The organism is Saccharopolyspora sp. NPDC000359 (assembly GCF_040300525.1).
Lineage (GTDB): Bacteria > Actinomycetota > Actinomycetes > Mycobacteriales > Pseudonocardiaceae > Saccharopolyspora.
In genome coordinates this window covers 1-47,033 of the sequence record NZ_JBEPDU010000055.1, presented here as the reverse complement: position 1 = coordinate 47,033, position 47,033 = coordinate 1, and the positions used below count along the sequence as shown (strand labels likewise).

Genomic DNA, 47,033 nt, shown 5'->3' with positions numbered 1-47,033 from the left:
CGGTGGTCGGCGCCGTCGTCCCGGTCGTGCACGAGGACGACTACTACCTGTGGGAACAGACTGGTCGGCCACCGGCGAACCTGCGTCCACCTGGTGTCATGCCACCGGGCACGCGGCGGCGGCCGCACCAGGTGGCAGGCAGCTGTCGAGCTCGGGGATCGCCAGCAGGACGGGCGTGTCGAACGGCTGGGGCGGGCGCAGCACCAGGTCCACTTCGTTGGTCGCCCCCGGTCGTACCGAGATCGGCGCGCTCGAACCGAAGAAGACCGGACTGCGGTCCTGCGGGTGGGTGGTGAAGTCGTCGGCCTCAACCGCGGCCGCGCACACGTACCACTCACCGGGCGGCACCGACTTCAGCAGGTAGTGGCTCGACTGGTCGACGACATCGTGGGACGCCGGGACGCCCTGGATGATCGGACTGCCGAAGACCCCGGTGTAGACCCGGATGTTCCGGCCACCCGTCGGCGGCATGTGCAGTTCACCCAGCACGGTGCCGCACTGCGCCGGGTCGTGCGGCGGGTACAGCGAGGGGAGCGTGCTGATCCCGGTCCGGGCGAGGTGCCGGTACCGGCCGGGTGCCATGCCGACGCACTTGGCGAACCTGGTGGCGAAGGTGCCTAGGCTGTTGTACCCCACGCGGTAGGAGATGTCGGTGATGCTCATCGACGTGCCCAGCAGCAGTTGCTTGGCGCGGTGGAACCGGACGGCGGCGAGGAACCGTCCAGGGGAGGTCCCGGTGGCGGTGCGGAACACCCGCGTGAAGTGGAACTTGCTGAGCAGGGCCGCACGGGCCAGGTCGTTCAACGTCAACGGTTCGTCGTAGCGCTGCCGCATCAGGTTGATCGCTTCTTCGACGTGTCTGTGCATGCAGGTTCCTCCCGTTGGTGACCGTGGGAAAGCAATTCGCCGTGGACTGGTCCCGCAGCGAAATCAGTGCTTGATGTGTCACGCGACGCCGAATTCGGAATCGCATCCAGGAGTTGGTTGACGGATTCTGCGATCGCAGGACCGGAAGGTTGCCCGTTGGGAACAACGTGGTTGCTCGGCCGGGAAACCTCTGCCCCGTTCCGGCCTGAACAAGACGGTAGTCGGCCGATCAGGACTGGGCATCGATCTGATTGCTCTCACCGGGCAACGCCGGAGAAGTGGTCTAGTCCCACTGTCGTGTAAATGGAGATTTCCATGCCGGCATGCGCGCGCCAACCACTTGCAATTGCGGTGTCCGGGCAATGCGGAACAGCGCAGTGGCACTTGCGGCGGAGTGGGACCGGAGCCGGGTGGCTAGGCGATGCGTCGGGCACGCCGTTCTTCGCGCACGACGTCGGAAGGCGTGGTCCGCTGAGCTGGGCGCGGGGGTGTTCACTGCCTGGCCGCGACATCAGCCGGGATGGCATTGGGGAACGGCTGCGGTGGTGATTCGGGCGGAGGGAGCGCAGGGCTGTCCTGCTCGGGCCGGGCCCGCGGGACTGCTGCGCCGGCTGAGCTGGCGGCAGCGGCCCTGCCAGCGACTCCGGGAACGCCAGCGGTGGTGAGGAATCCGACGTCAGCGGTAGGACGCCGTGATCGACGTGAGGCGACTCGTCGCGGCGGTGAGCGCGGCCCAGGCCGCGATCTCGACCAAACCCCGGTCACCGACGCCGGTGCTGGTCAGCGCGCTGATGTCGGACGGGCTGACCTGGTGGGACGCGAAGGCGGTGAGCAGCGCGAAGCGTCCGGCGGCGCGGTCGGCTGACGGGAGACCGGCGGTCGCCTCGTCGAGCCACTCGCGGCTGAGCCCTGGTGGCGTGCCGTCCCAGTCGGCCAACCTGGACGCCACCAGTCGCCGCACGGATCCGGGCACCGACCGCTCGCCGGCGAGGTCGACGACTGCGGTCGCCCGTGCGAACGCGTCGGCGATGTGCGGAGCGCTGTCGGCCCACGTGAGGTCCGGAGCCGGTTCTACCGCGGGCAGCAGCTCGAGTGACGCGCCTGGCTCGCGGTGGCGCCCAGCCGGGCGGCGCATGAGCGCGCTGAGCAGGCGCAGCATCGTGCCGCGCAGCCTGTCCGGCACGTGCGGCGGGAGCGGGGAGTCGTCCAGGAAGATGTTGACCACCCGGTTGAAGTACTCGAACGCGACCGCGACGCCGATGAGCTCAGGGGCCTGATCCGGCGGCAGCGGCCGCTCGCGTGGTGGGAGCCCAGTCCTGATCCATTCGGCGATCGCCCGCAGACCTGGGTCGGGGAGGTCCTCGAACCGGCGTTCCGAGATGGCCAGCGCGGTCGGGCCGCGGAGCAGGCCGTGCAGCGTCGCGCCGTGCACCGCGACGCAGTACGGACAGGCGTTGTTCACCGAAACGGTGCTGGCCACAACTTCTTTCGCCGAACGCGGGGACCGCCAGGACGCGATCATGGTCTCGCGGAGGACGACCCAGCTCGCGGCCATCACCGCGGGTGCGGGGGAGTGCAGCACGACGGGCGGGGCCAGCATCCCGAACTCGCGTTCCACCTGTCGGTAGACCGCCCTGGTGAGCCCTTGGGCCGCGCTGAACCGGACCGGTGCGACGTACCGGATCTGCTCGAGCGACCTGCGCAACGCCTTGCCGAGAACCACCGGACCCACCGTCGTACTCCTTCTGAGCTCGGCCGCGCTCGTCCTGGCGCGGGCGGTCGACCTGCGCGCCGACCAGGAGACCCACCGCCTGCGGTTGTCGCGTCACACCTGGTCCGCACGCGTGGACATGACTTCGGCGGCGATCCGCTGCCGCCACACCTCGAACGCGGGCACGTCACCGGAACCCGCCGACGAGGCCGGGCGGGAACGCTGGCAGATCTGGTTGGCCTGGCCCGGCGTGAGTCCGCAGATGATCCGGGTCGCCGTCACGGTGTGCTCGGTCTCCAGCCCCGCGGTCACGCGTGCTGCTGCTGCGAACGCGCTGCCCTGGGCGAGCTGAGGTTGGCAGTCGCCGGAACGCTCGACGAGGGAACGCAGTTCCGCCTCGTCGACGCCACCCGCATAGGTGGCGGCCAGGCCCACGCCGGCGAACAGGTAGGGGTGGCGATCGGCGTCGAAGCGACCGATCATGTTGGTGACGAGGGTGACGTCGGTCCCGCCGACGAACCACAGGGCCCGTCCGATGCCCAGGTCGATGGCTCGCGACGCGTACCGCTGCGGATCGCTGGCCGGCCAGCCGAAGTCGCGCTCCTGGCGCTGCCGGTGCACGTACTCGTCGGTGTGGAAGTAGGCTTGGTGGAAGCCGTAACCGTCGTGCACGAGCCACCGCAGCAGCGGGTCGGTCGTCCCGCTGGTCGCTGCTGACCAGCAGAACTTCGGCAGCCTGGCCAGCGCCCAGCCCACCCCGATGTAGGTCATGTAGGTGTGCTTGGCCGCCGGGCCGGCGAGGAAGTCGGCGACGTGGTGCCGGTGCCCGAAAGGCAGTCCGTCGCGGAGCGCGCAGGCCATGCCCGCACCCTCGTAGGCGAAGCCCCGGAACCGGCTTTCCACCGTCTCGAGGTTCTGCACCGCCTCGACCGAGGAGGCCGCTTCGGCGGCGAATGCGAACCCGGTGAGGAACGAGCCGCCCGCGGCCTCCAGTGATTCCTGGGACTGCCGGGACTTCACCGGGAAGCCCCGGACCGCGAGCTGCGTCTCGGACATGCTCGGCGTGAGGATCCGCCGCCGGACCTTGCCCAGGATGGTTGCCACTGATCCCTCCTCAGTGCGCGGGTGTCGGCGCCGCGATCGACCGGGCGCGTGCTGTCCAACGTGCCCTTGCCCTGGGGGCTGCGTCCACTCGGAGCGTGCGGCTTCGGTTGCCGCCGGCCCCGGACGTCGGGCCCGTCGCGGGTTGAGCAGCGCAAGTCCGAAGATGACTCCGCAACGCGGGAAGTGGAAGTGTTCGTCACCAGGGCACCGGTGGCGCTGCCTGTTCTCCGACGACGAGAGGAATCGGGAAAGTGGCCGTCGACGACGTGCATCACAAGACTGCCGGGGCCAAGGAGTGGGCTGGGTTGGGCGTGCTCACCCTGGCCGTGCTCATGATCACCTTCGACATGTTCGTGCTGCTGCTGGCGTTGCCCGGTCTTTCCGCCGACCTGCGGCCCAGCACGGTCGAGCAGCTGTGGATCCTCGACATCTACGGGTTCATGGTTGGCGGGTTCCTGGTCACGATGGGAATGCTGGGTGACCGGATCGGCAGGCGGAAGCTGCTGCTGACAGGCGCGGCGTGCTTCGGCGTTGCTTCGCTGGCGTCCGCGTTCGCCACCAGCCCGGAGATGCTCATCGCGCTACGCGCGCTACTGGGCGTCGCCGGTGCGACCCTGGCACCGTCCACGCTTTCGCTGATCACGGAGATGTTCCGTGATGCTCGGCAGCGCGGTGTCGCCGTCGGCATCTGGGCCGCCGGGTTCACGCTCGGCGCGATGCTCGGCCCGGTGGTGGGCGGTGTGATGCTCGCGCACTTCTGGTGGGGCTCGGTCTTCCTGCTCGGCGTGCCGGTGATGCTCCTGCTGCTCGTGCTCTGCCCGCTCCTGGTGCCCGAGGTCAAGAACGCCTCGGCTGGCCTGCCCGATCTGGGCAGCGTGGCGCTGTCGCTGGGGGCGATGCTGGCGGTCACCTATGCGCTCAAGCAGGTCGCCCGGCACGGTTGGGATCTGGTGCCCGTCGCTGTCGGCATCGCCGGGATCGTGCTCGGGGTGCTGTTCGTCCGCAGGCAGGGGCGGCTGTCAGCGCCGGTGCTGGATCCGACGCTGTTCCGCAGCCGTTCGTTCAGCGTCATGCTCACCGGGTTGCTGCTTTTCGGCATCGTCGGTGCGGCGAGCATGGTGTTCATCACCCAGTTCCTGCAGTCCGTGTCCGGCATGACGCCGTTGCAGGCGGCGTTCTGCATGGTGCCCGGCACGGTGGTAGCCGCGTTGAGCAGCACCGTTTCGCCACTGTTGGCACAGCGCTTCCGGCCTGCCTACCTGATCGGCTGGGGTGTGCTCGGAGTTGCCGTGGCTTACGCGATGTTCACGCAGCTGGACCCGCACTCCAGTCCCGTCGTGCTGATCGTCGGCTTCGGCCTCATCGGCCTGTTCGAGGGGCCGTTGCTGTCCCTGGGCATCAACCTGGTGGTCGGCGCGGTGCCCGTGGAGAAGGCGGGCTCGTCGTCCTCGCTGGCGCAGATCGCCAACGAGGCGGGGGCTTCGCTCGGCGTGGCGATCATGGGCAGCATCGGCGCCGCGGTCTACGTCGGCAACCTCTCCGCGGCGATGCCGCCGGGAGTGCCCGCCGCCAGCGCTGCCCTCGCCCAGGAAAGCTTGGCCAGCGCGGTGGACGTGGCTCCCGACCTGCCGGAACCGCAGGCCGGTGAGCTGCTGGCGGTGGCACGGGAGGCCTTCACCGACGGCATGAACGTCTTCGCGGCGATCAGCGTCGGGATTCTCGTTGTGGTCGCGGTCCTGGTGATGAGCCTCCTCCGGCACGTGCCGCCGACCGGCCAGGAAGAGGCGGCAGCGACCGCCTCGGACGAGGTATCGGCGGGCTGAGCGGCCCGGCACGTCGGAGAGCTTCCGCACCTGAGGGCCCGCACGCGGACGGGGCACGCCCGTCGGCGGGTCCCTCGCTCGGGTTCCCGCCACCACGACGACGGTGTCGGGTCCCGGCTCCATCAACCGCGCGAAGGCGCAGTTCCGGTCCGCGAACAGAAAAGGTGGGACAGGCCATGAAGGACAGCGGTGCGGCGGTGGCGCACATCTTCAACTCGGCCGTGGCGGCGGCGGCCATCGGCGCCGCCTGGGAGGCCGGCATCCTCGACGTCCTGAACCAGAACAGGGTGCTCAACCTGGCGGACTTCGCCGAGGAGCACGGGCTGCACCTGCGGTCCACGGCCGCGGTGGTCCGGGCGCTGGCGGCCGTGGGCGTCGTTGAGACCGACGGAGGCGGTGAGGTCGTGCCCGCCGAGCACTTCGCCGAGGTCTACCGGACGCGTTCGTTCTTCCACTGGATGACCCGGGGGAGCGGCGAGCTGTTCCGGCGGATGCCCGAACTGCTGCCGGAGCGCGCCCGGCACGGCGACTACTACCAACGCGACTCGGCGGCGATCGCCTTCGCGTGCCGGGAGATCAGCGCGTTCAGCTACGACCCGTGGTTCTGGAAGGCGATCGACCGGATCGAGCGGGAACCCGCGGTCGTGGCCGACCTGGGGTGCGGCAGCGGCGAGCGGCTCATCCAGCTGCTCACCCGACTGCCGCACGCCGAAGCCCTGGGCATCGACGTCGCCGAGCCGGCGCTGGCGGAGGCGGCTGTCGCGACCGCGGAGGCCGGGATGGCGGATCGGACCACCCTGGTGGTCGAGGACGTGCTGACGATGGCGCCGCGACCCGAGTTCGACAGGGTCGAGCTGCTCACCTGCTTCATGATGGGGCACGACTTCTGGCCGCGGACCCAGTGCGTGCGGACGTTGCGGCGGCTGCGTGAGCTCTTCCCCCGGGCAGAGCGGTTCCTGCTCGGTGACGCCACCAGGACGGTGGGGGTCGCCGACCGGGACCTGCCGACCTTCACCCTCGGTTTCGAGGTCGCGCACGAGCTGATGGGAATCCAGCTGCCCACGGTCGAGGAGTGGGAGTCGGTGTTCGAGGAGGGGGGCTGGGTGGTGGTGGGGAAGCACTGGATCGACGTGGCCGTCGGGGAAGTGATCTTCGAGCTCGAGCCGCGGTGATCCACCGAGCAAGTGCGGCCCGGCCCCAGCGGGGCCGGGCCGCACTTGCTCGGTGGATCAGCAGGAACCCTTGTCCCCGGTGAGGTTGCCGATCGCGCTGCCGGGCTCGGCGGCGGCGTTGGCCAGGACCTGTTCGGTCGTCATCGCCATGAAATGCACGATGGTCTCGTGGTTGGTGGAGGCGACCGCGCTCTCGCACCCGGGCTTGTAGTAGAGCTCCAGTTCGGTGGGGCGCGCCCGCACGTCCGGTCGCTCCTCGGCGCGCAGCTTGGACAGGATCTCCGGGATGTCGTAGTCGAGCTGGATGGTGCGCCGGTAGTACGGCTCGTCTCGGACGGTCACGAAGTCCAGCCCGGTGGTGTCCGGCTGGTCAGCACCTGGCGGCGCCGCTATCGGTTGCGTCAGCAGGTCGTACCGGAGCATCTCGTCCAGCACCGGCGCCACTTCCTCGGGGACGTCCGGGCGGATCTGCTCGTTCCACCACCGGGTCAGCATCCGCTTGGCGTCCGGTTCGCGGAACAGGTAGCTGATGGCGGCACCGACCTCCCCGGTGCCCACGACCACGCTCTCCAGCGTCGCGCGCAGCGGTTCGGCTGCCGGGTCGTCGGTGTGCCGGACCCAGTCGTCCAGGCTCCGCAGGACCGTGGTCTGGCGGAGACCGGCGAGCTCGCGCAGCCCGACCCACACCGACCGGAGCACCGCCATCTCGGCGATCACTCTGGCCCAGAACAGGAACCGTTGCATCTCCTGGTTCTGCTCGAACGAGACGTTCCGGTTCTTCAGCACGTACTCGAAGTCGTCGTGGTCGCCGCGCACCGAGATGATGCCGTGGACGTCGCGGCGGTCACCGTAGTCGGTGTTCGGCAGCAGCAGCATCGGGTAGCAGGCGATGCGGGACACCCGCCGGGCGAGCTTGTCGTAGCCGGCCATGAACGACTCGACGGTTTCCCCCGGCGCACCCCAGATCAACTCCGCGTAGCAGTCCAGTCCCTCGCGGTCCAACCACTCGGCGAGGTCTTCCCACTCGTTGACCTTCATGTTCTTGCGGTTCATCAGGTCGAGGGTGTTGCTGTCCAACGTCTGCAGGGCCAGGGTGAAGGAACTGCGCATCCCGGCTTCCTTCATGAGCTTGACGATGGCGTAGAACGTCTTGGACTTGTTCTTGGCCCAGGACGTTTCCAGCGCCCGCGGGAAGCCGTACTGGTCGCGCACCTCGATGAGGTCCTCGACGAACTTCAGGTCACCGGGCAACAACCCGAAGTTGGCGTCGCACACGACGATCGTGTGCACCCGGAGTTTGGCGAAGTACTCCAGTTCGGCCCGCAGGCGCTCCCTGGAGAAGGCCCGGACCTTCTGGCCGACGGCGCCGCCCCAGTAGCAGAACGCGCACTTGTACGGGCAACCGCGGTTGGTCTCCATCAGCGCCACGTCGTAGCGGAACTGGCCCTTGTCGTCGGTCATCTCGATGGCGTTGGTGAGGAACGGTGACGGGATCTCGTCCAGGTTGGCGATCCGCTCCCGGTCGTCGGTGGTGCGCAGGGCGCCACCCGCTTCCCGGTAGGAGATGCCGTTGATGGCCGCGAGGGCGTCGTCGTCGATCCCGTTGAGGTAGGCGTGCAGCAGGTCGCGGAAGATGAGCTCACCCTCCCCGTTCACCACCACGTCGACCTCGGGGAACATGGCGAAGGTGCGGTCGGCCTGGTTGGCGACGTGGGTGCCGCCGAAGATGACCCAGCCGTTCGGGTTGAGCTGCTTGAAGGTCGCGGCCAGCGCGCCGAAGGCGCGGTAACTCCAACCGAACACGGAGAAGGCCAGCACGTCCGGCACGCGCTCGCTGAAGAGCTGGTACGCCATGGACGACAGGGTGACCCCACCGCGGAAGTTGCGGATGTTGACGTCGAACCTCCTGGCGAGCTCCTCGTCTGCGAGGACTGTCGCCTTGAGATACCCCGACGCCAGCGGCATCGACTCGAGCGGCATGTCCCATATTCCTTGTTGGACGATATCGACCGTTAGCTTGCCGCTGGCGGCCATGGTCCCTCTTTTCATCGACATGGATGACGGGTGCTTCGGCGAGTGATCACGCCTGGGCAAGCATCACACCGCTGTTCCGGGGGAGTCATCTTTCTGGTTGCGTCTCGTACAGTTCTTGTACCGGCCGGTACGCCTCCTGTTGCGGGAGAGGCGTTCTCCGACCCGTCGACCACGCTTGACGGCGGTGGTCCCGGAAGCGGGGGCCGCGGTGAGGTCCGCACCGGAGGAGATGCCGGTCCTGGGCTCAGCTGTGAGGGTTGAGGGGCACGTCGCGGACGCCGCACGACTAAGGGGACGATGCCCGATGGGATCTCGGCCGTTCACCGGTGACGAGTACGTGGAAAGCCTTCGGGACGGTCGATCGGTCTACCTGTACGGCGATCGGGTCAAGGATGTGACTGCGCACCCGGCCTTCCACAACGCGGTCCGGATGACCGCGCGGTTGTACGACGCGCTGCACGACCCCGAGTTGAGCCCGGATCTCACCACGGCGACCGACTCCGGCGACGGGTACACCCACCGGTTCTTCACCACGCCCCACGACGCAGAGGACCTCGTCGCCGCCCAGCAGGCGATCACCGGCTGGGCCCGAATCTCCTATGGCTGGTTGGGGCGCAGCCCGGACTACAAGGCGTCGTTCCTGGGCACCCTGGGGGCCAACGCCGAGTTCTACGAGCCGTTCGCGGACAACGCCCGGCGGTGGTACCGGGAAGCGCAGGAGAAGGTGCTGTACTGGAACCACGCCATAGTGCACCCGCCGGTCGATCGCACGCTGCCCCCCGACCAGGCCGCCGACGTCTTCATCCACGTGGAGCAGGAGACCGATGCCGGCGTCGTGGTCAGCGGCGCGAAGGTCGTCGCCACCGGGTCGGCGCTGACCCACCACAACTTCATCGCGCACTACGGGTTGCCGGTCAACGATGCGAAGTTCGCGCTGGTGGCAACGGTGCCTATGGACGCACCGGGGATGAAGCTGATCTGCCGCACCTCCTACGCGGCCACCGCCGCGATGGCGGGCGGCCCGTTCGACTACCCGCTGTCCTCCAGGCTGGACGAGAACGACACCGTCCTGGTCCTGGACAAGGTGTTGATCCCGTGGGAGAACGTCTTCATCTACGGTGACGTCGGCAAGGTGCAGATGTTCAGCGGGCAGTCCGGGTTCGTCGAGCGGTTCACCTTCCACGGCTGCACGCGGCTCGTCGTGAAGTTGGAGTTCATCGCCGGATTGCTGGCAAGGGCGCTGGAACTGACCGGAGCGCAGGACTTCCGCGGCGTGCAGTCCCGGCTCGGCGAGGTCCTGGCCTGGCGGGACCTGTTCCAGGCGTTGTCGGATGCCGCCGCGCGCACCCCCGTGCCGTGGCGCGGCGGGGCGGTGCTGCCGAATCCGCAGTACGGCATGGCTTACCGGTGGTTCATGCAGATGGCGTACCCGCGGGTGCGCGAGATCGTGCTGCAGGACGTCGCCAGCGGGTTGATCGCGGTGAACTCCGGGGCTGCCGACTTCAAGAACCCGGAAGTGCGGGCCCACCTGGAGAAGTACCTGCGGGGGGCGGATGGCAGCGACGCCGTGGAGCGCGCGAAGGTGATGAAGCTGCTGTGGGACGCGGTGGGCACCGAGTTCGGCGGTCGGCACGAGTTGTACGAGCGGAACTACGCCGGGAACCACGAGAACACCAGGATCGAATTGCTGAAGACCCAGCAGGCCGGCGGGCGGGTGGACGACTACAAGGCGTTCGTCGAACGTTGTCTCGGTGAGTACGACCTGGACGGCTGGACCGTGCCCGACCTGTCGTCGTTCCGCAATGCGGGGGAACGCGGTTCGCAGTTCCTGGACGAATAGCACCACCGTTGTGCGGTGCCATCCGGGTGGTAGTGCGCCGGGTGCCCAACTTGACACACGCGGTAATCTGTCGCGGAAGTCGGTTCGCATCAAAACGGTTCCGGCGGTGCGAGCGCGCCACACGACGACAAGGACTGGCTGAATGCCGCAGTACGCGATTCTGATCTACGAGAAGGAAGTCCCGGTCGAGGAGATCCCCGCCGACGTCATGGAGGCCAACCTGGCCGCGCCGGCCAAGATCGAGGCGATGGGCGCCCGGGTGGTCGACGAGAAGGCGCTCCAGCCTGCCAGCACCGCCACCACGATCCACAAGGGCGGAGTGGTCACCGACGGACCCTTCCTGGAGACCAAGGAAGCGTTCGCCGGGATCTTCGTGGTCGAGTGCCGAGACCTCGACCAGGCGATCGACATCGCCAAGCTGCTCCCCATCATGGAGGGGGGCGTGGAGGTCCGGCCACTACTCGAGATGTGATCACCGTCCGCGCCGGGTCGTCCTCCATGCACAACGTCGATGTTCAGCAAGCCGTTGCGGACGCGCACCGGCGCGAGTGGGCCAAGGTGCTCGCCGTGACGGTGCGCGTCGCGCGTGACCTGGACCTGGCCGAGGAGTGCGTGCAGGACGCCTACGTGGCCGCCTTGCGGACATGGGCCGTCGACGGTGTCCCCGCGAACCCGGGCGCTTGGTTGGTCACCACGGCGCGCCGGAACGTGCTCGACGTCCGGCGCCGGGACCAGGTGTTCCGGTCGAAGATGCCGATGCTGGTAGTTGACGACGTGGCGGAGGTCGACCTCGCCTCGGCCAGCGCTGTCGGTGACGACTACCTGAGCCTGATCTTCCTCTGCTGCCACCCAGCGCTGCGCCCGGAGAGCCAGATCGCTCTCACGCTGCGCCTCGTCTGCGGCCTGGAGACACCGGACATCGCACAGGTGTTCCTGGTCTCCGAAACGACGATGCGCGCGCGCATCGGACGGGCGAAGAAGAAGATCGCGGCCGCCCACATCCCCTTCCGGGTCCCTGCTGGCAATGACCTGTCGGACCGCTTGGACGCGGTGCTGACGGTGATCCACCTGTTGTTCACCACGGGGCACCGGGCGCCTTCCGGGCACGAGTTGACGCGTGCTGATCTCGCCGAACGCGCCGTCGACCTCGCTCGTTCGCTGCACTCGTTGATGCCGGACGAGCGCGAGGTCTGCGGTTTGCTGGCGCTGCTGCTGGTCAACCACGCCCGCCGCGCCACCCGTACCGACGAAGCGGGTCGGTTGCTGCTGCTGGAGGACCAGGACCGGTCCCAGTGGGATCAGGAGGCGATCGACGAAGGCCACCACCTCGTGCTGCGCGCGCTGAGGGGCGGCCGTCCCGGCAGGTTCGCGGTGCAGGCCGCCATCGCCGCGTTGCACGCCACAGCGCCGTCGTACCACGACACCGACTGGAGCCAGGTACTGGTGCTCTACGACGAGTTGTTGAAGGTGTGGCCCTCACCGGTCGTCGCGCTCAACCGGACCGTCGCCGTGGCGATGGTCGACGGTCCGGCTGCGGCGCTGGGTGAGGTCGAGGAACTGGAGCGCAACAAGCAGTTGGCCGACTACCACTACTTGTCCGCTGTCAAGGCCGACCTGTTCCGCCGCCTCGGACGGAGCGCGGACGCCGCTGCGGCGTACCGGCGGGCCTTGGAACTGGCTGACAACGAGGCCGAGCGCATGTTCCTCGCCGATCGCCTGGCGGAATCCACGAGTCGGTAGCGCGGTTGCTCAGCAGCGTCCCGGTGCGGAGGCCCAGGGCCAGCCGAAGTCGAGCCGGTAGGCGACGATCTCAGCCCGCTCGTCCTCGTTCTGCGGCCAACCGCTGGCCGCGTACACGGTGTCCCCGTTGATGGCCACCGGCGAGTTGGTGGTCCCTGGCAGCTCCTGCTGCCACACAGGTTCACCTGTTCGAGTGTTGTGGGCGTGCACTGTGCCGTCGAACGTGGTGGTGAACACCAGGTCGTTGGTGACCGACGTCCCGCCGTACGGGGACGAGTCGAGCGGGTGGGACCACTTGATCCGCCCGCTGGCGAGGTCCAGCGCCACCAGCTCGCCGGTCCCCGAGGTCAGCGGCGGCATCGACGGCGTCTCCTGGTCCTCCCACGTCATGCCCATGTTGTTGACGGCGACGTAGACGGTGTTCCGGTCGACCGCGCCGGGCGTGGGAACCCCACCGAGCGCGCCGGGGTAGAGCTCGAGGGGAAAGCTGGGGAGCTTGTCGTACTGACCCGCCATGGCGAGCAGGTTGTCGTCGTCGTGGCCGTTGTGCTTGCCGACCGGCGTCTTCCACAGCTGTCGACCGGTCTCGCGGTCGAGCGAGTAGACGTAACCCGTCTTGCCGGAGGTGATCACCACCGGCCTGCCGCGGACGGTGGTCAGGATCGGCGAGTTCTGCAGGTCCCAGTCGTAGATGCCGTGTGGCGCGACCTGGTGGTACCAGACCACTCGCCCGGTCTCAGCGTCCAGCTTCACCACCGAGTTGGTGTAGAGGTTGGGGCCCGGGCGGCTCGAACCCCACGGGAACTCGTCGGTGCCGACGAACGGGTTGGGGTTGGCCACCGTGACGTAGAGGTCGCCGTGCTCGTCGAACGTGGGCGGGTACCACAGGCCGCCGCCGGAGTTGATGTCCGGTCGCCCCCACAGGTCGGTCGGCACCGTGTTCCACTTCCACTTGGTCGCGCCGGAACGCGCGTCGATCGCCCACAGGACGCCGACCGCGCCCTCGGCGTTGCCGCCGTTGAGGAAGCTGGGCACCGTGGAGATGTAGACGGTCCCGTCGTGCACGCCGGGCGCCATGTCGATGGCCTCGCTGGCGTTGCGCGTGAGCTTGTGCCGCCACAGCTCCCGACCGGTTCTGGCGTCGAGGCCGAACGCCTCGGTCAAGGTGGCGCCCATGACCAACCCGTCGGCGACCGCGACGCCGTTGGGGCCGTTGGTGTGCGAGTCGTACTCCTTCAGCCACAGCAGGCGGCCGGTGCGCTCCTCGATCGCGTAGACGTTGGAGTCGAGGTCCTGGGTGTAGACGACTCCGTCGACGACCACGGGTGTCGCGGCGTAGGCGCCTGGCCACTGGTCGGTCGGCGCCTGGATCGGGACCGACCAGGCGGGACGCAGGTGGGGCGCGGTCCACGAGCTGATCGGGCCCCGGACCGCGCGGGTCCCGGCCTGATCCGCGTTGGGCTGCTCCCACGAACCCCAGTGGCACCAGCTGGCCGCGGCGTTCCCGGGGACTTCGGCCGTGCCGGCCGCGGTGAGCGTGGCTGCGGTCAGCGCCGCCACGACGAGCGCGGTCACCCCGCGCGAACTGCGGTTAACGGTCCTCATCGTCGCCTTCCCAGTTGTCCCAGCGCCACAGGCACCCGGACCCGGGCTGGGCGCGGACGCCGTTGTCGGTCATCTCGAAATCTCCGAAGTCGAGCACGTACAGGGCGCCGTCGGCAGGACCGACGGCGACGTCGATCGGGCGGTGCGCCTTCGGACCGCCAGGCAGGGGCCGGGTCGACCAGTCCGCGGGGTCCACGAGCAGGAGGCTCCGGCCGACCTGCGGATGACCGGGCGGTGCGGTCATCGGTGTCTCGTCACCGAACAGCGCGACCACGAGCCGTCCGGTGGGCGTCACGGCGAACTTCGTCGCGGCGACGTGCGGGTCGAACTCGACCAGCGCGGCCTCCGGCTCGGGCAGGGTTTCGTGTTGTGCCAGCACGAACTCCGGTTGCGGGCCGCGCACCGGGCGGAACCGGGGGGCGGTCACCGGAACACCCGCGACGAAGTCCGGCCACCCGTACCAGCGGCCCTGGTGCACCTCGAACAGCAGGTCCGGTGCGTTGCCGATGGGCCGGCTGCCCCGGTCATCAGCTCCCTGGTCCAGGGCCAGGAGCCGGCCGTCTGGCAGGAAGCCGAGCCCGAAGGCGTTGCGCAGGCCCCAGGCGACCAGCTCCAGGTTCCCGCCGTCCAGGTCGCAGCGCAGGACCGCGGCCGTGCACGGCACCGCCGCGGGGACCCGCTGCCCTGCCTGGGTCCTGGTGCCGAAGGGGACGAACGCACCGGTGGTGGTCGTGGCCCCCGGGTCGTTGTCGAAGGGGTCTGCGGTGGTCATGTCCACGCCGGCCAGCGTGATGTCGAGACCGGGAGTGTCGTGGGCGTGCGGGAGGCGTTTCAGCCAGCCGATCTCGTAGGCGTCGAGCCCGATGACCCCGAGGTTGGACATGGCGCCCTGGCTGAAGTAGAGCTTGTCGTCGGCGCCGACGACAGCCATGTTCGTGTGGTAGTTGCCCGGACCGGGCATGCCCTCGACGACCGGCGTCCGTCCGCCGTCGGGGTCGATCCGCGTGATGCGTCCGGCGCCGCCTTCGGAGGCGTAGAGGCTGCCCTGGTGCAGGCACAGGCCGGTGACCGGTGCGGCCAACCCCTCTGCGACGATCGTCGAAGTCGTGCCGTCGCCGCTTTCGTCCAGTCGGCGGATGCGGCCGCCTGGCCGCGCACCGCCGAACGGCAGCCCGGATTCCGCGACGTACGCCGTGCCGTTTCCGTCGAATGCCAGGCTGGTGGGGAAGTCCAAGCCGTTCAACACGATGACTGGTTCTGTCACGCACACCTCCCAGAACTGTTCTGCGGCCAACCGTAGTCGTGCCGGAAGCGGGTGATCTTCTCGTTCCATGCGAACCTCACGGTCGTCGCTTCACGAATGTGGTCCGCACGGTGGGAGAAGTCGGCCAGCGCAGTGCCGAGTACGATCCAGCCGAGTTGGTGGGATTGTTCCGGGCGTTCAAGAACACCATTGGGTTCCGGCGCTTTTATCCGTTCCTGCCGTGTTGTCGCGGCGGTGATCAGCTGGGTGGCGTGGAAAACGCGACGCTGGATAGAGTTCGTCGAGGACGGCCCCGATTCCCGAAGAGCCCGGTTGTTTGGTGGCGAGGAGCATATTTCATGGTTGACAACGCGGTTGCGCCAGAAGAGCGGTTCGGACCGGAATTCCTGCAGGACCCGCACTCCGTGTACTCGCGGTTGCGGAAGGAGTGCCCCGTCCAGCGGGTGGTGCTGCCCGCCGGACTGCAGGCGTGGGTGGTGACCCGGTACGACGACGTCCGTTCGGCGCTGGCCAACCCCGGACTGCGCAAGGACTTTCGTCGTTACCCGGACCTGTTCGCCCGGAACACGATGCGCAACCGGCCGGGGTTCGTGCACCCCGCGCTCGTCGCGCACATGCTCAACACCGATCCGCCGGACCACGCCAGGCTGCGCAAGTTGGTGACCAAGGCGTTCACGCTGCGCCGGATCCAGGAGATGCGGCCGCGAATCGAGCAGATCGCCACCGAGCTGCTGGACGCGATGGACGGTCAGCGCGAGGTGGACCTGGTGGAGTCGTTCGCGTTCCCGCTCCCGATCACCGTGATCTGCGAAATGATCGGGATGCCCGCTCGCGACTTGGACGACTTCCGCGACTGGTGCGTCACGTTGATCTCCGGTGGGGAACCGGAGGAGGTGCAGCGTGCTGCCGACGACACCAAGGAGTACCTGCTCGATCTGATCGCGAAGAAGCGCGAGGAGCCGGTCGCCGACCTGTTCGGCGCGCTGGTGCACGCGCGCGACGACGGCGACCAGCTGACCGAGACCGAGCTGGTGTCCATGGTGTTCCTGCTGCTGGTCGCCGGCCACGAGACCACGGTCAGCCTGATCGCTTCCGGGGTGCTGGCGCTGCTCAAGGACCAGGAGCTGTTCGCGGCGCTGCGCGCAGACCGGTCGCTGATCCCCGGCGCGATCGAGGAGTTCCTCAGGTACGACGGTCCGCTGAACATGGCGACCTTCCGATACACCAACGAGCCCACCGAGATCGGGGGTGTGGTGATCCCGGCCGACGAGTTCGTCATGCTGGCGCTGACGTCGGCCAACAGGGACGAGGACCAGTTCCCCGACCCCGACCAGGTGGACATCACCCGGGACACCTCCGGTCACCTCGCGTTCGGGCACGGCATCCACTACTGCCTGGGCGCCCCGCTGGCCCGGTTGGAGGTCGAGATCGCGTTCAACCGGTTGTTCGACCGGTTCGACCACATCCAGCTGGCTGCCGCCGCGGCAGACCTGCGGTGGCGCGAGGGTGTGGTGATCCGCAGCCTGGACGCCCTGCCGGTCCAGCTCCGCTGACCTGGCACGCACCGACGACCCGGTCGACTCGTCGGCCGGGTCGCCTTCGCGTGCGGTCGTCGGGCAGGGTGGGGCGCCAACAGTTCGGCGCGGTGCGGGTTCGAGTCCGCACCGCGCCGGAGACCGCGGTTACCGTCGTGTGGTGGGGGCGAACTGCCCGGGTTCGCGGCCTGGCCCGGCGGGCCCGCGGTAGGCCTGGGCGAGCCGCAGCCACTGCTCGGCGTGCTCACCGGTGGCGACGAGTGAGAGGTCCGCGTGGTGCCGACGTCGGGCGGCCAGCAGGCACAGGTCCAGCGCAGGCCCTTCGATCCGCTGCGCGGCGTCCTCCGGGCCGAACGTCCACAGCGCACCTGACGGCCCGGTCACCTCGAACCGGAAGTCGTCGGCTGGCGGGGTCATACCGCGCGCCAGGTAGCCGAAGGGGCGCGTGTGCACGACGAACCCGACGAGGTGCGCGATCCGGTCGGTGCGCTTGATCGGCTTGCCGAGCGCGTCTGCGATGTCCTGGCCGTGCGCGAACAACTCCATCATCCCGCCGCTGGCCAGCACCGCCGGTGGCAGGGGGTTCACCAGCCACTGGACCACCTCCCCCGGCGGTACCGCGGCGAGCGCGTCGGAGGCCGTGGTCATCTCCTCGTGCCAGCGGTGGAGCAGCTCGCTCGGCGGCAGCTCGAGGTACGGGCGCATGACCGCTTCGACTTCCTTGTCGAATTCGGGGTGCGCGTGCTCCATGATCTCGGCGAAGGCCGCCGGATCGGACGCGGCCAGCCCGGCGCGCTGGAAGGTCGCGGCGAGGTGCGCGACCTGGTGGGCGATCGTCCAGCCAGGGGCGGGAGTCGGTGTCGCCCACTCGCTCGGATCGAGGTCCGAGAGCAGTTCCTGGACCTCCATCGCGTCGGCCTTCGTCGCCGAGATCACGGCCATTGGCTCGATCATCAGCCTGTCCTCTCGCTGAGGTCTGGGGTGGGATCGAATTCAGCTTGCGGTAGCAGGAGCGTGCCCCGCTTCTTCCGCGGTGCGCCGAAAGCGGTCGGCGCGGGGCACTGGTGGTGGGCGTGCGGCTGCGCTGCGGTCCTGCTGTGCGGGCCGTGTTCGAGCCGGTCGTGGTCTGCTCGGCGGAGACGGACCTTCGGGGCAGGCCGCCGCGAGGTGTGGTCGCGACGGCACCGCGCGTCTGTCCGGCCCACCGCGGTGGGACGTGTTCAGTCCTGAGTGGACAGCACGGCGAACACCACCGGGGTGCCGACCCCGTTGAGCGTCGTCACCCAGGTTGCGATCCGGAGGTTGCCTGCCGAGAGCACCACCCAGCCGTCGTCCTGAACTCGGTGCACGGCCAACGTCCGGTCGGTCACCCCGGCCTTGCGCAGGCATTCCAACGCGCACCACATCCGGGTGCTGGCCACGTCGACGTCCGCACCGGACTCGGTTACCACGAGGTCGCGTGCACGGCGGAGCCCCGCACCCAGAAGCCCGGCCCAGTCCTCCTCGGACCGGGGCACCACCGGTTCGACGTCGCAGCTGAGGCGCCCCGACCCGGTCACCACCAAGCTGATCCCCGCGCCGTGCGACGCCGAGAGCACCGCTCCGTCCACCTCAGGGCTGCCGTCCGGCCGGTACCGCACGGACACCGGGCTTCCGAGGCTCCGGGAGGCGGCCAGCGCGGTTTGCGCTCGCCGCTCCGCGGGAGCCGCGGGGTCGGGTTCCACGACCACCGCCCTGCTCCCGCCGAGCACCCGCTCCAACGCCCGCTCGAGGTGCCCGCTGAGCAACGCCGACACCCACGGTCCAGCACCGTCCTTCTTCCGCACCGCGCGCAGCGTCAGTCCTTCCCAGCGCTCGACCACCCGGCCGGCAGGGTCGAGCACGTCGATGTCGTAGACGTAGCTGTCGCCGTCCTGGGCCCGTTCCCTGGCATCCACGACCACGTGGTCGACGTGCTGGTCCGCGGGCTCGGACAGGTAGAGCCGCCGCACGCCCTGCGGGAGCAGGGTCGCGTCCGGCACGCAGCACTGAAGGGCGTGCATCACCGCGTCCCGCGTGCCCGGATCGGCCAGCAGCAGGTCCTGCGGCAGGTAGGCGGCGAACCACGGTGCCGACGAGGTGGTGGACAACTCGGCGATCGCGCACCGGGCCGTCGCCACCCGGTAGCCCCGCAGGCGCTGGAACCGGCTGCCCTGGAACATGACCGGGCCGTACAGCTCGGTGGCCGGGTCGACCGGTACCAGCGGGAGGTGGGTGGCCTCCCGCGGCGTGCGGGCGTCGGGCACCGGAGGGCGGGGCAGCCGCAGCGTGGCGCGGAAGTGGTCCGCGGTGAACCCGGTCTCCTCGGCCCGGATCGCCACCGAGACGGTGTCCGCGTCGCGGACCAGCGCCAGCACCCGCAGGACGGTCGTGCCACCGGGGCGGACCACCACCGGGCGCTCGAACTCGATGTCCTCGAGCAGCGGGGTCGCGGTCCGCCCCAGCGCCGCCGTCGCGACCTGCGTCATCGCCTCCATCCCCAGCACCGCGGGGAACAGCAGGTCGTCGTCGAGCGAGTGGTCGGCCAGGTACGGGTCGCTGCCGGCACCGATTTCCACCTCGGTGATCAGCTCGACCTGCGGGTAGTGCACCAGCACCCGGTCGACGAAGCGGGTCAGCGGGAGCTCCCGACCGGTGTCCAGGGGCAGGGTCGGCAAACCGCCCATCCGCCCGGTGACCGTCAGCACCGGCCCTGCTGTCGGGTCGGCCAGCACCTGGCGCAGCGCGCTCAGCCCGTCCTCCACGGAGATCGGTGTGATGCCATCGCGCACGAGGGCCTCGACCACACCCAACCGCTCGCCCATGCCGGCGCCGGACCACACCGACCACTCGAGGGCCAGCACCCGGGCCTGCGGGTGGTCCTGCTGGAACTCCTCGGCGAGCTCGGTCATCCAGTCGTTGGCGGTCGAGTAGTGCGCCTCCCCGCGCAACCCGGCGCGGCCGATGATGCTGCCGAACGTCACCAGCAGCTTGATCTTGTCCGGCCCCACCGCGTCGAGCACCGAGCGGAGACCGGTGACCTTGACGGCGACCGTCTGGCGGAACTGCTCCGCGGTCAGGTTGGTGAGCGCGGCCGGTTCGTTGCGACCTGCGCCGTGCATCACCGCGGTGACCGGGCCGACCTCGGACGTGAACCGGGCCACGGCCGTGGCGACCTGCCCGGGATCGGTCACGTCGGCTTGCTCGTACCGGCAGGTCACGCCTGCCGCGGCCATCCTGGCGAGGTTGGTCGAGATCTCCTCGTCGGACTCTGGCGAGTCCCGGCCGATCAAGGCGAGCTTGGCGCCGGAGTCCTTCGCGATCGCCAGCGCGCACTCGGCGGTGATGCCCTTGGCGCCACCGGTGACCAGCAGTACGTCGGAGTCGCTCAGCGGAGTGGCTGCGGACCGCTCCGCAGGGTGCCGGACTCGCAGCACCGGTACCGCCCGCGTGCCGTCGGCGTCGTAGCGGACTTCGCTGAACGACGTGGTGGCGGCGGCCTCGGTGACCACTCGCCGCACGGACTCCTCGATCTCGGCTTCGGTCGCCGGGGCGAGGTCGGGCATGGTGATGATCGTGGTCAGCACGTCGGTCGCCTCCAGGAACGCTGTCCTGGCGAGTCCGGAAGCGCCGAACCTGTGCTGCACCACGACGAACCGGGTGCCGGGCGGCGCGGTGGCAGCGGCCCGACCGGCCTGGAGGAACAGCTCGACGTGCTCCTCGCCGTTGTCCGGCAGGCACAGCAGCGTGCCGTCGCCGATGCCGGCCTTGGCGAGGGCTTCGAGCAGTCGCTCGCCAAGCACGTGGCCTGGCGGGCTGAAGCCGCGCCAGGTACCGACCGGACCGCCGCCGGTCTCGACCACTGGTGCCGGGGTGGGCACGTGGTCGACGGAGAACGGGCGCACCCACTGCCCGATGCCGGTCACCTCAGCGCTGCCGTTGCCGTCGTCCTGGACGGACTCGGCGAGGTCGTCGATCAGCCCGGCGATCTCGCCGAGCGAAGCGGTGGCGAAGTTGGTCGTCGCCTCCAGCACGGGCAGGTCGAGCTGCCGCGTGGCGTCGTTGACGAGCTGACCGACGGTGATCGAGCTCAAGTGCAAGTCGTCCAACGGGTGGGTGTCGGCGGTCACCGATGCGAGCGGCAACTCGACGCGCTCGGCCGCGAGGGCGCGCAGCAGGTCCAACGTGGACTGCTCGGGGCCGCCGGTGTCGTCGGCCGTGGTCCGCGCGGTGTCGGCCGGAGCGGGTCCGGTGCCGACCGCAGCGGGGGAGCCGAGCCCGACCGCGAGGTCGGGCGCTGTCTCGCAGGGGTTGGCGAGGAAGGAGATCTGGCCGTCCAGCGGGATTGGCCGCAGCACCCGGCCTGCGAACAACGCCTCGGTGTCCACCGCCGCGCCCAACGCGTGGGCGGCACCGAGCACGGCCAGCAGCGGGCCGAGGGATTGGCTGTCGGTGTCGACGGACAGCACCGGAACGCCGGGCGCGATGGTGTGCAGCAGCCCGGTGAGCACCCGCCCGGGGCCGACCTCGATGGCGAGGGCGGCCCCGTCGACGGCCTTGGCCGCCGCATCCTGGAAGCGGACCGGGAGCACGACCTGGTCGCGCAGCAGGTCGCGCAGGTCGGTGTGCGGGTCGAGCAGGTCACCGGTCACCGTCGACACGATCGCGCGGCTGGGCGCTTCGAAGGTGAACCCAGCGAGCTGCTCCGCCATCGCGTCGCGGGCGGGCCGCACGAAGGGCGAGTGGAAGGCGTGCGAGACGGTGATCCGGTTCGCAGTGGTTCCTGCGGCCCTGGCCCGCTCGCACACGCGGTCGACGGCATCCGCGTCACCGGAAACAACCGTCTGCTCTGGCCCGTTGTACCCGGCGATCACCACTGGTTCACCGGCGCACAACTGCTCGGCCTGCTCTGCGGGCGCCGCGAGGCTGGCCATCGTGCCGCCGCCCCGGCTGGCGTTGGCCATCACATTGCCGCGCAGCGCGGCCAAGCGCAGCACCTCTCCGGTGCTCATGGCTCCGGCCCAGGCCAGTGCGGTCAGCTCACCGAGGCTGTGGCCGACGGCTATGTCGGCGTCGACGCCCAACGAGTGCAGCACCCGCAGCGCGGCCACCGACCCCGCGACGATGCGCGGCTGCGCCACCTGAGTGGCCACCTGGTCCCCACCAACCGGCACCCCGGCCTCGTCGAACACGGCCTCGGCGAGGGGGAAGCGTCGGCGAATCGCACCGACGGCACCGTGCCCGGAGCCCTGACCGGGGAAGAGGAAAGCGATCCTCGGTGCGGTGGGCCGCCGGTCCAGGTACACCCCGTCCGAGGTGAACAGGCGTTGCTCGTCGGCATCCAGCGCGTCGCACAGCCGCTCCAGCTTGGCCGTGGCGTCCTCGGGGCCGGTGGCCACGACGGCGGCTCGCACCATGCCACCGGACAACTCACCGGCCAACCTCGCCGCGAGGTCGGCGACCTCCGCGTACGAGAGCTTGCGGGTGAGCTCGGCCAACGAGGCGACCTGCTCGCGCAGGGCGTTCGGGTCGGTGGCGTCCATGAGCAGCAGCTCGGCATCCTGCCTGCCGCTGACCAGTGTGGTGGCCATGCTGGGCAGTTCGGTCCGCCGGGTGCTGCCCGGCGCCTGTTCCAGTGCGATGTGCGTGTTGATGCCGCCGAACCCCATCGCTGACACGCCTGCTCGGATCGGCCGGTCCGCGGGCCACAGCTGCGGCTCGCGCGGCACGTACAGGGCAGGGGCGTCGCCGGTCAGTTTCGGGTGCGGCCGGTGGTGCGAGGTCGCGGGCGGGATGACCTGGTGGTGGACCGACAGCGCTGCCTTGATCAACCCACCGATGCCCGCGGCCGCTTTGGTGTGGCCGAAGTTCCCCTTCACGGAGCTGATCGCGGCTGGCCGAGCGGCTGGGTCCGCGTCGCGCAGCGCCGAGGAGATCGCTTCGAGCTCGGTCGCGTCACCCAGCGCTGTGCCGGTGCCGTGACCCTCGAAGTAGCCGACGGTGTTCACGCCGTACCCGGCCTTGCCGTAAGCGCGGCCGATGGCCAGTCGGTGCCCGCCCGCTTCCGGGCGGGTGATGCCGCCCTTGCCGTCGGAGGAGATGCCGAAGCCGGTGATCGACGCGTAGATCCGCAGGTTGCGCGCCACGGCGTCGGCCTCGCGCATCAGCACGACGAGACCGGCTCCCTCACCGGGCCAGAAGCCGTTGGAGTCCTCGTCGTACACCCGCATCTCGTCGGTGGCCAGCGCACCGGTCTTGGCGAAGCCGATCACCTCGAACGGGTCGATCGACAGGTCGACACCGCCGGCGAGGCAGACGTCGAGGTCGTGGTCCGTCAGCGCCTTGACCGCGGTGGCGACCGAGATCAGTGAGGACGAGCAAGCACCGTCCACTGTGTAACCGCCACCGCGGAGGTCGAAGTGGTTGCAGATGCGTCCCGCGATGGTGTTGGCGAGCCCACCGGCAAGGGTGTCCTCGTCGACCGGGGGGAACGGTGCCTTGTATACCGGTTCGAGATCCTGCAGGAAGGCACTGGTCTCGTCGTCGTCCCAACCCTTGGCGGCCAGCGCCGCGGCGAGGGTGCGCCGGACGTAGGGCCAGCGCAGCCGCATCAGGTTGGCGCGGGAGAACTCGCCGGTGAGGCTGTTGCCGAGGACGACGCCGGTGGCCTCGCGGGGCAGGCCTGCCGCGTCGGTGAAGCCGGCGTCGGCGAGGGCGCGCGCCGCGACGTCCAGCGCCAGCCAGTGCGTGAGATCGGTGGACCGGAAGGTGCTTCCAGCGATCTTGTACTTGAGCCGGTCGAATTCGTAGTCGCGCAGCACGGCCGCTTTCTCGGTGTAGAAGCGGTCTGGTTCGTCCGGGTCGGGCGAGTAGTAGTCCGCGTGGTTCATCCGTTCGTCGGGCAGCCTACGGAAGGCACGTCGCCCGGCCAGGATGTTCTCCCACAGGTCCTGGGTGCTGGCGGCGTCGGGGTAGCGAAGTCCGATGCCAACGATTGCAATCCGCTCGGTGCTCAAACTCTGTACCGCCTGTTCGACGCGCTTACTCCGGTATGGACAAGCGTGCCGCCGCGTCGCGTGCGGGCCTTCTCCCCAGGTGCCCTTCCTGATCCGCGAGGGGCTGACCGCACGGGTGGAGATGTGTGCCGGCGGCTGCGGTGCGAATGATTGTCGGCGAGTCGCGACGCCGTTCCAGCAACGGCGGTAAGGGGACGAAGTTGACCACCTCATGGCGAATTCCGAAACGGGACCGGATGGCGCCGGGTGTTCCCGGGAACGGTATGGACGGGCGCGGGTGCCGCTTGGGTTCGGCTCGGCGGGGTGCGGCATGAGCGCCGCGGGCGGCCTGGTGCCGCCTGGGCCGCCTCGTCGGGACGCGCCAACAATCCTGCGCCGGCTCCGCGCGGACCGCCTCGGCCTGATGCGCGACGCGGTCGATGAGTACGGCGATGCGGTGCGGGTGTCGATCGGTCCGAAGAAGCTCTACATCTTCAACCACCCAAACCACGCCAAGCACGTGCTCGCCGACAACGCGGCGAACTACCACAAGGGCATCGGGTACACCGAGGCCAAGCGCGCGCTCGGTGACGGGCTGCTGACAAGCGAGGGCTCGCTGTGGAAGGAGCAGCGGCGCACGATCCAGCCGGTGTTCCAGCACAAGCGGCTCGCGGCGCGGGCCGACCTGATCGTCGACGAAGCGCTCGGCCTCGTCGAGCGGTTGCGCGACCACCAAGGCACTGGGCGACCGGTGGACGTGCTGACCGAGGTCACCACCCTGACCTTGGGCGTGCTCGGGAGCACCTTGTTGGACGTCGACCTCGGCGCCTTCGAGTCGGTCGAGCACTCCTTCGAAGCTGTGCAGAACCAGGCCATGTTCGACATGGAGACGCTGGGCCTCGTCCCGCAGTGGTTGCCGTTGAAGGGGCAGCGCGCGTTCCGCGCAGCCCGCGCTGAGCTCGAACGCGTCGTGGCGGTCCTCGTGGCGCACCGGAAGGCCAACCCGGTCGCGTCCGGAGATGACCTGCTGACCCGGCTCATCGAGTCCACCGCAGCGGCTACCGACAGGCGGGTCGCGGGCCGCCGGATGCGGGACGAGCTCGTGACGTTGCTGTTGGCCGGGCACGAGACGACGGCGAGCACCATCGGCTGGACGCTGCACTTGGTGGGCAAGAACCCGGTCGTGCGCGACCGGCTGCACCAGGAGGCGTCGGCCGTCTACGGCGACCGGCGCCCGTCGTACGACGACCTGCCTCGGCTGCGCTACACGAACATGGTGCTGCAGGAAGCCATGCGGCTGTTCCCGCCGGTGTGGATACTGCCGCGCCGGGCGGTGGGTGATGACGAGGTCGGCGGCTACCGCGTGCCAGCCGGGGCGGAGGTGTTGATCTGCCCGTACATCCTGCACCGGCACCCGCGGTACTGGCCAGAGCCGGACCGGTTCGACCCCGAGCGGTTCGACCCGGACAAGCCGGTCGAACGGCCGCGGTACGCGCACCTCCCGTTCGGTGCTGGTCCGCGGTTCTGCGTCGGCAACCACCTCGGGATGATGGAGGCCACCTTCGTCATCTCCACGCTGATGCGCGACCTCGTGCTGGAGCAGGCCCGCGGTTCCCGGGTCGTGCCGGAGCCGATGATGTCGCTGCGCTTGGGAGGTGGGCTCCCGATGACCGTCCGCAGCTGGGCCGCGGACCGCGCGACGCCCGACCGCCACCACGGTGGCTGACCCGCGCTCCGTCACGAAAGGCGTGCCGACACCATGAGCAACCACGTTCAGCAGTCGCAGGGGCAGCCAGGCGGGCACTCCAGGACGGCGCGGTTCGCGGACCTGCGCGCTGCCATCACCGATGAGCGGGTGCGGGACCTCTTCCCGGTCAGGTTCCTCGCGGCGAACGAAACCTTCGGTCGTCTCGTCGACGCGACCGCGCACCGGATGCTCTCGTCGATCGGCGCGCTGCCGTCCGCCGCCAGGGGGACGATCCAGCAGATCAGGCAGGAGCTCGCGATCCCGTGGCGCCGGACGGTGCCGCTGCAGTTCATGTGCGACAAGCTCGCCGACTCCGGTGTCCTCGCCAGGAGCGGCGGCCGGTACGTCACCGGGCCGGCCGCGCCGGAGGACTTCGACGCGGTCGCCGACGAGCTCGTCCGGCAGGCGCCCGGTGCCGCGGCGGCGGTGGAGATCCTGCGGACGCTGATCGAGGAGTCACCGCGCTTCTTCAGCGGTGCGGCGACGGGTGAGGAGGTCCTCTTCGCGCCCAGGAAGCTCCCCCTGTGGCTGCGCTACTTCTCCAACGATAACCCCCTGTACGCCATCAACAACGCGGTCGGTGCGGAGGCGCTGTCCCGCCTCGTTCCCCGTCACGGGGGCTCGTTCGAGGTCCTCGAGATCGGTGGGGGTTGCGGTAGCGCGGCTGAACTGGCGTTGCGCACCCTCGGTGCGGGTGTCACGCGCTACCGGTTCACCGAGGTGGCAGCGACCTTTGCCGAGCACGGCGAGCGGGTCGCGCGAGCCGCGGCTGCGCCGTCCACGTCGGTGGAGTGCGCCCGTGTGGACATGACGCTCCCATGGCAGGACCAGGGTGTCGAGCCCGGCAGCTACGACGTGGTCTACTCCGTCAACTGCTTCCACGTGGCGCCCGATCTCGACTTCGTGGTCCGCGAGGCGGCGAAGGCGCTCAAACCGGGCGGCGCGGTCATCGTCTCCGAGTGCGTTCGACCGACCGCGCTGGCCAGGCCGATCCATGCGGAGATCATCTTCGACTTTCTGGACAGCTTCACCGAGGTGCTCACAGATCCCGTGAGGCGGCCGACGCACGGATTCCTGACACCGGAAGCGTGGCGGGCCACCTTCGAGGCGGCGGGTTTGGGCCAGGTGACGGTCCTGCCGGACGTCGACGCGGTGGCGGACGTGTACCCCGACTTCGTGGTGGGCACGGTGACGGCGCGGGCGGAAGCGTGACCTCGGCCTGGTTCGGCTGAAGGGAACCAGGTGGGCCGAGCGCGGTCCGGAGCACTCGCCTGATGTTGCGTTCGCGGCGTCTCGCCGCAGTGCTCAGCACTATTGACTTCACATTTGCGAGTCGCTACAAACGACCTGCTTCATCGGTCGCTCGACACGCGGCGACCGGTTCTGCCCACCGATGCGAGGAGAGCCAGGTCGTTGCGCACAAAGAATACACGGTGGCCCGCACTTCGTGCTGCCCATGCGTTCCTTGCCGTAGTCGCACTGCTGCTCACCGGATCGGTCATCACCGCGCAGATTCCGTCCGACGTGGAACAACCGGCGGTCGTCGGAGCCGCACCCAGCCCGCTGCCGCCCGGTTTCGAGCACGGGAACGTGGCGGTGGAGGGCGCCGAGTTGCACTACGTGCGGGGTGGGTTCGGGCCGCCGTTGGTGTTGTTGCATGGCTGGCCGCAGACGTGGACGGAGTGGGCGCCGATCATGCCCGCGCTCGCCGAGACGCACACCGTGATCGCCTTCGACCTCCCGGGTTTGGGCGACTCCAGCATCCCGTCAGGTGGCTACGACAAGAAGACCACCGCTGAACGGATCCGCGAAGGGGTGCACGAACTCGGTTTCCGCGAGGTGTCGCTCCTAGCACACGACACCGGCGCGCTGGTGGCGTACCCGTACGCCCGCGACCACCCGGACGAGGTGACGAGGGTGGCGGCGTTGGAGACAGCGCTGTCCGGATTCGGGCTGGAGGACGCGTACGGGATCAGCTGGCACCTGGGCTTCAACCAGACTGCCGCGCCGGTCCCGGAGACGATCCTGGACGACGATGATGTGCCGACCTACCTCGGCTGGTTGTTCAGCGGTGCCCGGCACCCCGAGCGGATTGACCAGGACAGCGCGTTCCAGGCGTACTCGACGCCGGAGCGCAGGACCGCGGGCTTCGAGTACTACCGGGCGTTCGCAGCGGACGCGGCCCACAACCGGGAGAACGCGGGCAAGCGGCTGCAGATGCCGGTGCTGGCGATGGGCGCCGAGTTCGCCTTCGGTCCGGCGGTGGCCGACTCCTTCGGTCAGGTCGGTGACGACGTCCGCGGTGTGATCGCACCGGACAGCGGCCACTGGATCGCGGAGGAGAACCCGGAGTTCCTGATCCCGTGCGCCCAGCTCTTCTTCGGCGAACCTGGTGCCCCGGCACCGAGCCCCGAACTGGAGGACTGCCGAGCATGACAGCGGCTAGGTGCTGATCACCGCAGCCGGTGACCCGGATTCGGCTGGTGGTGGCCACTTGGACGGTGGACACGGCGTGGTGAGCAGCACCGGACTGAGCGCTGGCCACCACCTCCGGTGCTGGTCTCCGACCACAGGCGACATGAGAGAGCATCGAGTTGCCGACCAGCGCGAACTGCACGCACGCGTTGGCAACAGGGGCAGGCCGACCCGGCGGCTCGTGAGCAGGTCGAGGCGGATCAGCGGTTGAGCCGTTAGGCGAGGCCGGTGACCTCCACCAGCAGGACCAGCAGTGCGGTGGTGGCGGCGTGTTGCGCGGTGGGCCGCTCCTGGCGGGCGGATCCGCCGTCGACGTCCGCTCCGGTCCGCGGCGGTGTCACGCGGTGTCCAGGTCTGGTTGCCACGCGACGCCGTTGATGTGCGCACCGCCGTCGACGAACAGCGTGTTGCCGGTGAGGTACCGGCAGTCCTCGCTGGCCAGGAATGCGACCACCGGGGCGATGTCCTCGTCCGGGTCGCCGATGCGGCCCATCGGGTTCTGCCGGTCCGCCAGCTCCTCGAGCTCGGGGTGGGCGCTCATGACCCGCCGGAAGGCGGCGCTCTTCGCCCCCGGGCACACCGCGTTGACCACGACACCGGTCGGGGCCCACTCCCGGGCGGCGGTGCGGGTCAGCGTGCGCAACGCCTCCTTGGCCGCGTTGTACTCCAGCGTGCCCATGTGGGCGTTCACGCCGTTGAGGCTGCACATGTTGACCACCCGGCCCCAGCCGCGCGCCTGCATGTGCGGGAACGCCGCCTGCATCGCCCACAGTGGACCTCGGAACCCCGCGGCCAAGCCGCCTTCGACCACCTCGTCGGTCTTGTCCTCGACGCGCCCCACGGTGCCGGCGGCCCAGGCGTTGTTGACGAGGACGTCGATGCTGCCCCACGTCTCGACAGCTGCCGCGACCGCGTCGTGCACCTGCTGCTTGGCGGTGACGTCGGTCCGTACGAACAGGCCCGAGTCACCGAGTTCCGCAGCGGCCGCGCGACCGCTGGTCTCGTCGAGCTCGGCGACGACGACCTTGGCGCCCTCGGCGGCGAAGCGGCGGGCCACACCGAGCCCGATGCCGTTGCCCGCGCCCGTGACCAGGGCGACGCGGTTGTCCAACCGGCCCATCACCGCACCTCCTCGTGCGAGCCGAGCGCGGCCAGCAGCCGCGGGGACTCCTCGCGGCCGTCGAGGACCCGGCTGGTCCGGCGGGTGACGCGCCAACCCCCGGGACTGCGCCGCAGCACCCAGCGGTGGGCGGTGGCGCGGTGCACGACGAACCGCTCGTCGCGGCGCACCACCATCAGCGAATGGCCGACCGCGACGGCGTCGTCACCGTCGACCGCCACGTGAGCGGGGCCGAGGAAGTGGGCGCAGCCGCCCTCGATCCAGCCCTGGTGGTGCTTCCCGGTGACCATCGCGGCGATCTCCTCGCGGCCGTTCATGCACCGGCCGTCGACGTCGTACACGCCGTCGGGCTCCCAGAGGTCGGCGACCGCCTCGGCGCTGCCGCTGTCGACCAGCGGCCCGTAGCTGGCGATGAGCTGGGCGATCTCCTGCTGGTCCTCGAGCTGGCGCAGGCGCGCCTCCACGGCGGCCAGCCGGTCGGCGAGATCAGTGGGTTGTCCGGTCATGGTCCCCTCGCTCTCCGGTCAGGCGATCCTGGCGGCGATCCCGGCCAGGGCGCTGAGCTGCTCGCAGTAGTGGTCGGCGGACTCGGCGCGCAGCCGGACCCCGGCCAGGGTGGCGCCCGCGCCACGCAACTGCGCCAGGGAGTTCACCGTCCCGGCCGGGTCCGCGATCGGGTCGAGCGCGTGCCCGGGCGAGAGCACCACCTCGAAGTTCGCGGGCAGCTCGACCTGGGCCAGCAGCTCCCGCAGCTGCGCGGTGCCGAGGCCGAACGGCACCCAGCCGTCCCCGAAGCGCACCGCGCGGCGGAGGGAGCGCAGCGTCCGGCCACCGATCCACATCGGCACGCGCTCCTGCACCGCGTGCGGCTCCACGACGAAACCGGCGTAGTCGTAGTGCTCGCCGTGGTACTCCGGTTCCCGGCGGGACAGGCTCGCGCGCAGCGCGGCCAGGGCGTCGTCGGCTCGCGCACCGCGTCCCTCGAACTGCGCGCCGAGCAGCGCGAACTCCTCCGCCAGGCTGCCCACGCCGAGTCCGAGCACCAGGCGGCCACCGGAGACCCGGTCGAGGGTGCCGTAGCGCTTGGCGATCGCCAGCGGGTGGTGGTAGCCGAGCACCAGGACCTGCGTGGCGAGGCGGATGCGGGTGGTGCGGGCGGCCAGGTAGCCGAGCGTGGCCAGCGGGTCCCAGTAGGTGGCGCCGCGCTGCTCGGCCACCTCGGTGGGGACGCCCACGTGCTCGCTGCAGGTCAGGTGGTGGAAGCCCAGGCGGTCGGCGGCCGCGGCGATCTCGCCGAGGTCCTCGATGCCTGCCGCGCGCTCCCACTCCGAGTGCGCGCCAGGTACCTGGGTCACCACGGGACTTGTGATGCCGACTCTCATCCACGCACCTTCCGCCGCGTCGTCGCCAGCTCCCAGGTGTAGTCCGGGAGCTGGGCGAGTTCCGGGCCTGTCCCGGTCACCGGGAACCGCTGGCGCGCCGAGCCGGGCGACCAGAGCGGAAGCCGTCGGAGCCTTCCGCGTGGTGCGGGTCGCTGCTACCGTTCGAAACGGGGTGAAATTCATTTCAGTTGTGGCGCCGGTCGTGTCCGGTCGCTCCGGTCGAAGGGAGATCCATGACTGTCGCTTTCGCGGTGGGGAGCGCCGAGTCCACGCGCCGGGAACTACCCACGTCCATGGTGGAGCGGATGACCCTGATCCTGGACTCCTTCCCCGGTCGATCGGCCCGGCTGACCCTGGAAGATGTCGCCCGCTGCACGAACTTGCCGAGGTCGACGGCGCACCGGATACTCGACCAGCTGGTGCGGCTGGAGTGGTTGGAACGCGGTTCCCTCGGCTACTCGCTCGGGCGGCGGGCACTCGGGCTCGGCGCGCAGGCCGACGCGCACGGCGAGCTCCGCGGCGTCGCCGCCCCGGTGCTCCACGACCTCCAGCTCAAGACTGGAATGGTCGTTCACCTCGCGGTGCTGGAGGGGGCGCAGGTCAGCTACCTCGACAAGGTGGGCGGCCGGTTCGCCGCCGTGGTGCCCTCCCGGGTCGGCGGTCGAGCTCCCGCGCACTCCACCGCGCTGGGCAAGTCGATGCTGGCCTGGCTCGAACCGGAGGCGGTGGACGAGCTGCTCGACGGCCGCATCGGGCGGCAGACCAACCGGACGATCGGTGACCTCGGCACCCTGCACCAGGAGCTGAACCGCATCCGTCGGCGCCACGGCCTGACCTTCGAGCGCGGCGAGTGCGTCCCGTCGATCGCCTGCACCGCAGCCGCCGTCCGCGGCCCGGAAGGCGTGGTGGGCAGCATCTCCCTGGTCGGTGACGTCCGGGCCGCGCTGGAGAAGGTCGCCCCGCTGGTGGTGGACGCCGCCCGGCAGGTGTCGGCGGCGCTCTGCTCGGCCACCCGGCGGCCCCGGCGGCAGGCGGAGGTCACCGCACCCCGGGAGACCTGGTCGAGCGAGACCCTCGACCGGATGATGGGCGCGAGCTCGGGCGACTGGCTCTGACCGGGCGCGACCCGCTGGCGGCGCGTCACCCCCAGGGCTCGCCCCAACCCCAGAGGTCCGACATGACCAGTCCTTCTTCCGGGGCGACGCCGAACCCGCCCCGGAAGAACAGCATCGGCGGTTCCTGGCACGGCGTCTCGAGTTCGAGGACCGCGCCGATCACCACGTCGTGGTCCCCGGCGACGTGCACATCCCGGACCTCGGCGTGCACCCGCACCAGCACCCCGTCCAGGACCGGGCTGCCCCACCGGGAGAGCTGCCAGGGCAACCCGTCGAACCTGGACCCCCGGCTGGAGCCGAACCGGTCGCACAGGTCGGTCTGGCGCTCGGCGAGCACGTGCACGCAGAACCGGCCGGAGCGGCGGATCCGTGGCCACGACCGGCCGCGGTGGTCGGCGCAGAACAGCACGAGTGGCGGGTCCAGGGAGACCGAGGCGAAGGACTGGCAGGCGAAGCCCACCGGCTCCCCGTCGTCGTACCCGGTCACCACCGTGACGCCGCTGGCGAAGGACCCCAGCGCGCGCCGCATCTCCAGCGGGGTGGGGGTCGTGCTGGCCGGTGCTCGTCGGATGCTCACGGACTCGACGGTAAGCGGGTCCTCGCAGCGCCCCCGCCGGACCGTCCCGTTGAGCGGGAGGTGCCGGTGGGCCCCGGACGGGCAGCCGCACCGCTCCCGGTGACCGGGAGTCCGCAACCGGTCCCGCCCGCCCGCGCCTAACGTGCGGCAGCGATGTCCCCGAATGTCCCCGGAGAGCTTGGGCGCGAGATGACGGAACTGACCTACGAATCCACGCTGCGCGAGCTGCGGACGGACCGCGGCGTGCTGCGCTACCACGAAGCCGGGGACGGGCCGCCCCTGCTGATGCTGCACGGATCCGGCCCCGGCGTCACCGGGTGGCGCAACTTCCGCGGCAACCTTCCGGTGTTCGCCCAGCACTTCCGCTGCCTGGTGCTGGAGTTCCCCGGCTTCGGCGTCAGCGACCCCACCGGGGCGCACCCGATGGTCGCCGCCCCGGACGCGGTGGTGCGCTTCCTGGACGGACTCGGGCTCGAGCAGGTCGACGTGATCGGCAACTCGATGGGTGGCATCGTCGCGACCAGGTTCGCGATCAGCCACCCCGAGCGGGTGCGCCGCATGGTCACCATCGGCGGGATGGGCCGGGCGATCTTCAGCCCGTCGCCCGGGGAGGGCATCAACCTGCTGGTGGAGTTCACCGAGGACCCCACCCGGGAACGGCTCGTGGCCTGGTTGAACTCGATGGTCCACGACCGGTCGCTGGTGACCGAGGAGCTGGTCGAGGAGCGCTGGGCGCAGGCCACCGAGCCCAGCACGCTGGCCAGCGCCCGGAAGATGTACGGCGGGGAGGCGCTGCGAGCCGCTGCTGCCGCCGCCGCGAAGTCCGACGAGCCGCCGTACTGGGCGGTGCTGCACAAGGTGCGGGCCAAGACGCTGATCACCTGGGGCCGCGACGACCGGGTCAGCCCGGTCGACATGGCGCTGCTGCCGATGCGCACGATCCCCGACGCCGAGGTGCACATCTTCCCCGACTGCGGGCACTGGGCGATGATCGAGCAGAAGGAGGCCTGGGAGAGCGCGGTGCTGGCCTTCCTCACCCGGGAGGACCAGTCGTGACCACCTGGGACCACGAGTTCGACTTCGTCATCGTCGGCTCCGGCGGCGGGGGGATGACCGCCGCGCTGACCGCCACCGACGCGGGCCTGTCGGCCGTGGTCGTCGAGAAGGGCGCGATGTACGGCGGCAGCACCGGGATGTCCGGCGGGGGCATCTGGATCCCCAACAACCCCACGCTGCGCGCCCGGGGCCACGACGACAGCCGCGAGTCGATCCGCCGCTACCTCGACCTGCTCACCGAGGGCAAGGTCCCGGCGGCACGGCTGGACGCCTACGTCGACCACGGCCCGGCGGCGATGGAACTGCTGTGCCGCAGCAAGTGGCTGAAGTTCTCCTGGACCAAGGGCTACGCCGACTACCACCCGGAGTACGAGGGCGGTCGGCCGATGGGGCGCTCCATCGAGCCGCTGCCGTTCGACACCCGCGCGCTCGGCCCCGACGAGCAGTTCCAGCGCCCCAACAGCATGAAGGGGCCGCTGGGCCTGTGGGTCACCAGCAAGGACTACCACGACCTGGCCATGGTCAAGCGGACCTGGCGGGGCCGCTGGGCGTCGGTGGTCGCCGCCTGGCGGGTGTCCTCCAACGTGGTGCGGCGGCGGCACATGTCCACCGGGGGCCGGGCGCTGGTCGCGCGGTTGCGGATGGCGCTGAAGGACGCCGGGGTCCCGCTGTGGTTGCAGACCCCGATGACCGACCTCGTCGTCGAGGACGGCCGCGTGGTCGGTGTGACGGCGCAGCGGGGTGGTTCGCGGCTGCGGATCCGCGCCCGCCGCGGCGTGCTGCTGGCGACCGGCGGGTTCGAGCACAACAGCGAGATGCGGGCCGCGCACCTGCCCGAGGGCGGCCAGGACAACCACAGCCTCGGTGCGGTGGAGAACGTCGGTGACGGCATCGCGGTCGGCCGGGAGCTCGGCGCGGCGGTGGACTTCATGGACGACGCCTGGTGGATGCCGTCGGTCGAACACCCCTCGGGGGCCACCATCCCGCTGGTCTCCGAACGCGCCATCCCGGGGCAGGTCATCGTCTCCACCGACGGCGAGCGCTTCACCAACGAAGCCGCCCCGTACACGAACTTCGTGCACGACCAGCTGGCCGGGAAGCACCACCCGAGCTGGTTCATCATGGACGCGCGGGCGCGGGCGCGGTACCCGTTCGCGCAGGTCCTGCCGGGCATGCCGTTCCCGCGGAGCTTCTACGAAGCCGGGATCGCGCACAAGGCGGACACCATCGCCGAGCTCGCCGAGCGGGTCGGGATCCCCGCCGACGCGCTGCAGCGGACCGTCGACCGGTTCAACGGCTTCGCCCGCTCGGGCAAGGACGAGGACTTCGGCCGCGGTGAGAGCGCCCACGACCGGTACTACGGCGACCCCACGCTGAAGAACCCCAACCTGGACCGGATCGACGTGCCGCCGTTCCACGCGGTGCGGATCGAGATCGGTGACCTCGGCACGAAGGGTGGCCTGGTCACCGACGAGCACGCCCGGGTCCTGCGCGCCGACGACTCGACCATCGAGGGGCTCTACGCCACCGGCAACACGACGGCCTCGATCATGGCCAACGAGTACGCCGGACCCGGCGCCACCATCGGACCGTCCATCGTCTTCGGCTACATCGCGGCGAAGCACGCTGCCAACGCCCTGTGATCCGACCGGAGGAAGCATGTCCACCACGTGGGAGCTCCGCGTCGTCGAGGTGATCCGGGAGACCGCTGCGGCGCACACCCTGGTCCTGGAACCCGCCGAGGAGGGCGAGCCCGTCCGCTACCGGCCGGGCCAGTTCCTGACCATCCGCCTCCCCGGCGGCGTGGCCCGCTGCTACTCGCTGTGCAGTTCCCCGGCCTGCGACGACAAGCTCAAGGTCACCGTCAAGCGCACCGAGGGCGGCTACGGCTCGAACTGGATCTGCGACAACGTCGCCGCGGGCGACGTGCTCGACGCGCTTCGCCCGTCGGGCACCTTCACCCCGGCGTCGCTGGACACCGACCTGCTGCTGGTCGCAGCGGGCAGCGGGATCACCCCGGTGTTGTCGATCCTGAAGTCCGCGCTGCACACCGGGCGGGGGCGGGTCGCGCTGCTGTACGCCAACCGCGACGAGCAGTCGGTGATCTTCCGGGACGAGCTGCAGGCCTTGGCGCGCGGTGAGCACGGTGATCGGCTCACCACCGTGCACTGGCTGGAATCGGTGCAGGGGACGCCCAGCGCTGCGGGCCTGCGCTCGCTGCTGCGCCCCTTCGCCGACCGCGAGGCGTTCGTCTGCGGCCCCGGGGTGTTCATGGACCTGGTCCTGGAGTCGTTGAGCGCGCTCGGCGCGGCACCGAAGCGCGTGCACGTCGAACGCTTCACGTCGCTGACCGGTGATCCCTTCGCCGCTGGTGCGGACCCCGCGTCGGCGGTGTCGGACGACGGTCCGGCCAGTGAGGTGGAGGTGACCCTGGACGGCCAGACGCGCGCGGTGCGCTGGCCGAAGGGCAGCAAGCTGCTCGACGCCTTGCTGGCCGCCGGTGTGGACGCGCCGTACTCCTGCCGGGAGGGCGCCTGCAGCGCGTGCGCCTGCGTGCTGCTGGAAGGGGAAGTGGACCTGGAGCGCAACGAGGTGCTCGACGGCGCTGACCTGGCTGACGGGATCATCCTCGGTTGCCAGGCGGTGCCGCTCACCGACCGGCTGAAGGTCACTTACGACTCCTGACCAGGGGGAGCGGGAACCCGCGGTACCGGCGTGCGGAACGCCAGTGCCGCGGGTTTTGCCGCTGTTTGGGGGCCTTTCGCCCGAAGTCCCGGTGAGCGGGAGGAACGGAGCCGTCGTGCGGACGCGGCTGGCACCGTTCAGGCATGCTCGATGCGACAACCAGGCAGGCCGCCGCCGACGCGCTCTGGGCCGCGCAGCGCGACCGCGCGCCGATCGATCCGCTCGTGCAGCGGTTCCCCGGCATCGACGTGGTCGACGCCTACGCGATCCAACTGCTCAACGTCGGCCGCCAGCTGTCCGCGGGAGCGGTGGTGCGCGGTCACAAGGTCGGGCTGTCCTCCCCCGTGATGCAGCAGATGATGGGCGTCGACGAACCCGACTACGGCCACCTCCTGGACACGATGGTCCTGGCGCAGGACCGGCCGGTCGAGACCGCGCGCTACTGCTACCCGCGCATCGAGGTCGAGATCGGTTTCGTGCTGGGGGATTCGCTGCCGGGGGAGGGGTGCACCGAGGCGGACGTGCTGGCCGCCACGGACCACGTCGTCCCGAGCCTGGAGCTGATCGACAGCCGGATCCGGGACTGGCGGATCGGGTTGGCCGACACCATCGCCGACAACGCCTCCTCCGGGGGCGTCGTTTTGGGCGAGGCGCGGGCCAAGCCGGACGAGCTGGACCTCGCCGACATCGACGCCGTGCTGTTCTCCGGCGGAACGGAGATCGCCCGCGGCAACACCGCCGCGGTGCTCGGCAACCCCACCACCGCGGTGGCGTGGCTGGCGCGCAAGGTGGCCGCCTTCGGCGTCCGGCTCGAAGCAGGGCACCTGGTGCTGCCCGGCTCCTGCACCCGAGCCGTCGACGTCGCACCGGGCGGGGAGTACCGCGCCGAGTTCACCGGCCTCGGATCGGTCACGGCCCGCTTCACGTGATCGCATCGGGGCGACCTGAAAGGACGAATGGGACAGTGACCAAGGCGACCGCAGCCGTCGTGGGCTCCGGCAACATCGGCACCGACCTGATGTACAAGCTGCTGCGCTCGGACGTCATCGAGCCGCGCTGGATGATCGGGGTCGACCCGGCCAGCCCCGGCCTCGAACGAGCCCGGGGACAGGGACTGGTCAGCTCCGCCGAGGGCGTCGACTGGCTGTTGGGGCAGGACGAGCAGCCGGACCTGGTGTTCGAGGCGACCTCGGCCCACGTGCACCGCGACAACGCACCGAAGTACGCCGAGCGCGGCATCCCGGCGGTCGACCTGACCCCGGCCGCGCTGGGACCGGCGGTGGTGCCCGCGGTGAACCTCGGCGAGCACCTCGACGCGCCCAACGTCAACCTGATCACCTGCGGCGGGCAGGCCACCATCCCGATCGTGCACGCCGTCTCGCGCGTGGTCGAGGTCGCCTACGCCGAGATCGTGGCCAGCGTGGCCTCCCCGTCGGCCGGACCCGGCACCCGGGCCAACATCGACGAGTTCACCCTGACCACCTCCCGGGGCATCGAGGAGATCGGCGGCGCCGGGCGCGGCAAGGCGATCATCATCCTGAACCCGGCGGAACCGCCGGTGCTGATGCGCGACACCGTGTTCTGCTCGATCCCCGACGACGCCGACCGGGACGCGGTCGCCGCGTCCGTCCACGAGGTGGTCGCGGAGGTGGCGACCTACGTGCCGGGGTACCGGCTGCGCGCCGACCCGCAGTTCGACGACCCGTCCACTGTGGGCGGTGGGATGGCGCGGGTGGCGGTGTTCCTGGAAGTCGAGGGCGCCGGGGACTTCCTCCCGCCGTACTCCGGGAACCTCGACATCATGACCGCCGCGGCGACCCGCGTCGGCGAAGGCCTCGCCCGGCAGGCCCTCGCGCGGAGAGGGAAGTGAGGAACCCGTGCCCTACAGCAACGACCTGGACATCAGGATCACCGACTCGTCGCTGCGCGACGGGTCGCACGCCAAGCAGCACCAGTTCACCCCCGAGCACGTGCGCGACATCGTCGCCGCCCTCGACGGTGCCGGGGTTCCGGTCATCGAGGTCACCCACGGCGACGGTCTCGGCGGCTCGTCGTTCAACTACGGCTTCAGCCGCACCCCCGAGCAGGAGCTGATCGCCACCGCGGTCGCCACCGCGCGGCAGGCCGAGATCGCCTTTCTGATGCTGCCCGGGGTGGGCGTGAAGGACGACATCCGCGCGGCTGCCGACAACGGTGCCGCCATCTGCCGGATCGCCACGCACTGCACGGAGGCGGACGTCTCCGTCCAGCACTTCGGCCTGGCCCGCGACCGAGGGCTGGAGACGGTCGGCTTCCTGATGATGGCCCACAGCCAGCCACCGGAGGTGCTGGCCAAGCAGGCCCGAATCATGGCCGACGCGGGCTGCCAGTGCGTCTACGTCGTGGACTCCGCCGGGGCCCTCGTGCTCGAGGACACCAGCGACCGGGTCGCCGCGCTGGTCACCGAGCTCGGTGACGACGCGCAGGTCGGCTTCCACGGCCACGAGAACCTCGGTCTCGGGGTGGCGAACTCGGTGCTCGCGGTGCGCGCCGGGGCCACCCAGGTGGACGGTTCCACCCGGCGCTTCGGGGCGGGGGCCGGGAACACGCCCGTCGAGGCGTTCGTCGCGGTCGCCGAGAAGCTCGGCATCCGGACCGGCGTGGACACCCTGAAGATCATCGACGCCGCCGAGGACGTGGTCCGGCCGGTGATGGACGGCGAGTGCCTGCTCGACCGGCTCTCGCTGACCATGGGGTACGCGGGGGTCTACTCCAGCTTCCTCAAGCACGCGGACCGGGCCGCGGCGAAGTACGGGGTCTCGGGCGCCGAGATCCTCGTCGAGGCGGGCAAGCGCAAGCTGATCGGCGGCCAGGAGGACCAGCTGATCGAACTAGCCGTGGCCCTCGCCGGTCGCGGCGACGACACCGAAGCGAGGACCAGCTGATGCCCAACCCCGTTCTGCAGGCCGTCGAATCGCGCGCGGAGGAGATCGCCGCCACCGCGGAGTCCAGCGAACGGCTCGGCAGGCTCGACGACCGCGCGGCCGCGGTGCTCCGCGAAACCGGTGTGATCAAGATGCTGCAACCGGCCGCGCACGGCGGTGCGGAGGCGCATCCCGCCGAGTTCGCCGAGGCGGTGATGGGGGTCGCCAGCTGCGACGGCTCCACCGGGTGGGTGGCCGGGATCGTCGGTGTCCACCCGTGGGAGATGGCGATGGCCGACCCGCGGGTGCAGGAGGAGGTCTGGGGCGGGAGCACCGACACCTGGATCGCCTCGCCCTACGCCCCGATGGGGGTGCTCACGCCGACCGACGGCGGCTACCTGTTCACCGGGCGCTGGCAGTTCTCCTCGGGGACCGACCACTGCGACTGGATCTTCCTCGGCGGGTTCATGGGTGACGCGGAGGGCAACGTGGCCCAACCGCCGGAGTCCTACCACGTGATCCTGCCCAGGTCGGACTACCAGATCGTCGAGGACACCTGGGACGTGGTGGGCCTGCGCGGCACCGGCAGCAAGGATGTCGTGGTGGACGGTGCGTTCGTCCCGTCCTACCGGGTCATCCCGTTCAGCACCCTGCTCGACGGATCGGCCCCGAAGGAAGCAGGGCTGGGCAACCCGACCTACCACGTCCCGTTCACCACGGCCTTCCCGCTGGGCATCACCTCCGCGGTGATCGGCATCTGCGAGGGGGCGCTGGCCCAGCACCTGGCCTACCAGCGCAAGCGCGTGCAGATCACCGGCACCAAGATCAAGGACGACCCGTACGTGCTCTACGCGATCAGCGAGGCGGCGGCCGAGATCCACGCCTCCCGGGTCGCGCTGCTGGACAACGTGTCCCGGATCTACGACGCGGTGGCGGCGGGACGAGAGATCAGCTTCGGCGAGCGCGCGGTCAGCAGGCGAACCCAGGTCGCCGCGGCCTGGCGCGCGGTTCGGGCCATGGACGAGATCGTGGCCCGCTCCGGCGGGAACGGCCTGCGGATGGACAACCCGATCCAGCGCTTCTGGCGCGACGGCCACATGGGCATGGTGCACGCCATCCACGTCCCGGGGGCCGTCTTCCACGTGTCCGCGTTGACCGAGCTCGACATCGAGCCGCCCGCTGGCCCGCTGCGCTCGATGATCTGAGTCCCGGGCCCGCACCGCGGCCACCACACCCGCAAGCACGAAGATTGGAAGGACGACGATGCCCCAGATCCGTGGTCTCGGCTACCTCACCGTGCAGACCCAGGACCTCCCGCGCTGGCGCGAGCTCACCGTCGACGCGCTGGGGTTCCAGGAAGCCACCGGACCGAACCCCGACGGACTCCACCTGCGCATGGACGAGCGGGCGGCCCGCCTCGTCGTGCTCCCCGGGGACGCCGACAAGGTGCTCGCCGTGGGGTGGGAGGTGCGCGACCAGTTCGCGCTGGCGGAAGTCAGCCGCGCGGTGGAAGCGGCTGGAACGGCGGTCCGGACGCTGTCGCAGGCCGAGTGCGATGAGCGCCGCGTCGAAGCGGCGATCACCTTCGAGGACCCGAGCGGCACTCCTCTCGAGGTGTTCTTCGGGCCGGTGCTGGACCACAGCCCGCTGCTCACCAAGCACGCCCACGAGTTCGTCACCGGCGAGCAGGGGATGGGCCACGTGGTGCTGCCCACCACCTGTCCCGATGAGACGGTCGAGTTCTACACCGAGGTGCTCGGCTTCCTGCCGCGCGGTGCGATCCGCCTGGGCGGGCCGGCCACCGACGCCCCGCCGCGCCGGGTGCGGTTCATGGGCGTGAACCAGCGCCACCACAGCCTCGCGGTCTGCCCGGCCCCGCACGGGGAGCCGCCGGGCCTGGTGCACCTGATGGTCGAGGCGGACGGGATCGACGCCGTGGGGCGGGCCCTGGACGAGGTCAACCGCCGGGGCTTCTCGCTGTCCTCGACGCTGGGGCGGCACACCAACGACAAGATGATCTCCTTCTACGTGCGCGCGCCCGGTGGGTGGGACATCGAGTACGGGTGCGACGGCATGCTCGTCGACGAGACGAGCTACACGGCCGAGGAGATCACCGCGGACAGCTACTGGGGCCACGACTGGTCCGGCTCCGAGCCGCTGGCCGCGTTCAGCCCGCAGCAGTGATGCGGATGCGCGAGTGACCGGTGCTGCGCGCAGCACCGGTCACTCGCGTGCACCGCTGGTGCAAGCAAGCCCCGAGCCACCGTTGGCGGCTCGGGGCTCTCGTCTGGTCAGGACTAGTTCTCCGGCGGCAGCAGGCGCTTCGACGCTTCGTGCGCGCTGAGCGCGAGACCGGCGCGATCGGGTCCGCTGCGCTTGATCGCCGCTTCGGCGTTGCCGCCCGCCACCCACACCGGGCCGTGGGGCAGCCGTTCGAGGCCTTCCCGGGCCACGTCGTCGGGTTCGGCGACGTTGAGGCCGGGCACGTCGAAGTTCAGCCCGGCGCGTTGCATGGCGGGTGTCCGGGTCACGCCCAGCACCAGCTCCAGCACGTCGACCCCGTGCTCCCGCAGCTCCAGCCACAGGCCCTCCGCGAACACCCGGGAGAACGCCTTGGCCGCGGAGTAGGCGCTGATCTGCGCCTGCCCCAGGTAACCCGCCATCGAGCCGACCAGGATGATGCCGCCCCGGCCGCGCTGCGCCAGCAGCGCACCGAAGTGGTGGGTGAGCGCCAGCTGCGCGGTGATGTTCAGGTTGATCACGCCGCGCACCCGGTCGAGGTCACTGGTGACGAACTCGTGGCCGTAGGAGTTGGCGCCCGCGTTGAAGACCAGCAGCCCGACGTCGAGGTCGTCGGTGGTCTCCCGGATGGTCGACAACGCGTCCGGCGCGAGCAGGTCCAGCTCCAGGACGCGCACCTGGACGCCCTTGGCCCGCACCTGCTCGGCGGTCGCCGCCAGCGGCCCGGGTTTCCGCGCGATCAGGACCAGGTTGACACCCGCGTCGGCGAGCAGGTGGGCGAACGAGGCTCCCACGCCTTCGGACCCGCCGGCGATCACCGCCCACGGGCCGTACTTCGGGATATCCACCACGTCACTCCTCCTGGATCGGGATCTCACCGCGGGCCGCCGCTGCGCGCACCGAGTCGCGCAACGCCGTGCAACCGGTGAAGAACTGGCCGTTCGGGCCGGGGCCCGGTTGTGCGGCGCGCCGCTCCGCGCAGGACCGCACCGCCTCGTCGTGCCACTGGATGCTCGTCTGGTCCCAGCTGCTCTTGCGGACTTCGACGCTGCTGCCGCAGCTGCGGCACCGCACCGGTCGCATGGGCGCGTCGAGCAGCCGGCCGTCGGTGCGCACCACCATCAGACCGCCCCGTCCCGGTTGGCGGCGGCCAGGTTCGCCTCGACCTCGCGCCGCCACGCCTCGTTGGGACGCGTGGTGTCGACCTCGAACTCGAAGCGCTCCACCATCTCCGGCGTCACGTCGGCCACGTCGACGTAGAACTGCTCGTACCACCGGCGCAGCTGGTAGACCGGGCCGTCCTCCTCGCACAGCAGCGGGTTGTCGATGCGGGTCTTGTTCTTCCAGATCCGCACGTCCTGCTCGAACCCGATCTTGATGAACTCGCCCATCGTGCGGGCCATCTCCTCGGGATCGGCCAGGTGCTCGGCGCGCTTGACGATGATGCCGTACTGCAGCACGAAGGAGTTCGCCGTGACCGGGTAGTGGCAGTTGATCAGCACCGATTCGACGTCGCCGTCGCTGTAGTGGTAGGTCAGGTCGTCGATCATGAACGACGGACCGTGGTAGGCGGCCACCGAGGTGTTGCCGAGCATCCTGGGCGCGCCGCTGCCGGTCTCTCGCGGGCGCGCGTCCTCCCGGCCGACGCCGCGCTGGACCTGGGTGGCGGTGTGGCCCTCGAAGATGTTCTTGAAGTAGGTCGGAAACGAGTAGTGGACGTAGAAGAAGTGCGCCATGTCCACCACGTTGTCCACGATCTCGCGGCAGTGCGCGTTGTCGATCTCCACCGAGTACCACTGCCAGTCGGTCCACCCGTCGTCGGTGGCACCCGGGATGCGCGGGATGGTCACCTCGGGCGGCGGCGGGTTGCCCTCGGGGTCGTTCCAGACGAAGAACATGCCGTCCTGCTCCATCGTCGGCCACGCCGCCGTGCGCGCCCGCAGCGGAACCCGGCGCGCGTAGGGAATGTTCTTGCACCGGCCATCACCGCCCCAGCGCCAGTCGTGGAACGGGCAGGCGATCTCGTCGCCCTTGACCTGGCCCTGCGACAGGTCGCCGCCCATGTGGCGGCAGTAGGCGTCGAGCACGTTCAGCTCGCCCCGGGAATCCGCCCAGATGACGAGCTTCTGCCCGAACGCGCGCACCGTGTGCGGCTTGCCGTCCTTGAAACCCTCGGCGAGGCCGAGGCAGTGCCAGCCCCGGGCGAAGCGGGTGGGTGCCTCGTCCACCTCGATCCGCCGGACCTCCTCCACAGCCGTCATGCTCGTCATCCCTTCCCACAGCAGCACGTCTGGCGGTGAAGGTAGGTCGCCGCGGACGGGCGGCCCCTGGACGATCCCACTCACCGGTACCTCCCGGCGGTCGGCGGCGACCACCGGTCGCACGATGGCGGGCATGACCAACGAGGTGCTCGAGCGGGTCCGCGACCTCCTCCCGGCCATCGCGGAACGCACCGAGCAGGCGGAGCGGGACCGGCGGCTGCCCGAGCAGACGGTGGCCGACCTGGTCTCGGCCGGTGCGCTCCGGATGCTGCAGCCAAGGCGGTACGGCGGCCTGGAGGGCAACCCGGTGCACTTCTACGAGGTGGTCCGGGAGGTCTCCGCGGTGTGCGGGTCCAGCGGCTGGGTGCTCTCGGTGCTCGGGGTGCACCCCTGGCACGTCAGCCTGTTCCCCGGCCCGGCGCAGGAGGAGGTGTGGGCGGGCGGCCCGGACATGGTGATCTGCTCCTCCTACGCGCCGATCGGGCGGCTCCGCGCGGTGGCAGGCGGGTACCTGCTCAGCGGCCGGTGGAGCTTCGCCTCCGGGTGCGACCACGCGAGCTGGGCGCTGCTCGGCGCGCTGGTCGTCGGCGAGGCGGGCCGACCGGTGGACTTCCTCAGCGTCCTGGTGCCGCGGGGCGAGTTCCAGGTGCTCGACGTGTGGGACTCGGTGGGCCTGCGCGGTACCGGCAGCAACGACATCGTCGTGGACGGGGCGTTCGTGCCCGAGCACCGCATCGTCCGCAACTACGACGTCGCGCAGCTGCGGGCTCCTGGCCGGGCGGTCAGCCACGGCCCGTTGTACGCGCTGCCCTTCGGGGCCGTGTTCACCACCGCTGTCGCCGCGCCCGTCGTGGGGATCGTGGCGGGCAGCTACCGGGCCTACGTGGCGGCCATGCGGGACCGGGTGCGGTTGAGCCTCGGTGGCGGCCGGTTCGCCGAGGACCAGGGCGCCCAGGTCGCGGTGGCCCGGGCGGCCTCCGAGGTGGATGCGGCGGTGCTGCAGCTGGACCGCAACATCGCCGACCTCCACGACCACGCCGTGTGCGGCGCGGAGATCCCGATGGAGCTGCGGTTGCGCTGCCGCCGGGACCAGGTGCGCGCCACCGAGCGCGCCGTGGAGGCGGTCGACCTGCTGTTCAACTCCGCTGGCGGGAACACGCTGCGGCGGGGGAACCCCGTCGAACGGGCGTGGCGCGATGCGCACGCGGGCAGCATGCACGTGGCCAACGACGCCCAGCGCGCCCTCGCGCTGTACGGCAGGGCGGCGTTCGATCTGCCGGTCGAGGACACGTTGATCTGAGCGGCTTGCCGACGCGATGGCGCCGGTCAGGACATCATGGCCAGCACCGCGAGGTAGCCGAAGACCATGGCCGTGCCGATGGGGATGCCGGGCCCGGGGTAGACGTCGCGCGCCAGCGATGCCGCCGTGTTGCCGGTGGCGTGGAGCCCGGGCAGCGGTGCGCCGTCGACGCCCAGCACCCGGCCCGCCGGGTCGGTGCGCAGCCCGCCTTTCGTGCCGAGGTCGGAGAGGACCAGCCGAGCGGCGTGGAACGGCGGGCGGTCGAGCGGCACCAGAGCCGGGTTCGGGTGCTCGTGCGGTCTGGTGAAGAACCGGTCGTAGGCGTCCTCCCCGCGGTGGAAGTCCGTGTCGGTGCCGGTCTCGGCGAACTCGTTGAACCGCTTCGCGGTGGCCACCAGGGCATCGGCGGGCACGTCGATCAACGCGGCGAGCTCCGGCAGGGTGTCGGCCCGCACCCACGTCCCGGCGGCGAGGTTCTCCGCCGGTTCCGCGCTGGGCAGCGAGATCGCCGGGAGCCGACCGCCCTCCCGGGAGTCGAAGACGAAGTAGGACGGAACCCGGTTGCCGGCCTTGGCCATCTCTCGGCCCATCCGGTCGTAGGGCAACGACTCGTTGGCGTAGCGCTGACCCGCTCCGTCGACCACGAAGCCGCCGCGCAGGCCCAGCACGAACGCGCTGCGGTCATCGGGCAGCACGAGGCCGGGGCAGAACCACGCCTGGTCCATCAGGTCCACGGCGGCACCCGCCTCCACGGCGGCCAGCATCACCTCGCCGGTGTTCGTGCCCTCCGGTGCCATGGACGCCTCGGCGGCCCCGGGAACACCGTGCTCGCGCCGGAGCTCGGGGGACCGTTCGAAGCCACCTGCGGCCAGCAGCACCCCGCGGCGCGCGGCGATGCGCACCCGACCCGCCCCGGTCCGGGCCTCGACGCCGACCACCCGGCCGCCCTCGACGACCAACCGGTCCACCGCGGTGCCGGTGCGCACCGCACCACCCGCCGCGCGGTAGGCCAGCAGCAGCCGCCCGATCAGCGCACGCCCCCCGTCGAGCGGTGCATCCGGGTGGTCCGCGCCCCGCCGGTCGAGGTGGACGGCGGGGCGCACCAGCGCGGCGAGGTCGCCGAGCTGCTCGCGCGGCAGGTCCTTCGGCACGAAGGAGCGCCCCCGCTCCATCCGCCCAGGTGCGGCGAAGTAGTCGGGGAAGGGCCGCCACTCGAACTCGATCGCCGGATCGGCCTCCAGCAGGGACACCAGCGCGGGCGCGTGCTCCAGGAACGCGTCCTGCCGCTCAGCGGTCGCCTCGCCCACCAGGGTGCGCAGGTAGGTGCGCGCGGCCGCGCGGGAGTCCCCGAGCCCGGCCCGGTCCTGCACCGCGGTGTCCGGCAGCCAGCTGGCGGCCCCGGAGTAGGCGCTCGTGCCGCCGAGGCGGTCGGTCTTCTCCAGCACGGCTGTGCGCAGGCCGTTCTTGGCGGCCACCAGCGCTCCAGCCATGGCACCCGCGCCGGAGCCGACCACCACCACGTCGTGCTCCTCGTCCCATCCCGCCGCCATGTGACTCCTCGCGATCGCTCGGGGGCATCCGCGTGCCCGGTGCCGATCTCCGAACCCAGCGGTTCCGGGGCGGGCGCTGCCTCCAGGGCTGCCCGTTGCCGCGGCAGAACCGGTTCGGCGGACAGCTGCCAGCCAAGCGCACCGCGGCAGCTCGCGGGAACTGGTCGTCCCGGTGAGCGGTATCTTGGCGGGACGGTGAGGAGGCGAGCTCGCACAATCAGCTGTCGATCCGGACCAACCGAGGGGGGAGACGTGCCCAGAATCGCCGAGGCCCGGCCGTCCGCGGAGCCCAGCTCGCAGGAGCAGAAGGCGCGCCAGCGCCGGATCCTGCGCGCTGCTGCGGAGCTGGCTGCGGAGCGGGGCCTCGACCGCGTCCAGATGCACGACGTGGCCAAGGTGGCCGGTGTCGCGATCGCCACGCTGTACCGGTACTTCCCCTCCAAGACGCACCTGTTCACCGCTGTCATGGCCGACCAGGTGGAGCGGCTGGACGAACTGGCGCGCCCGCCGCGGGCCGGTCAGGACCCGGTGGACGCGGTGTGCGAGCTGCTGCTGCGGTCCTCCCGGACGCTGCTGAGCCGACCACTGCTGGCCAGCGCGATGATGCAGTCCAACGTCCAGGCCAACGCGGCGACGGTGACCGAAGCCATCCGCATCGACGCCATGATGCAGGGCGCGGTGATGCGGATGCTGGGGCTGGCGGACCCGACCGCGCGGGACGTCCGGCTGGTGAGCCTGCTCATCGAGTGCTGGTACGGCATGCTGAGCTCCGCGCTCAACGGACGGCTGTCCATGGCCGACGTCGAGGAGGAGATCCGGCTGGCGAGCCGACTGCTCCTCGCGGCCCGCTCGAACGCCTCGCCCCGCACCGCGCTGGACGGCTGACCGCGCCGGGCGGCCGGGGTGGGTGAGC

Annotated in this window: 37 protein-coding genes; 20 read left to right on the top strand and 17 right to left on the bottom strand. The window is 70.6% G+C overall.

Features of this window, described 5'->3' with window-relative positions; genetic code table 11:
- Positions 1-96 precede the first annotated feature (96 nt).
- From ABT324_RS27970 to ABT324_RS27960, 3 genes are all read right to left on the bottom strand, one after another.
- The gene (locus ABT324_RS27970) at positions 97-867 is read right to left on the bottom strand and encodes a helix-turn-helix domain-containing protein (RefSeq protein ID WP_351183503.1); all 771 of its coding nucleotides are present in this window, start codon (positions 865-867) and stop codon (positions 97-99) included.
- Positions 868-1,543: 676 nt separating this feature from the next.
- Entirely contained in the window at positions 1,544-2,599 is a 1,056-nt protein-coding gene (locus ABT324_RS27965) for a carboxymuconolactone decarboxylase family protein (RefSeq protein ID WP_351183501.1), read from the bottom strand.
- A 93-nt stretch (positions 2,600-2,692) separates the two neighbouring features.
- On the bottom strand, positions 2,693-3,682 hold the full coding sequence (locus ABT324_RS27960; RefSeq protein WP_351183499.1) for a DUF1702 family protein: 990 nt from the start codon (positions 3,680-3,682) through the stop codon (positions 2,693-2,695).
- Between the two features lie 251 nt (positions 3,683-3,933).
- Between ABT324_RS27960 and ABT324_RS27955 the strand changes: the two genes are divergently transcribed.
- Positions 3,934-5,505, top strand: a complete 1,572-nt coding sequence (locus ABT324_RS27955) for an MFS transporter (protein WP_351183497.1) — start codon at positions 3,934-3,936, stop codon at positions 5,503-5,505.
- Between the two features lie 176 nt (positions 5,506-5,681).
- Positions 5,682-6,677, top strand: coding sequence for a methyltransferase domain-containing protein (locus tag ABT324_RS27950; RefSeq protein WP_351183495.1), 996 nt, complete (start codon positions 5,682-5,684; stop codon positions 6,675-6,677).
- A gap of 57 nt (positions 6,678-6,734) precedes the next feature.
- Here the strand turns inward: ABT324_RS27950 and ABT324_RS27945 are convergent, their stop codons facing one another.
- A complete protein-coding gene (locus ABT324_RS27945; protein ID WP_351183493.1) occupies positions 6,735-8,711 on the bottom strand; it encodes a KedN5 family methylcobalamin-dependent radical SAM C-methyltransferase in 1,977 nt (658 codons plus the stop codon).
- 304 nt (positions 8,712-9,015) lie between these two features.
- Between ABT324_RS27945 and ABT324_RS27940 the strand changes: the two genes are divergently transcribed.
- The 3 genes from ABT324_RS27940 (at position 9,016) to ABT324_RS27930 (ending at position 12,291) form a co-directional block, all read left to right on the top strand.
- On the top strand, positions 9,016-10,551 hold the full coding sequence (locus ABT324_RS27940) for a 4-hydroxyphenylacetate 3-hydroxylase family protein (RefSeq protein WP_351183491.1): 1,536 nt from the start codon (positions 9,016-9,018) through the stop codon (positions 10,549-10,551).
- 142 nt (positions 10,552-10,693) lie between these two features.
- Positions 10,694-11,023 carry a YciI family protein gene (locus ABT324_RS27935; protein WP_351183489.1) on the top strand — a complete coding sequence of 110 codons (330 nt, stop codon included), beginning with the start codon at positions 10,694-10,696 and terminating at the stop codon, positions 11,021-11,023.
- On the top strand, positions 11,020-12,291 hold the full coding sequence (locus ABT324_RS27930; protein WP_351183487.1) for an RNA polymerase sigma factor: 1,272 nt from the start codon (positions 11,020-11,022) through the stop codon (positions 12,289-12,291). Before ABT324_RS27935 ends, ABT324_RS27930 begins: the two co-directional genes overlap by 4 nt.
- A 9-nt stretch (positions 12,292-12,300) precedes the next feature.
- Here the strand turns inward: ABT324_RS27930 and ABT324_RS27925 are convergent, their stop codons facing one another.
- Together ABT324_RS27925 and ABT324_RS27920 are read right to left on the bottom strand one after the other, a co-directional pair.
- Positions 12,301-13,896 (bottom strand): outer membrane protein assembly factor BamB family protein, encoded by a 1,596-nt coding sequence (locus ABT324_RS27925; protein WP_351183485.1) that lies wholly within the window; start codon positions 13,894-13,896, stop codon positions 12,301-12,303.
- Positions 13,883-15,160 carry a PQQ-dependent sugar dehydrogenase gene (locus ABT324_RS27920; RefSeq protein ID WP_351183483.1) on the bottom strand — a complete coding sequence of 426 codons (1,278 nt, stop codon included), beginning with the start codon at positions 15,158-15,160 and terminating at the stop codon, positions 13,883-13,885. Before ABT324_RS27920 ends, ABT324_RS27925 begins: the two co-directional genes overlap by 14 nt.
- A gap of 338 nt (positions 15,161-15,498) precedes the next feature.
- Here ABT324_RS27920 and ABT324_RS27915 point away from each other — a divergent pair, with 338 nt between their 5' ends.
- Positions 15,499-16,713 (top strand): cytochrome P450 family protein, encoded by a 1,215-nt coding sequence (locus tag ABT324_RS27915; RefSeq protein ID WP_351183481.1) that lies wholly within the window; start codon positions 15,499-15,501, stop codon positions 16,711-16,713.
- A 129-nt stretch (positions 16,714-16,842) separates the two neighbouring features.
- Here ABT324_RS27915 and ABT324_RS27910 read toward each other — a convergent pair whose 3' ends face one another.
- Positions 16,843-17,649, bottom strand: a complete 807-nt coding sequence (locus ABT324_RS27910) for a TIGR03084 family metal-binding protein (protein ID WP_351183479.1) — start codon at positions 17,647-17,649, stop codon at positions 16,843-16,845.
- Between the two features lie 266 nt (positions 17,650-17,915).
- Entirely contained in the window at positions 17,916-23,729 is a 5,814-nt protein-coding gene (locus tag ABT324_RS27905; RefSeq protein WP_351183477.1) for a type I polyketide synthase, read from the bottom strand.
- 310 nt (positions 23,730-24,039) lie between these two features.
- Between ABT324_RS27905 and ABT324_RS27900 the strand changes: the two genes are divergently transcribed.
- The 3 genes from ABT324_RS27900 to ABT324_RS27890 all read left to right on the top strand — a co-directional run bounded on the left by ABT324_RS27900 (position 24,040) and on the right by ABT324_RS27890 (position 27,891).
- The gene (locus tag ABT324_RS27900; protein WP_351183475.1) at positions 24,040-25,434 is read left to right on the top strand and encodes a cytochrome P450; all 1,395 of its coding nucleotides are present in this window, start codon (positions 24,040-24,042) and stop codon (positions 25,432-25,434) included.
- 33 nt (positions 25,435-25,467) lie between these two features.
- Positions 25,468-26,667: a class I SAM-dependent methyltransferase gene (locus tag ABT324_RS27895; RefSeq protein WP_351183473.1), complete on the top strand. Its 1,200-nt coding sequence runs from the start codon at positions 25,468-25,470 to the stop codon at positions 26,665-26,667.
- A 312-nt stretch (positions 26,668-26,979) separates the two neighbouring features.
- Entirely contained in the window at positions 26,980-27,891 is a 912-nt protein-coding gene (locus tag ABT324_RS27890; RefSeq protein ID WP_351183471.1) for an alpha/beta fold hydrolase, read from the top strand.
- A 254-nt stretch (positions 27,892-28,145) separates the two neighbouring features.
- Here ABT324_RS27890 and ABT324_RS27885 read toward each other — a convergent pair whose 3' ends face one another.
- From ABT324_RS27885 to ABT324_RS27870, 4 genes are read right to left on the bottom strand one after another with little or no spacing between them, the layout of a single operon-like run.
- Positions 28,146-28,271, bottom strand: a complete 126-nt coding sequence (locus ABT324_RS27885; protein ID WP_351183469.1) for a hypothetical protein — start codon at positions 28,269-28,271, stop codon at positions 28,146-28,148.
- Positions 28,268-29,050, bottom strand: coding sequence for an SDR family NAD(P)-dependent oxidoreductase (locus ABT324_RS27880; protein ID WP_351183467.1), 783 nt, complete (start codon positions 29,048-29,050; stop codon positions 28,268-28,270). Before ABT324_RS27880 ends, ABT324_RS27885 begins: the two co-directional genes overlap by 4 nt.
- The gene (locus ABT324_RS27875) at positions 29,050-29,556 is read right to left on the bottom strand and encodes a nuclear transport factor 2 family protein (protein ID WP_351183465.1); all 507 of its coding nucleotides are present in this window, start codon (positions 29,554-29,556) and stop codon (positions 29,050-29,052) included. Before ABT324_RS27875 ends, ABT324_RS27880 begins: the two co-directional genes overlap by 1 nt.
- 18 nt (positions 29,557-29,574) lie before the next feature.
- Positions 29,575-30,432, bottom strand: coding sequence for a TIGR03619 family F420-dependent LLM class oxidoreductase (locus tag ABT324_RS27870; protein WP_351183463.1), 858 nt, complete (start codon positions 30,430-30,432; stop codon positions 29,575-29,577).
- 233 nt (positions 30,433-30,665) lie between these two features.
- On the opposite strand from ABT324_RS27870, the gene ABT324_RS27865 reads away from it, so the two are divergent.
- Positions 30,666-31,547, top strand: coding sequence for an IclR family transcriptional regulator (locus ABT324_RS27865; protein ID WP_351183461.1), 882 nt, complete (start codon positions 30,666-30,668; stop codon positions 31,545-31,547).
- Between the two features lie 25 nt (positions 31,548-31,572).
- Here ABT324_RS27865 and ABT324_RS27860 read toward each other — a convergent pair whose 3' ends face one another.
- Positions 31,573-32,124, bottom strand: coding sequence for a flavin reductase family protein (locus tag ABT324_RS27860; RefSeq protein ID WP_351183459.1), 552 nt, complete (start codon positions 32,122-32,124; stop codon positions 31,573-31,575).
- A gap of 189 nt (positions 32,125-32,313) precedes the next feature.
- Here ABT324_RS27860 and ABT324_RS27855 point away from each other — a divergent pair, with 189 nt between their 5' ends.
- The 8 genes from ABT324_RS27855 (at position 32,314) to ABT324_RS27820 (ending at position 40,952) form a co-directional block, all read left to right on the top strand.
- On the top strand, positions 32,314-33,180 hold the full coding sequence (locus ABT324_RS27855; RefSeq protein ID WP_351183457.1) for an alpha/beta fold hydrolase: 867 nt from the start codon (positions 32,314-32,316) through the stop codon (positions 33,178-33,180).
- The gene (locus tag ABT324_RS27850; protein WP_351183455.1) at positions 33,177-34,823 is read left to right on the top strand and encodes an FAD-binding protein; all 1,647 of its coding nucleotides are present in this window, start codon (positions 33,177-33,179) and stop codon (positions 34,821-34,823) included. Before ABT324_RS27855 ends, ABT324_RS27850 begins: the two co-directional genes overlap by 4 nt.
- Positions 34,824-34,839: 16 nt before the next feature.
- The gene (locus tag ABT324_RS27845; protein WP_351183453.1) at positions 34,840-35,865 is read left to right on the top strand and encodes a 2Fe-2S iron-sulfur cluster-binding protein; all 1,026 of its coding nucleotides are present in this window, start codon (positions 34,840-34,842) and stop codon (positions 35,863-35,865) included.
- A 143-nt stretch (positions 35,866-36,008) separates the two neighbouring features.
- Positions 36,009-36,794: a 2-keto-4-pentenoate hydratase gene (locus ABT324_RS27840; protein ID WP_351183451.1), complete on the top strand. Its 786-nt coding sequence runs from the start codon at positions 36,009-36,011 to the stop codon at positions 36,792-36,794.
- 35 nt (positions 36,795-36,829) lie between these two features.
- The gene (locus ABT324_RS27835; protein WP_351183449.1) at positions 36,830-37,735 is read left to right on the top strand and encodes an acetaldehyde dehydrogenase (acetylating); all 906 of its coding nucleotides are present in this window, start codon (positions 36,830-36,832) and stop codon (positions 37,733-37,735) included.
- A 7-nt stretch (positions 37,736-37,742) separates the two neighbouring features.
- Complete coding sequence (dmpG, locus tag ABT324_RS27830; RefSeq protein ID WP_351183447.1) at positions 37,743-38,789, top strand: 4-hydroxy-2-oxovalerate aldolase; 1,047 nt, start codon at positions 37,743-37,745, stop codon at positions 38,787-38,789.
- Positions 38,789-39,973, top strand: a complete 1,185-nt coding sequence (locus ABT324_RS27825) for an acyl-CoA dehydrogenase family protein (RefSeq protein ID WP_351183445.1) — start codon at positions 38,789-38,791, stop codon at positions 39,971-39,973. The genes dmpG and ABT324_RS27825 overlap by 1 nt, the downstream gene beginning before the upstream one ends.
- Positions 39,974-40,031: 58 nt before the next feature.
- A complete protein-coding gene (locus tag ABT324_RS27820) occupies positions 40,032-40,952 on the top strand; it encodes a VOC family protein (RefSeq protein WP_351183443.1) in 921 nt (306 codons plus the stop codon).
- A gap of 113 nt (positions 40,953-41,065) precedes the next feature.
- On the opposite strand, the gene ABT324_RS27815 is transcribed toward ABT324_RS27820, so the two are convergent.
- From ABT324_RS27815 to ABT324_RS27805, 3 genes are read right to left on the bottom strand one after another with little or no spacing between them, the layout of a single operon-like run.
- A complete protein-coding gene (locus ABT324_RS27815) occupies positions 41,066-41,857 on the bottom strand; it encodes an SDR family NAD(P)-dependent oxidoreductase (RefSeq protein ID WP_351183441.1) in 792 nt (263 codons plus the stop codon).
- Between the two features lie 4 nt (positions 41,858-41,861).
- Positions 41,862-42,131: a ferredoxin gene (locus tag ABT324_RS27810; RefSeq protein ID WP_351183439.1), complete on the bottom strand. Its 270-nt coding sequence runs from the start codon at positions 42,129-42,131 to the stop codon at positions 41,862-41,864.
- Entirely contained in the window at positions 42,131-43,279 is a 1,149-nt protein-coding gene (locus ABT324_RS27805) for a 3-ketosteroid-9-alpha-monooxygenase, oxygenase component (RefSeq protein WP_502949811.1), read from the bottom strand. The genes ABT324_RS27810 and ABT324_RS27805 overlap by 1 nt, the downstream gene beginning before the upstream one ends.
- Positions 43,280-43,403: 124 nt before the next feature.
- Here ABT324_RS27805 and hsaA point away from each other — a divergent pair, with 124 nt between their 5' ends.
- Positions 43,404-44,570: a 3-hydroxy-9,10-secoandrosta-1,3,5(10)-triene-9,17-dione monooxygenase oxygenase subunit gene (gene hsaA / locus ABT324_RS27800; protein ID WP_351183437.1), complete on the top strand. Its 1,167-nt coding sequence runs from the start codon at positions 43,404-43,406 to the stop codon at positions 44,568-44,570.
- A gap of 26 nt (positions 44,571-44,596) precedes the next feature.
- On the opposite strand, the gene ABT324_RS27795 is transcribed toward hsaA, so the two are convergent.
- The gene (locus tag ABT324_RS27795) at positions 44,597-46,120 is read right to left on the bottom strand and encodes an FAD-dependent oxidoreductase (protein WP_351183435.1); all 1,524 of its coding nucleotides are present in this window, start codon (positions 46,118-46,120) and stop codon (positions 44,597-44,599) included.
- A gap of 252 nt (positions 46,121-46,372) precedes the next feature.
- Between ABT324_RS27795 and ABT324_RS27790 the strand changes: the two genes are divergently transcribed.
- A complete protein-coding gene (locus ABT324_RS27790) occupies positions 46,373-47,005 on the top strand; it encodes a TetR/AcrR family transcriptional regulator (protein WP_351183433.1) in 633 nt (210 codons plus the stop codon).
- The last annotated feature ends 28 nt before the right edge of the window (positions 47,006-47,033 follow it).

Bases quoted from the DNA above. Each gene is read 5' to 3' on its own strand.
- ABT324_RS27970 (WP_351183503.1), bottom strand. From the start codon at position 867: ATGCACAGACACGTCGAAGAAGCGATCAACCTGATGCGGCAGCGCTAC.
- ABT324_RS27950 (WP_351183495.1), top strand. From the start codon at position 5,682: ATGAAGGACAGCGGTGCGGCGGTGGCGCACATCTTCAACTCGGCCGTG.
- ABT324_RS27945 (WP_351183493.1), bottom strand. From the start codon at position 8,711: ATGGCCGCCAGCGGCAAGCTAACGGTCGATATCGTCCAACAAGGAATA.
- ABT324_RS27940 (WP_351183491.1), top strand. From the start codon at position 9,016: ATGGGATCTCGGCCGTTCACCGGTGACGAGTACGTGGAAAGCCTTCGG.
- ABT324_RS27935 (WP_351183489.1), top strand. From the start codon at position 10,694: ATGCCGCAGTACGCGATTCTGATCTACGAGAAGGAAGTCCCGGTCGAG.
- ABT324_RS27925 (WP_351183485.1), bottom strand. From the start codon at position 13,896: ATGAGGACCGTTAACCGCAGTTCGCGCGGGGTGACCGCGCTCGTCGTG.
- ABT324_RS27915 (WP_351183481.1), top strand. From the start codon at position 15,499: ATGGTTGACAACGCGGTTGCGCCAGAAGAGCGGTTCGGACCGGAATTC.
- ABT324_RS27910 (WP_351183479.1), bottom strand. From the start codon at position 17,649: ATGATCGAGCCAATGGCCGTGATCTCGGCGACGAAGGCCGACGCGATG.
- ABT324_RS27900 (WP_351183475.1), top strand. From the start codon at position 24,040: ATGAGCGCCGCGGGCGGCCTGGTGCCGCCTGGGCCGCCTCGTCGGGAC.
- ABT324_RS27895 (WP_351183473.1), top strand. From the start codon at position 25,468: ATGAGCAACCACGTTCAGCAGTCGCAGGGGCAGCCAGGCGGGCACTCC.
- ABT324_RS27880 (WP_351183467.1), bottom strand. From the start codon at position 29,050: ATGGGCCGGTTGGACAACCGCGTCGCCCTGGTCACGGGCGCGGGCAAC.
- ABT324_RS27875 (WP_351183465.1), bottom strand. From the start codon at position 29,556: ATGACCGGACAACCCACTGATCTCGCCGACCGGCTGGCCGCCGTGGAG.
- ABT324_RS27870 (WP_351183463.1), bottom strand. From the start codon at position 30,432: ATGAGAGTCGGCATCACAAGTCCCGTGGTGACCCAGGTACCTGGCGCG.
- ABT324_RS27865 (WP_351183461.1), top strand. From the start codon at position 30,666: ATGACTGTCGCTTTCGCGGTGGGGAGCGCCGAGTCCACGCGCCGGGAA.
- ABT324_RS27855 (WP_351183457.1), top strand. From the start codon at position 32,314: ATGACGGAACTGACCTACGAATCCACGCTGCGCGAGCTGCGGACGGAC.
- ABT324_RS27845 (WP_351183453.1), top strand. From the start codon at position 34,840: ATGTCCACCACGTGGGAGCTCCGCGTCGTCGAGGTGATCCGGGAGACC.
- ABT324_RS27840 (WP_351183451.1), top strand. From the start codon at position 36,009: ATGCTCGATGCGACAACCAGGCAGGCCGCCGCCGACGCGCTCTGGGCC.
- ABT324_RS27825 (WP_351183445.1), top strand. From the start codon at position 38,789: ATGCCCAACCCCGTTCTGCAGGCCGTCGAATCGCGCGCGGAGGAGATC.
- ABT324_RS27820 (WP_351183443.1), top strand. From the start codon at position 40,032: ATGCCCCAGATCCGTGGTCTCGGCTACCTCACCGTGCAGACCCAGGAC.
- ABT324_RS27810 (WP_351183439.1), bottom strand. From the start codon at position 42,131: ATGGTGGTGCGCACCGACGGCCGGCTGCTCGACGCGCCCATGCGACCG.
- ABT324_RS27805 (WP_502949811.1), bottom strand. From the start codon at position 43,279: ATGACGAGCATGACGGCTGTGGAGGAGGTCCGGCGGATCGAGGTGGAC.
- hsaA (WP_351183437.1), top strand. From the start codon at position 43,404: ATGACCAACGAGGTGCTCGAGCGGGTCCGCGACCTCCTCCCGGCCATC.
- ABT324_RS27795 (WP_351183435.1), bottom strand. From the start codon at position 46,120: ATGGCGGCGGGATGGGACGAGGAGCACGACGTGGTGGTGGTCGGCTCC.